The organism is Myroides sp. DF42-4-2 (genome assembly GCF_030326445.1).
In the GTDB taxonomy this organism is placed as follows: Bacteria; Bacteroidota; Bacteroidia; order Flavobacteriales; family Flavobacteriaceae; genus Flavobacterium.
Window position 1 is genome coordinate 1 of the sequence record NZ_JACAKI010000024.1, and the last position, 44436, is coordinate 44436.

Genomic DNA, 44436 nt, shown 5'->3' on the forward strand with positions numbered 1-44436 from the left:
ACTGCCACATGGTGGGAGAGTATGTCGTCGCCCTTCTTTTGAAAGCCTGATTACGCAAGTAGTCAGGCTTTTTTTTTTGGTTTATGGTGAGTAGTGAATAGTGAGTAGTGAATAGTGAATAGTGAGTAGTGAGTAGTGAATAGTGAGTAGTGAATAGTGAGTAGTGAATAGTGAGTAGTGAATAGTGAGTAGTGAATAGTGAATAGTGAATAGTACAACTCACCACTTACCTCTTACCATTCACCACTTACCACTTACCACTCACCACTTACCACTTACCACTTACCACTCACCCTTACTACACAACAAATAAAAAAAGCCGTTTAAATCGATTTAAACGGCTTTTTTTTATATTTTAAGTCTATGGTAGTATAACTGTAGTTATTACTTCAACAGGGTCGCCAGGGTGTAGTTTGGGCACAATAGCGTGATAGGTAACAAATTTTGGTCGCCCACCCCAGTTTTGTAGAAAGTCTACGTGGAGTGTATATCTATTATAGCGATTTCTGGTGTATATATATTTGATGTCCGCTGTGTTTGATTCTACCCAAAACTGGCCAATGATTAAGTCAAAGTTTCTAAAATCAATTTCAGCATTACAACCTTGAACTAGCTTTCTGTAGTCATAAGGGTTATTGATAATTAGAAATTCGTTGTCGCGTAGGCTTGGAACATATAAATTGTCTTTGGTGTTAAAACATCCGTATTGCTCTAAGTTTTCTGTGCGGATGAATACGTCTCGGTCGTAATCATCGGTTAAGGAACAAGCTGCAAAGAGCAGGGAAGATCCTAGGAGTAAACAGTATTTTTTGATCATAGTTTTTTATTTTAATTGTTGGGGAATAATACAAACTGGGATGGGGTTTATTTTGTGCTGGTTGATTCGATTTAATCGTGTATAGATAGCAAATACTTCTCGTGCTCTACCTTGGAAATCTGCTATGGTTTTGCCTTCTTCTGCGGCAAGCATGGCTACTTCTAATTCATCATAGGAAGCTCCTAATTGATCTTCATCCGTGCGATCATCTCCGAATAAACCGTCTGTAGGTTTGGCTTGGATGATGCTGTTGGGTACGTTTAGATATTCGCCGATTAAGCGAACTTGTGATTTTAATAAATCTGCGATGGGACTAATATCAACACCGCCATCGCCGTATTTAGTAAAGAATCCCACACCAAAGTCTTCTATTTTGTTACCTGTCCCCACCACCAAGTATCGATGAATACCTGCATAGTAGTATAGCGTAGTCATGCGCAATCTAGCTCTTGTATTGGCTAAAGTTAGCGCAAGCAGTTGTTGGTCCTCTATAGTTGGCACTTGTTGTTTAAATAGTTCAAATGTCGAGGTTAAATCCGCTGTTGTAGAGGAAACATTCGCATAGTTAGCCTTCAAAAAAGCAAGGTGTTCTTGTGCGCGATCTACCTGTGATGCGGCTTGGTGAATGGGCATCTCTACACAGAGTAAAGGCAATCCTGTTCGCGCGCACAGCGTAGAGGTTACTGCTGAATCTATGCCTCCCGATATTCCGATGGTAAATCCTTCGATGCCACTCGCTAAGGCGTAATTCTTTAGCCATTCAACAATGTGACGGGTTACTGCTTCGGTTTGAAAGTTTTGATTCATCATAGAAAAATTGTGATTGAGTTGTGGTTCTTCTTTTTATATTTGTAAGGATCAGAAAAATATCAAGTATACTATGTTCAAAATTAGTAAAATATCTTTATCCTGCTTAGCGGTTTCCAGTTTTTTTGTACTGGGTTGTGGCGACTCTAAAAGCAAAGTAAACAAAGAAGTAGCACAAATCCCTATGGAAGTAACTGTAGCGCGCTTTGATCAGGATTTTTATACAGGAAAAGACGAAGACTTTCAGCTGTTAAAGGCTAAATATCCTTATATGTTTCCCGCTGGCGTTCCGGATGCTGCTTGGCTTGAGAAAAAGCATGACACTATTTTTAAGGAGCTCTATCAAGAAGTCAACAAAAAATATGCCGATCTGAAATCGCTACCAGAAGATTTAAAGAACTTATTTCAGTACATCAAATACTATTATCCGGAGGAATCCGATCACAAAAAGATTATAACGGTCCTATCGGAAGTTGATGTAGCGGCCAAAGCGATTTATGCCGATACGTTGGCGTTGGTTAGTTTGGATACCTACCTGGGTAAGGACCATCATTTTTATAAAAGTTTTGCAGCTTATACGCGAACAACATTCGAACCTGTGCAGATTTTGCCCGATATGGCGGAGAGCTTTATCATTCAAAAGTTGCCCAAAACAACTGATCGTACGTTTTTAGGGGCAATGGTTCAGCAAGGGAAATTGGTATATGCAAAAGAGATGTTGCTGCCAAATGCACCTAAAGAGACCCTGATGACTTACAGCAAAGAACAGTTGGATTGGTGCCTAGCGAATGAATCACAAGTTTGGCGCTATATCATCGACAACCAATTGTTGTTTGATACAGATGTCAAATTAAGTGCACGCTTTATTGAACCTGCACCTTTTAGCAAATTTTATCTCGATATTGACGGCGAATCACCTGGACGTGTTGGGGTTTGGATAGGATGGCAAATTGTTCGTTCATTTATGGAAAATAATAACGTAACTTTGCAGGAACTTTTTGCAATGGATGCGAAAGATATTTTCGAAAAATCAAAATATAAACCGAAGAAGTAATGAGTAAAAAGCACATTTCTGATATCAATATTAGAGTAGAGTTAGATGAGAATCGCGTTCCGGATAAATTGACGTGGACAGCAAAAGACGGCGGAGTAGATCGCGCTAAGTCTAAAGCGATGTTGCTCTCTATTTGGGATCATGCGGCACAAGAGACGTTGCGTATTGATTTGTGGACTAAAGATATGCCTGTAGACGAGATGAAGAAATTCTTTCATCAAACTTTAGTCGCTATGGCTGATACCTATGAACGCGCGACAGAAGATGAAAAAATGGCAGCAACTATGCGCGACTTCTGCGATTATTTTGCAGAGAAAACAGAATTGTTAGACAACGAATAGAAAAGGGCGATTTACTCAAATCGCCCTTTTTATATTTATACGACCATGAGGTTACAACCTCGAATGTCCGCCTGATCAAATCGCCCTAAAATTTCAAAGCTTCCATCTTCGTATTTCTTGCCTAAATCTTGCGTAGCAATGAAGGAACACGAGTTGATATTCGCTAAATCTATTACATTGACTCCCCCTGCTTTTCCAAAGGTTTCGATGCGTGTAAAAGGATCTTCTGGGTCTCGGATGACAATATCCATCCAGGTTGGGCATTGGAAAATGCCATCTCCTAGAGAATAGGCTTGTGAAAGAAGCTCTGTCATGCCGTATTCTGAGTGAATTTTAGTTACGCCAAATCCTTGGCATAACAACTGGTGTAACTCTTCGCGAATCATTTCTTTTCGTTTGCCTTTCATCCCTCCAGTTTCCATAATTATGGTGTTGTTTAACTCGAATTGGTGTTGCTCAACGATGTCTAATAAAGCATAAGTTACCCCTAGGAGTAGAATGTTTTTTCCTTGTTTGTCTAACGTTTCTAAGTGAGTGATTAGTTCTTGGTAATTGTGTAAATAGAAGCCACTCTCTGGGTGATTTGACTGCTTGATAAAGTCATCAGCCATGTAGATCAGCGAAGATCCTTCTCGTTCTAAATAAGAGGGCAATAACGCTAGAACAACGTAATCTTCAATAGGGCCATAGAAGGAAGAAAAACCTTTTCTAAAGCTTGCTTCATAGTATTGCAAATCCGTTACATGATGTTTACTCGTAATTGCACCTGTTGTTCCACTACTGGTAAACGTAGTTTGAATCGGCAGATCACTGCTGAGAACTGTTTTGTTTTTAAAGAATTCAATAGGAAGAAAGGGGACTTGATCAAGGCTGCGAACTTCCGTTGGCGTTTTTCGAATCAAGTCACAAAATTGGCGATACACCGCATTGTGCTCATATTGATAGCGATATACTTTCATCGCTATTTTATGAAATTCTTTTCGGGTCTGTATGCTAATGATATCTTCAGGTGTAAACACAATTCACTTATTTGCTACAAAAATACAATAAAAAAAGCATCATTGTTGAAATGATGCTTTAGATTTATCGGGTACTGATTTGTTACTTCACGATTAATTTACGCGTGGCAGAGGCATTGTTTTCTTTAATTTTAATGATGTAAATTCCTGCTGTTACGCTATTCGGTAAAATTAATTCTTTCGTATTGAGGTTTGTGGAGAATATTTTTTTTCCTACCACATTGTAAATCTCAATTTCTTTGGCTTCATTTGTTTTGGTTTCTATTGTGATCTTCCCATTAATAGTAGCGGGGTTTGGATAAATAGAAAGACCTTCAATTGTTTTAACAACTGTTGCTTTAGTTTGGAATTCGCCCGTTGCAGGAACTTGAGCATAACTCAAGCTAGTAAGCAAGAAGAAAGTTCCAATAAAGAAGAGTGTATAAAAGTAGTTTTTAGTCATCCAAATGAAATTAATACTATAAAAGTAAGGAATATATCTTATAAGATAAAAAAAATATTTGCTTTTTTAGGGCAAATATTTTTTCTTAACATAAATTAATGACTTATTATTATATTTAATTCAAAATAATTAAATTCTTATAGTCCTAGAGTCCAACCTTTTGTCCATTCTGGTGCATTCGCATTATTTCCAGCTCCTTGGTTCTCTCCTTCAACAAATACTGCATTTACATCTGCTGCTTCACCTGCTGTGTTTTTACCTTTTGCTTTTTCAGTAACATCAATTAATTTTACATTACTTACTAATAATGAACCATTGGCCACATTGGCAATTGTTTCGTCATGTTCTACATCAAAGGCTAATTTCCAACCGCTTAACACTACGTTTTTCAGTTGTCCTTTAGTTCCTTCACGTAGTTTCATTGCTGTACCTTCCCCTTTTTTGGCTGCGATTAACGTAATTCCATCAATTGTAGGGTTTGAATACGGTTCTGCTGTTCTAGTTTTTGAATTGTTGTCGGCTTCGAATCCTTTATCCGCAGTACCTGATTGTTTAGCATACCAGAATTTGTTCTCTTGTCCATTCCATCCTTCTGTCCAGTCGAATTGATCATCGTCATTGTGAGAAGAAACTAAGTATTGTGCACTTACTGTTCCACCAAACCACTCAAATCCGTCATCTGAACCTTCGTGAGCTTGTACATATTCAATTTTTGTTCCGCTTCCTACTCCGAATAAAGACAATCCGTTGAATTCTTTTTCGCTGTTAAAGTTAGCTCCTGCATACTCAATTCTCAAGTAACGGATCGATCCTGAGTTGTCATTTGCAACATCTCCACCATAGGTTAAGTCTGATACTTCAGCTGTTGCTGTTTTTGCTTTGTTGATTGGTGCTTTACCACATACAACTAAACCTCCCCAGCTACCTCTTTTCTTTTCCAAAGCAGTCATTACTACTGGATTGGTGTTAGTTCCTTTTACGAATATTTGTCCTCCTTGTGCAACTGCAATATAAGAAGATGTTCCTCCCGTACCAACGATTTCAACTCCTTCTTCAATATTTAAAGTTGCTCCATCTTCTACAACTAGTTTTGTTGATAAGTTGTATTTTTTATTTTTCTCTAACGTTAATGTCTGTCCTTTTTTCAGTGTTTGACCAATGTTTTCTGTTGGGTTTGGACCTCCTCCGTTGTTGTTCGAATTGTCGTCAGATGAACAACTAACGAATAAAACTGATGCTAAAGCAATTGATAACCCTGATTTGAATAATCTTTTCATAAAGTAATTGTGTTATTTTATTTTATCTGTTACAAAGATTGTGTACTAAAATGAACTGATGGTTAGCGCTTTATCATTGAATTGTTATGATAGTTAGGTTGTATATTAATGAATTGTTATGAAAAAGTAGAGATTGAATTGTACACTTCCTTCCTATTTGTTTATGCTGACATCGATCTATTGAGAATTACGTATACAAAATAAATTAAAGTTCTTTATTGCTTAGTATATTCACCTGTTTTGCTTGTTACTCCTCTATTTTAGCTTTTTTTTCGTCTATTTTTATAAAAAATAAGCGAAAGAAGAGCGATGTGTTATGGAGAGAGAAGTCGTGTTTTTTGAGTTAAATAATTAAAAAAGCCTTTACGGATGCGATGGTGTTCTATGGAATGCAATAGACATATAAGGTACTCTAGCGAGTTTTTAGTTTGAAATAGAAAGTAAAAATAGGAATAGCTTACTACAAACGCACTGGAGGAGCTCTTAGTGCACATGACAGTTGGTTTGGATATTTTAGACCAAAGGGCTATAAAAAAATTATAATGATAAAAAAAATAATGTTGACAGTCCTCATCTTACTGATTTATGGATGCAAGGGACAAGAAAAAGAGATATCAGCTGAAAGGGAACAGGATTTAGTTAATCAAGAAAAGGAAAAGGTACATTGGCAAGATTTGCCACAACAGGTATTTTATGCTGAGCGAACAGAAGTTATGGAAATGAGAACAAAAGAAAATCAACAAAAATTAGCAAAAATATGGGATGGATTCTGGAGAATAGAAACAATAGACTGCACCAAAGAATTTCTTACCATGGAAGAAATTAACTTAACTAATGATCTCTATTATCAAGGTTTAAAGTCTCTGGGATTTCGATTTCCAAGTGAAGCGGTATTTGCAAGTCGAATTAAAGAAATTTTCGATGTTGATATTTATGCAGATTACACGGATAATCCTCGAATTATTAAGATGGAAGATTATTTAATTCTTAGAGTAAAAACTTATCCGCTAAAATTTCACAAATTGGTTCCAACCTTAGATTTTGCTTATGATAATTATGTTTTTGACCTCAAAAGACATTTTTTAACGTCCATAGAACCAGCAAATGCATTTAGTAAATTAGAACGAGATGACTTTGATGAACTTTATTATATCTATTTTGGTAGCCCTTATGAATTAGCATTAAATAATTTTATTTTCCATGATAATAAAGCAGCATTTGTGTATTTGAACAAATCGATAATAGAGCGTTTTGACGATGATTTTGGCTATGAGAATTTTTCAATGGAATACGATCATTTTTATCAAGAGATTTTAAGAAATCGTTTGCTCTGGTATAAGTCTACAGTGGAGAATACCCGAGAGGGCTGGGATTACCGCATGTATGATCGCCTGTTTTTTTGTCGCGGATTTGATGGGAAGTTGATTGTCAAGAAAAAGATGCTCGCTGCAGCCGTTGAGTTAGCCAAAGAAGATGAGGCTTATATCCGCGTTCCGTTAGACTACTATTTTACTCAGATGACAACGGAGTATATTCCCAATGAATACGCAGCAGATCAAAGTGAGGTAAGCAATTACTTTAAGGAACGCGAACCCTACTATACCCCCGAAGAACGAGCGATGATCTGGGTGTATACCTCACTTTTAGAGTTGAATCTCCCTCCTAGTGAAACACGACCAGCTCCCTATATGTTTATTGGATTAACGCTGAATTATCCCGAATTAGCTCAAGTGGCAGAACAGCACAACTACTTTGGTGAAGATATGTCAGAAGTATTAAATATACTCGATAGAAACAACGGTTGGTGGTAGGTTGTATTTTGTTTGTTGGGAGCACTCACATGAAATAACACTAAGGATGACATAAAAAAAAGCCTGCACTTGAGGCAGGCTTTTGTGAACAGGAATATTCTTTTTTTTAGAAAGTATATTTGAATCCTAAGCTAAAGTTTTGTCCTAATTTGTACGATTGTACTAAAACATCTTGTGTTAGGTTTTCTTGTTTTCTCTCAATTGCGGGATCCAATAAGTTCTTTGCGTTAAAGCTCATACCAAATCGCTTAGAAAAGTCGTACTTGAAAGCAAAATCCAAGAATCCAAAGGCTTTATCCACTAAGTTTCCACTTTGCTCTGTTCCCAAAGAATACAGCTTGTCAGAAAAGTGTGCATATGAAAGTGTTGCCATTAATTTTTGATCATTTGCCCATTCTTTGATGTAGGAGATGTCCGCGTTTAACAATAAATCAGAGGCTCCAGTGAAACTAGCATTGTCGTGGGTAAACGAAGTGCTTAAATACTTGTTTTCGCTATTTACCTTTTCATTGTCTAATTTCTGGTATGTTTTCATGATTGATGCGTTGATACCACCGGTAATTTTGTTCGTTAGGGCATCGTCAAAGCTGAATAAATTTTTGCGCACTTCGATTTCCAATCCTGTTGCATAACCATAATCGCCCGTATTGGCATAGGTAATATCATTCGAAGAAGAAGCGGATACAATTTCGTTGATTGGGTTTTTGATGTATTTTCCAAAAACAGTAGCAGAGATCACTTCGTCTGTTTGTGGGAAGTACTCCCATTTTAAATCCACGTTGTAATCATCTGAAGCGTATAAATCGGGGTTACCTACTTTAATTTCCGTTACATCTTCATAAATAAAACGTGCTCTTTCTTTGAATTGAGGTAGAGTATAGGTTTTCGACAAAGCAAAACGCAAGTTGTTGTTGTCGTTTACTTCATACTTTAACGATAAGCTTGGTAAGAATGCGTTTTTAGTAAATTTATTACTTGTTTTATCTGAATCTAATTGCGTTTGCCAAGAGACATCTTGTGAAATTGTCTCAAAACGCGCTCCGATGGAACCGGAAAGTTTAGGTGTCAATCGATATTCTACGTTTACAAAACCAGCGTGAATCAAAAGATCTCCATCATAGGTTTGCGGCAACATTGCGTTTGGTGTTCCCGATCCACCACGGAAGGTGTAAATGTCGAAATATCCTTGTGCAAAATTCGATTGATTAAAGAAGCTATCTAGTGCATTAGGGTTTATATCGTTGTTGTAATCGCTGTTGATTTGAAATACAAACTGCGTAGCTTTAAAGTTTCTTTCTTTTTTTCTGAAGTTATATCCAACGGTTAATTTACCGTCGTATAGATTTTCCTCATTCTGAGCAAATTTATAATCAGCAGCAATATTTGCAGCGAATTCATTTTCTTTTAAATCCTCAAAATAGCGGTTGTTGTCTGATCTAGAGTTAATAGAGAAGGCATAGCTGTCGCTGTTTTTTAATTTGTTCAGCGTATATTGTTGTCTATCTGGCGTTTGAGCAGAGATGTTGTTGAATGCTGCACCCCAGTTTAAATCAATTTGATCAGTCATTTTGTGGTTACCTAATAGTTGGTTCACCATTAAGCGGTCTTGACGATAGGTTTGTCTATTTACATAAGTATAATCAGAATTGTCAAGTGTAATGTCGCGCATATACCCTGTATAATCTTCATTTTTCTCTTTTGAATCGTTGACAAATAAGAAATTGTATTTGATCGCGTTTGATGCATTGATATCAAAATGAGCATTTACCATTCCCGTAGTATTAGTGCTATATTCGAATGCCTCTAGATTAAGGTCTTTGGTAAAAGAGTTCTGTGCTTGAGCTGTTCTAGTGATTCCTTCTTTGTGTTTGAAGTTATTGCCAAAAGAAGCAGTTGCAAATAAATGTAAGGCTGATTCAGAGCCGAAGAAGAATGATTTTCCTGTATTGATGTTCAATCCAGCTCCCCAAGGACTGCGCGTATCGGTTTGGGTAGAGTTTTTGAAGTTGTACCCATTTAATGCATTTCCTGGTATTTTCTTATCCGAAAAACCGAAGAAGCTGCGATCCGAAAGTGTTTTAAAGTTATCTTGTTTTAATGCGTTTGTATTGACATTAGAACTTAAACCGACTTCTACATAACCTGCTCCTGTGTGATTTTTAGACCTAATATCGATATTTCCTCCTGCAAAATCTCCATAATTACGTGCAAAATACGTTTTGTCAATGGCAATGTATTCTACGATATCTGTAGAGAAAATGTTTAGATCAATATTTTTCTTTTCAGGGTCATTCGAGGCAAGAGGTAATCCGTTTAACAACGTACTGTTGTATCGATCTCCTAGTCCGCGAACAAAGATAGTACCTGATCCTTCTTGTTTGGCTACACCTGTTGTTTTGGCAACGGCACTAGCAACATCACTTACTCCTTTTCTTGAAAGTTCTTGTGAACCGATGTGTTGCTTCATTTCTACCGAACGTTGTTGTTCGATTAATAAGGTTGCTTCTCGCGATTTTGATCGCGTAGCTTGTACTACAACCCCTTCTAATTGTACACTTTCTGAAATTAAGTCAATGGTTACTTCTACAGTTTCATTTGGTTTAACCACGATGGTTTGATCTGCAGAAGTATACCCCACGTAATTAAAGGTCAAGGTTTGTGTTCCTTCTGGTACTTCTATGGTAAAAAAACCATCTAAATCTGTATTTACCCCTTGTGTTGTTCCTTTGATACTAACTGAGGCAAAGGCTAGTGGTTCTTTGGTTGCGGAATCTTGTAAAAGTCCCTTAATAGTTCCATTGGCTGCTCCAACTATCTGGCTAATAAATAATAGAGCGAATAGTAACTTTGATTTCATAATTCTTATTTTATTTAAGCTAGTGCAAAGAACTAGCGCAAATATGTCTTATGTGTTACCGCTACTTTAACACATTTTACAGTAAACGTTATTAAATAGTTACCACATTAAATAATTGTAAACTTTACTTAACATAATGTATTATCTTTATCTTTGAACTGATTTAAAACACACACATACAAAGGATGAAAAATTCTGACATTAAAGTCTTATTAGTTGATGACGAGCAAGATATCATTGAAATCATCAGTTATAATTTGGAGAAAGAAGGGTATCAAGTGAGTACAGCAAGAAATGGGAAAGAGGCCATAGAAAAAGCGAAAAAAGAGCTTCCTCATCTTATTATTTTGGATGTTATGATGCCTGAAATGGATGGGATGGAAGCTTGTGAAAACATTCGTAAGATAGACAGTTTACAAAACGTTATTGTTGCGTTTTTAACAGCGAGAGGCGAGGATTATTCACAAGTAGCGGGATTTGACGCGGGTGCGGATGATTATATCACTAAGCCTGTGAAACCAAAAGTTTTAATGAGTAAGATTAAAGCGTTATTACGTCGATTAAAAACAGTAGAAGAAACGGAAAGTGGCGATGTGATTCAAATTGGAAATATTGAGATTAATCGCGATGAATACAAGATTTTAATCGATGGAGCGGAATTGTCTCTACCGAGAAAGGAATTTGAATTATTGTATTTATTAGCATCCAAACCAGGCAAAGTATTTACAAGAGAGGAAATTCTAGATCGCGTTTGGGGCAATGAAGTGGTTGTTGGTGGGCGAACGATTGATGTACACATCCGCAAGTTAAGAGAAAAAGTTGGAGACGATTGTTTTAAAACAATTAAAGGAGTAGGATATAAATTAGATATGTAGTTCAATGTCCATACGCTTTAAAAAATCGTACAAATTTGCTGTTAAATCAGCGCTATTAATAACTATATGTTCCCTTGTTATTACACTGCCCTTTGTTTTTTTAGTCAAAGAAGGCTTAGGGATACTTTTAGTGATTCACACTATTTTAGTGTATTTCGCTTCTTTTTTTGTGATTCAGTATCGCGTGGAGCATTTTATTTACCGTCGAATCAAAAAAATCTACGACAAAGTATCTCTACTTGAGCATACAGATCTTCGCTCCAGTGCTGTGACCACAGACATGAAAACGCTAACAGAAGAAATTGAGAGATTTGCGACCAATAAAAAGATTGAGATTGAATCCTTACAAGTTAGAGAAGAATACAGACGTGAATTTTTAGGTAATATCTCCCATGAATTAAAAACGCCTTTGTTTATGATTCAGAGCTATTTGGAAACTTTGAGCGATGGTGCAATTGACGATTTAGAGGTACGTGATCGTTATTTGGAGCGCGCAGAACAAGGCGTAGACCGCTTGATCTATATTGTACAAGATTTGGATATGATTGCCAAATTAGAATCAGGTGATCTTCATCTGAATGTTGTGGAATTTGATTTAATTGAGACAATTCAAAATGCCTTTGATTTCTTGGAATACAAAGCCAAAAAGAAGAATATTTCTCTGCTTTTTGACATGGGATATAAAAAGCCAATTTATGTAGTAGGCGACAAAGAGCGCATCGGACAAGTGATCACTAATTTGATTGAAAATTCCATTAAATACGGCAACGAAAGAGGAACAACTGAAGTGAGTATTGAAAACCTAGTGAAAAACAAATTGATTGTGCGCATTACAGACAACGGTTTGGGCATTCGCAAGGAGCATATTCCGCGCTTGTTTGAGCGTTTTTACCGCATAGACAAGAGTGGAGCACGCAGTGTTGGTGGATCGGGATTGGGATTGTCTATTGTGAAACACATTGTCGAAGCGCATGACGAACATATATATGTAGAAAGTAGCTACGGCTATGGTTCGGAATTTTCATTTACCTTAGAGAAAGCCGTTGACATACCTACAGAAAATGCAAGTTAATTTGTGATCCCTATAAAAAGGTTTTACTTTCGTTATATTTATTTAATTTTGCGTCGAATTTAAACAAATAACCCTGTGGGAAGTAAAAACAAATTAAAGCGATTTAGAGAAAACGAAACGTTCGGTAATGTTTTCCAACCAACAAGAGAAGAAATGATTGCCAACTTGCCTCAAAAAGGCAAATGGGCATCGGAAGTATTTAAAAACAATAACCCTATTGTTTTGGAATTAGGCTGTGGAAAAGGAGAATATACGGTAGAGTTAGCTCGTCGTTATCCCAATACAAACTTCATTGGTATCGATATCAAAGGTGCCCGTTTTTGGCGAGGTGCTAAAACAGCGGTTGAAGAAGGATTGACCAATGTTGCCTTTTTGCGCACCCAGATTGAATTGATCGAATTTGCCTTTGAACAAGGAGAAGTGAGTGAAATCTGGATTACTTTCCCTGATCCACAAATAAAATATAAACGCACTAAACACCGCTTGACTAATACGGAGTTTTTACAGCGTTATAAAAATATCTTGACTGCAGATGGCGTAGTGAATTTAAAAACAGATAGTGAATTCATGCATGGCTACACTTTAGGTTTATTACACGGTGAAGGACATGAGGTGATTTATGCGAATCACCATGTGTACAAAAATGAAGGTGCCCCATCGGTAGTAACTGAAATTCAAACGTTTTATGAATCCCAGTATTTAGAACAGAATAAGGCCATTACTTATATTCAATTCAGAGTTAAATAAAGAATGGATCATTATTTTATCTTATTAATTATCGGCTTTTTAGCAGCAGTGATTGGTGTTTCCCTTCCGGGATTACTGAATATGACTGCTGTTAAAGTAGCTCAAGAAAGAGGGCGACAGGCCTCCATCATGTATATAGCGGGTGCGTCCTCTATTATATTTGTTCAAACCTATATCGCTATCTTTTTTGCTAAATTAATTGATTCTAGCCCGTTTATTACAGAAATTTTACACGAAATTGGTTTAGTGATCTTTGGATCCTTGACCTTGTATTTTTTAGTGTTTGCTAAGCGAAAAAAGAAGGAGGAAAACCAGGCGGTTAAGCGTTTAAAGCATCCTTATATTTACGGGGCACTCTTGGCGTTAATCAATGTGTTTTCTATTCCGTACTACGTATTTCTTAGTGTGACCTTAGCTTCCTATCACTACCCTATCTTTGATTGGGCGTACACCGTTGTTTTTTCTATCGGTGTTGTTCTAGGCTCTGGGTTGATGTTTTATGCCTATATTTCTGTGTTTAAGAAAGTGGCAAATGAAAATGCCTTTCTCTTGAGAAACATCAATTATGTCATTGGTACAATAACAGGAATCATCTGCTTGATTACGCTTTATAAATTATTGCGATAGTGACGGATTCAGCCAATTTTTTTGAACGAGTGTATGCGGTGGTACGCGAAATCCCTGAAGGGAGAGTAACTACTTATGGGGCCATTGCCAAAGCAATTGGTGCACCTCGATCTGCAAGAATGGTAGGCTATGCCATGAACGCCTCTCATTTTGACGATTCTGTTCCCGCCCATCGCGTTGTCAATCGACTCGGAATGCTTAGTGGAAAGCATCACTTCGATGGTACGAATCTAATGCAACAACTGCTAGAAAGTGAAGGGGTTGTCGTATTGGATAATCAAGTGCAAGACTTTAAAACAATCCTTTGGATTCCCGCTGTCCAATTCTAGTTTACGCAATCGGAAAGTTGATACTAAAATAGGTGGACTCGTCTTTTCGGTTAAAGGTCAAATATCCGTTGTGCATTTCAACGATGTTTTTCGATAAGGGTAAACCAATACCAGCCCCATCTTCACGTGTAGTGTAAAAAGGAATAAAAATCTTCGCTTTAATTTCTTCTGGAATCCCTTTTCCGTTGTCTATTATATCGATCCACAAGCGATTGTTTCGTTCAAACAAATGAATTTCAATCCTTTTTTCCTCCAAATTTTTTACTGCATAAATGGCATTGGTCAAAATGTTGATGAAAACTTGTTCCATTTGCTTCGCATCCCAAAAGAGGGACATTTGTGTGTCAATGCTCGTCTGTAGGGCAATGTTATACTGTTGAAAGAGAGGTTTGAGAATCGCTGCGCTATTGGTTAGGATTTCTGCACTATTAACCCATGCCTTTTGCGGGCTTGGGAGCATGGTTAATCTGCGGTAGTTATCGATAAATTGACGCAAGTGATCTGTGCGATTGGCAATAGTTTGAATGCTCAACTTTAAATCGTCCATATCATCTGCTGTTAATGATTCCTCTTCTTCCAATATTTCCAACGTGTTATGCGCTAGGGAGTGTATTGGCGTCAGCGAATTCATTATTTCATGAGAAATGACCTTCATCAAATTTTCCCAAGTGTCTTTTTCTTTTTTATCCAATACTTTTTGAATAGAATCCAACAAAACAATATAGAACTCTTGATTCTGACTCGTCGTGATAGATGTTTGCAGGATAAAGGTTTGTTTTTCCTCTCCTTCGATACGCATATCCAGAGAATTCTTCGACTCTTTAAACTCTAGTTGCTCTAAGTGTTGTGTTAAATTAGGTAGTAAACGCGAAAGGTTGTTCCACGACTTTACTTTGGGAATATCAAATAGTTTAGCAAAGTAATCGTTAATTAAGAAGATATTCCACGTTTCTTTATCGCGTTCAAAGATAACAATTCCCGTTTCTAAGTTGTTCAAAATGTTGAGGTAGACCAATTCCTTGACTTCATTTTGTTCCTGTTCATTTTGTAGCTTTTGGTAGAGGGTTTGCAAGTTGTGAAAGGTTTCATTGGCTTGTTTTTTATTGGATTTAAGAGAAAAATCGTCGTAAATCATCGCCAGAACTAACCGATCGATAATGCTGTAGTATTTGCGTTGATAATTGTAGAGTTCAATTAGACAGCCTATTATAACGAGAATGGAAATAAAAAATGTGTAGCTGTACTGTTGTACAAACAACCAAGTAGCACCCAAAGACAAGCCGAGGATGAGCAAGATGCGCATAAAAACTTTGAAGTGAAACGACTGCATAGGGTTTGTTTTAGTTTTTAATATTATATTTTTCGAGCCTGCGATATAAAGCAGCGCGCGATAATCCCAATTCTTCAGCAGCTTGACTGATATTGCCATTGGATTTCTCCAGTGTTTTGATGATCGTTGTTCTTTCGATATCTTGCAGGGTTGAGTCATCTAGTGGCCCTTCTTTAATAGCCGATGCTGAGATACCAAAATCGTGTAAATGGAGTTCGTTTGCTTCTGTTAGAATTAAGGCGCGTTCTACGCGATTTTGCATTTCTCTAATATTTCCGCGCCATTCATAGTTGCACAGAGACTCCAAGGTATAGGCGTTAATTTTCGGTTTTTCAATTTGATATTTGGCTGCATATTGTTCCATGAAGAAATCCAATAAAGCAGGAATATCTTCTTTGCGTTCTCTTAGTGCAGGTAATGGTAATACGACCGTATTGATTCTATAGTATAAATCCTCGCGGAATTCTTTTTGAGCGACTTCTGTTTCAATATCCGCATTGGTAGCCGTAATTATGCGTACATCAACAGGACGTGGTTGAGATTCGCCCAATCGAATAACAGACTTGGATTGGATCACTTGGAGAAGTTTTGCTTGTAAGTGTAGAGGTACGTTGCCAATTTCATCCAGGAAAATGGTTCCGCCATCTGCAGCTTCGAAACGACCGGCTGTATCTTGTTTGGCATCGGTAAAGGCCCCTTTGGCATAGCCAAACAACTCACTCTCGAATAGATTAGCATTGAGCGATCCCAAATCGACATGGACAAAAGGTTGATTCTTACGCGTCGAATTTTGGTGGATGTAGGAGGCAAGCACGTATTTACCTGTTCCATTTTCGCCCAAAATCAACGTGTTGACCTCCGTTTGTGCTACGCGTTGTGCCATGCGATATGTTTTTTGAATCGCTGGAGCACTGCCCTCGAAATAAGGAGGCTCCTTCTGAAGAGTTGCCGTTGATTCTAGTTCTTTCTTGCGCCTCTGTTGAACTGCTCTCTTTACAATGTCAATCAAATGGTCGTTGTCCCACGGTTTTAAAATATAGTCAATCGCCCCAAGTTTTATGCCCTCGACAGCACTCTCCACATGGCCATACGAAGTCATCAAAATGATCTGTGCCTGTGGATAGCTAGATTTGATTTCCTTAAACCAATAAATCCCCTCTTTTCCATCTTCAAAACCCACGCGGTAATTCATGTCTAAAATGATAACATCAACAGGTGTTTCCTGTAGTATTTCGAAGATCTTTTTGGGGTTGTTGTTGGTCAAAACCGATTCGAAATGACGCTTTAAAAGCAGTTTAGCAGCAATTAAAACCTCTGTATTGTCATCTAAAACTAGAATGGTTGCATTTGTTTTTCTCATGGTGATGGGCTGTATTGTTTGAAATCGTACATTTTAGTGTTCAATACCGAACACATTAAAAATAAAACATTTATTAATTTGTTGATTTTCAGCTTAATGATTGTGTTTTCTTTCGTGGCATACTTTTGTTATTCTACTTGTAAAAGAAAGCATTATGGACAAGATTCTGCCTCGTAAAAATAAAAAAAAACAAAAGATTTTACTAATTATCGGTGGAGTCCTCCTCTTGGGGCTGACATCCTATATAACTTTTTTTCAAGATATTGTACTTAATGTGTCTAAAAAGGGAATTCGTATTACGGAGGTGAAAGAAGGGGTTTTTGAAGAGTACATCTCTTTTCAGGGTAAAGTAGAACCGTTGCAGTCTTTGTTAATTAATATTGCTGAAGGTGGGGCAGTTAGTGAGATATTTGTAGAAAATGGGGCGGTTATTCAAAAAGGCGATCCTTTGGTACTGTTGCACAATCCCAGTTCTGAACTGGCGTATATGTCACAAGAATCGTCTTTGATTGAGCAAATGAATAATTTGAATGTCAATTTGATGAATATACGCAACCAAGAAATTGGCTTGATGAAAGATTTAATCAGCATCGAATACGAATACAAAAATGCAGAGCTACAATATACGCTGAATAAAAAATTATTTGATCAAGAGATTTTATCTTTGAATGAGTGGAATCAAACGGTTGAAAGTTTTTCCTATCAAAAAAAGAGAAAAGCCTTGATGGAGCAAAGTGTGGAGAAGGAGAAACAATCCAATCAAGTACAGGTTCGACAAATCAATCAGTCGATTGCTGTAATTCAACGTAGCTTGGACAAACTAAAAGAGAACAAGCAGAATTTTTTGTTGAAAGCGCCTATTTCTGGTCGATTGTCTTCGTTTGAACCTATGCTGGGAAAAACGTATAACGCAGGTGAAAGCATAGGGAAAATCGACGTGTTAGAAGGCTATAAATTAGTGGCTAATGTCGATGAGTTTTACTTAGATCGCGTTGTTGTTGGTCAAAAAGGGCAAGTGGATCTTAAGGGAACAATGGTGACAGTTGAGGTGATTAAGGTTTTGCCAGAGATTATCAATGGGCGATTTGAAGTGCAGTTAAACTTTAATAGTGATACAGAATTGAAATTACAGGAGGGCAATAGTATGGGAATCAAGTTGTTTCTTTCAGGAAAAGAGCAACGCTTATTATTAGCTAAGGGTAGTTTTGCTACGGATACAAAAGGAGAATGGGTGTATGTCATCAAAGAGGGAAAAGCAGCAAGACGACAAATAGAAATTGGCCGTGAAAACCCCGCTTACTATGAAGTAATTTCGGGCTTATCTCCGGGAGAACAGGTTATTATATCAAGTTATAAAGATTATCTAAGAGTGAATTATTTACAAATAAAAGAATAAGTATGGTAATATCAATTAAACAATTGTCTCGTATTTTTCAAACGGAAGAAGTAGAGACAACCGCTTTGAATGAAGTATCCTTAGAAGTTAAAAAGGGAGAGTTTATTTCAGTGATGGGACCTTCGGGATGTGGAAAATCAACGTTATTGAATATCATCGGATTATTGGATGATGCCTCTTCAGGGAGTTACCGTTTATTGGAAAAAGAGATGGTAGGTTTAACGGAGAATCAACGCGCTGTAATCCGAAAAGAAAACATCGGGTTTATTTTCCAGAATTTTAATTTAATCGATGAACTTTCAGTTTATGACAATATTGAATTGCCTTTGATTTACAACAAAGTTCCCAGTGGAGAGCGCAAAAAACGCGTGATGGAAATCGCAGAGCGATTGAATATTGTACACCGCTTGAAACACTATCCCCAACAACTTTCGGGTGGTCAACAACAACGTGTGGCTGTTGGTAGAGCGTTGATCAACAATCCCAAAATTATTTTGGCCGATGAGCCAACGGGAAACTTGGATAGTAAGAATGGTGCAGAAGTAATGGGATTGCTAACAGAGCTACACCAACAAGGGGCAACCATTATCATGGTCACGCACTCTCATCACGATGCTTCCTATTCGGAACGCACAATTTTGATGAAGGATGGTATGATTTTATCCGAAAAAATCAATACCAAGATCGTTGATGTATTTACGGTATAAAAATAAAACTATGATACGTTTTTTTCTAAGCTTGCTCTTACTGTTATGTAGTTTGTTGCTACAGGCACAAGCCAAACAAACGCATACCATCACAGGGCAAGTTTCTAAACTAGTGGCAGCTATGCCTATTGAGATTCAGGTTGATGCTACTTCGGATGCAACTACTGTTCGCGTAGAAGGGTCGCAAGAAGATATAGAACACGTTGCTGTAAGACAAGTAGGGACAACCCTTTATGTTGATATGAACACAAAGAAAAACAAAAAAAATGTGTATCTCGCTAGAGTGAAGGTATTTATTGCCCAATCCAAGATTGTAGAGTACGACCTTAGTACCACAGTTCGCGTAGAAGTAAAGGGACGTGCACAAGGCAGTAGCGTAGCAATTAAAGGTGATTCAGCTTCTTCTTTAACTGCTGATTTTTCGGCATCGAGCTTGTCGATTAATTTAGACTCTGCTTCCAAATACAAAGGAGATATTACGGCAAAGAACATCAAAGTAAATTTGGACAGTGCCGCAGGAGTAGTTGTTACAGGAGATGTGGAAAATCTGTCGATTAATGTAGATAGCGCCGCAAAATTTGATGGTAAAGGACTCAAGGCAAAATACGTGAAAGTAGAGGCAGATTCGATGGGCAAAGCTGAAGTTTATCCCATCGAAAGTTTAAATGCCTACGCAGATTCCATGGGGAAAGTGGTCTATTACAATACGCCAAAAGAATTAAAAAAATACACCGATTCTATGGGATCTGTAAAATCGAATTAAGCAGGTACTATGTTGTTCAGTTGGTTTACTACATTTAGGAAAAACATCCAAAAATCGATCTTGTTCTTTTGTTGGACCATTTTAGGTTTGGCAATAGGGATAGCGTGTTTGTTGCTATCGCTTTTCTTTTTACAAGACGAATGGAGTTATAATAAATGGATGGCCAATGTAGAACAATACTATGAGGTTAATGTGACGGTTGGCGAAGAGGCTAATGCCATTGTTGTACCCGCTGCCGTAGGTCCCCAATTGCTACAGCAAAAACAAGTGGAAAATTACTGCTACTATGCTTTGGATTATATTGATTTTTACGCAGAAAGTAAGTTTCACCAAGCGGTAGTAGGGAAAATATTAAATACGCAAACTACGTTTTTTGATTTTTTCAATTTTGAATTTATTTATGGCAGTGTGGATGAAGTAGTACTGCATCCCATGCATATAGCGATTTCAGAAGAAGTGGCTCAGCGATTTTTCCCGCATCAAAATCCGATTGGTCAAACGCTATCGTTGGCACATAGTCCGTATCAAGTGGCTGGAGTTTATAAGCTAACAGACAAAGCAACGATTATGCCCGATATAGTCTTGATGAATATGGATTGGAATGAGGAGGTAAATTCCTCTTTATGGCAAGAAAACGGCGGAGGACTGCTCGTAAAAGTGAAACGTAAGGAAGACTGCGCAGCGATCGCCTCTAGTTTGGTGACTTTGGTTGAAAACAATGAGGAAAGAGTCTTTGAAAATAGCGAGAAAGTAGAGCAATACAACGTTTATCTTTCTCCGTTGAAAGAAGGGCGATTCATTTCGAAACAAACGGCTTTATTAGAGGGGAAAACCAAATTAGAAACCCTGTATTTACTCGTGGGCTGTTCGGTTTTAATTTTTTTGTTGGCCATATTGAATTACATCAACTTGAATCAAGCGGGTATTTTATCGCGTATAAAAGAATTTCACCTACGTGCCATGCTGGGGAGTTCTAGCATACAGTTGATGTTGCAAATCGGTTTTGAGACTTTGTTAAACGTGCTAATGGCTATGGGAATAGCGCTGATGCTCGTTGAGTTCAGTATGCCGATTTACAATCTGTTCTTGCATAAGACCATCGGGATTAAGCATCAAGTGCTTTGGAGTGGAATTGTACTGGTTATTTGTTTTGTCGTGTTTTTAGCTGGGGGCATACTTTCCCTGTATGCTAGGCGACTGGTTCATCAGTTACATCACGTGAAAACAGGTCCAAAGAAAAGTAAAAGTTTGCGATTGAGAGAGGTGAGTTTATTCATTCAAATTGCCATTGCATTCTTCTTTGTTGTCGGCGGATGGATCATTTCGAGACAGGTGCATTTTATGGAAGAAAAACACCGGGGCTTTGAAGGAGATCAAGTGGTACAAGTGAAATTATTCACGCAGCAAATCCGCCGTAAATTCTATAGAAACGACAAGTTAACCCAAGAAATTCAAAAGATTAAAGGAGTTAAGTCAGTTGCTTTATCTACCATTGCCTACGAAGATAAATCCATTAAAACCAAGTATACTGCCTATTATGGTATGCGCAAAATCCCCGATTTTGTGATGGAAGGGATAGACAACGCCTATATTGATATGGTGGGATTTAAGAAGATCGCCTATCAACCCATCGAAGTAGATAGCTTACCCAAGGTGTGGATCAACGAGAAATTTGCTGAAAAAATGGGGGTAACACCAGAGGAAGCACTGGGAAATGCTATTTCTTATGACCGAAGTACTTATCTGATTGAAGGTGTAGTGAACAATTTTTTTAGCACGGGTTTTGAAGAAGCCGTACAGCCGATAGTATTGTTTCAATGGAAAGATATTGAATTTTTACCCTACGGGATTAATTACCTCTCTATCGAATTAGATCAAGCAGTAAATCGAGCAGAAACCCTAGAACGTCTGCAGTCGTTTTGGATTGTAAATGTCGATTATGAATATCCCTTTCAGCAGCAAACCCTCTCAAAGCAATTTGAGTCCAACTATCAACACATCAAATCGCAAAAACGCATGTTTCTGATTTGGAATGTAGCGGTTGTATTCATGGCTTTATTTGGTTTGTATGCCAGTTTATCCCTCTATCTAGAGCAAAAACAAAAAGAAATAATTATTCGAAAAATAGTTGGGGCAAGTCCACGAGAACTCTTTTTTCTCTTGGGAAAACCCTTTTTTATCACGGTTGTCTTGGCTTGTATTACGGCCGTTTATCCCGTGTATTGGATCATGAACGCTTGGTTGAATAAGTTTAAGTATCAACAAGAAATAGAAGCTTATCCCTTTGTGTTTTCGTTTCTCCTAGTGGTTGGGTTGGTCTTTTTTATTATCCGAACAAAAGTGCGCATTGCGACAAAAGGCGATTTTATTAAATGCATTAAATATGAATAGTTTATGTTAAATAACTGGTTTAAAATTTACGTGTACAACAGCAAGAAAAACAAGGTGTATTTCTTATTGACTATTTTGTGTTTAGCTATTGGAATAACCGCAGTATTGCTGTCATCCCTCTATTTAAAAGAGGAAAAATCATTTGACCAGTGGAATGAAAATAAAACGTCCATTTACTTAGTAGAGAACAGCGGTGGGAAAGTGAGGCTAAATCGATATCCTTTCGCTTTGGTTACTAAGCTCAAAGAGGACTATCACGTCATCGAAGATTATTTGATGTATAGCACTTATAGCGAAGAGATCGTTGTGTATAAGGACAAAGAAGAACGATCGAAAAAAGTACTCAACAGCAGTCAAGGCTTTTTTGATTTTTTCCCTTATCCCTTGGTATATGGGACCAAACAAAGTGTGTTCCAGCATCCCAATGAAGTGGTTTTAGAACAAGAAAAAGCAGCCGTGCTATTTGGAAAAGGGGTAAATCCCGTGGGCGAGCAACTAAAAATAAAGGAGGAGTTGTATACTGTCGTAGGCGTATATGCGATAGGACACAGAAGAAGTAGTTTTATGCCAGAGATTGTGCTCAATACCTATCAGTTTTTATCCGTTGAAGAACAAACCATTTGGGATCAACAAGGGGATAATCTCTTGTTGAAAACAGCGAAGAAACAAGAAACAACAGCAGCGATCAAAGCGTTGTATCTCAAATATTACTATGAACCTTGGGCGGCTAGATCTGATATGAGTTTAGCGGTTTTTTTAAAGCAACTAGAGGGTGTTTTCGGAACGGATTTCTATTTAGAACCCTTAGATCAATTGCATCTTCAAAGTGAAAAATCCATAGCGAGTAGTATACCCGAACCTGTGGTTAATAGTAAAATGCTGAATATTATCCTTGGATTATCTAGTTTGATGCTGCTATTGTCCTTGTTTAACTATGTGAACTTAGCACTTTCTCAAACCTTATCCAGAGCCAAAGAAGTTGGGGTACGCAAGGTATTAGGCGGGGTGAAAAGATCGATTATCAAGCAGAGTTTATATGAGACCACAATCACTGTTTGTATTGCTTTTGTCTTGAGTATCTTTTTGTTTTTGTGGTTGTTGCCCTTTGCCAATTTTTATTTAAACATCAATATCGTTGTGCAGTGGGGTGATATGGCGCTCTTGTTTGTAGGTAGCTATTTTTTGATCTTGCTGATTGCAGGGCTAATTCCCGCCTTTTATATTGCACAATACCGCGTGCTAAAGGTGTTAAAAGGCGATTTCAATCGCAGCCGCTCAGGGAGTTTCATTAAAAATACTTTTTTAGTGATACAATTCGCCATTGCCTGTTGGTTTATTGTCGGTACGTATATGGTGTATAAACAAGCCCATTACATGGCAACAAAAGATTTGGGATTTTCCGGAGATCAGGTGATTAGCTTTCCCTTTCTAGCTGATGTAAACGATGGAAGTAAAGCACAAAAATACGAAGCATTCAAACAAGAGGCGTTACAGATCAAAGGTGTCGAACAAGTGGCTGTAGCCGGTGTCGAATATGCTGGAACGGGAGGACTAGGTAGTATCTTAATGTTCCGACAAGAAGAAAAAGAGGATCTGGTTGCGTTTATGATGCAGGCAGATGCCGATTATTTTGAAATGATGAACATTCAATTGGAAGAAGGACGCTTTTTAGATCGAGCCTTAGCCAGCGATAGCATTCAGAATGTTTTAATTAATGAGAGTTTATTGAGAGCAACGGGTGAATCGCGTATGGAAGATGTTAAACTCAGAGATATAACGGTTGTAGGCGTACTTAGAGATTTTCATACCGGAGGATTGGAATATTCGATTACTCCTTTGATATTTAGCTTACCCAAAGCAACAGATAATTATTTTTCCAATGTAACCATGAAAGTGGACGTCACGCAAATGGAGACCCTTGCTCCCGCTTTGGAAAAGTTGTGGGATACCTTTAATCCAGAGGCGAGAGAACCTTTTAGCTATGAGTTTGTCGATCAAAAATTCGCCAAAACCTTCGAGAAAATTGACACACAGAAGCAAATCCTATTAGGATTGAGTTTGATTGTCATCTTTATTGCGCTATTTGGATTGTTTGCTGTGTCCTCTTTTACCATCGGAACGCGATTAAAAGAAGTGGCTATCCGTAAAGTATTAGGCGCTAGTACAGGCGAATTGATTAAAAAACTGTCCTACCAATATTTGATTTACTGTGTGATCGGTTTTGGTGTTGCTGTTTATCCCAGTTATTATTTATTGAATGCCTGGTTGAGTGATTATACCTACCGCATCGAAATAAGTTATGACGTTTACGTGGTCTGTCTGATTCTTATTGTCATACTTACCTTACTTATTGTGGTGAGTAGAGCGTATCAGGCCACTCGTGTGAACGTTTTAAAATATATTAAATACGAATAATAATGCTAAATAACTGGTTTAAAATAGTCGTGTATCACAGCAAGAAAAATAAACTATACGTTTTATTTAATTTGTTGTGTTTGGCATTGGGTATTACTGCTGTGTTGTTATCGACGCTCTATTGGCAGGAAGAGACGTCTTTTGATCGTTGGAACGCAAATAAAGAAGAGGTGTATTTTATCGAGAGTCGAAGTGACAACCATTCGTTCGGTTCTCAACCCTATGTCTTGTCTAGTTTGCTCAAAGAACATCATAACTTTGTTGAAGATTATTTACTGTATAGTGGATACTTTTCAACGCATGTTATGCACAATAAAAAAGCCTATGCCATTGAGAAAATCCTACAGACTAATGCTTCTTTTTTTTCCTTTTTCCCTTATAAAATTATCTATGGATCACCTTCGAGTATATTTAAAAATCCAAAGGAGATTGCGTTAGAAAAACAAAAATCATCAGTTGTTTTTGGTGAAGGTGTCAATCCAATTGGCGAACAGATTGAGGTAGATGACGAGTGGTACACCGTTGTAGCGGTGTATGATTTGGAAGGTAAACGCAGTAGTTTTATGCCAGATGCCGTTGTCAATGATCATCAATTCATACCTGAAGATTTAGTCGGTAATTGGAATTATAGTAGTTCTTCTGTGTTAATCAAGACCAAGGAGGGAGAGAAACTTGCCCAAGCAGCAGATCAGATTTATATCCAATACTATCTCCTGCCTATGGCTGAAAAACAGCAGCTTTCTTTAGCAGAGTTTGAGAAAAAAAACAATGGTATTTACAATCAAAAAACAGTGATACATCCCTTAAAGGGATTGCATTTTGGAGATACAGGAAATGTAGTTACCCCAGAAGCCAATGTCAAAGGCACAACCCTTTATGTGATTGTAGGCTTGTCGTGGGTGCTCTTTGTTCTATCGCTGTTTAACTACGTCAACTTGTCCCTTTCGCAAGCGGTTTCGCGAGCGAAGGAAGTAGGGATTCGCAAAGTATTAGGAGGATCAAAGCGCAAGATTATACAACAAGCTTTATTTGAAACCTCTCTTACCATACTGCTTTCTTTTGTAGGAAGCTTCTTTATGGTACTGTGGATTTTGCCTTTCGTCAATTCGTTTTTAGGAACGAATATTGTCGTTCACCTGCGTGATGCCCTCTTTTTGTTTGTTGGTGTTTACCTCTTGGTTTTGTTGCTGGGGGGATTGATTCCTGCGCTCTATCGATCCAACTACCAAATACTTCCTGTATTAAAGGGAAATTATTATCGGAGTCGTTCAGGAAGTGTCCTGAAAAATGCGTTTTTGATTCTACAGTTTGCCATTGCCTGTTGGTTTATCTCGAGCACGTATATCATGTACCAACAGGTCCACTATATGACAACCAAATCCTTGGGTTTTTCAGGGGATCAGGTGATTAGTTTTCCCTTTTTAGAGGAAGAACCGATAGAAATAGAGGAAAGACATCAGGCGTATCAAGCTTTTAAACAGGAAGCGCTGAGAATAAAAGGTGTGGAACAAATGGCCTTTACCGATTTAGACTATGGCAGTGAGGAGCGAAGTCGTTATATGCAGCTATTTGAATATGAAGGGGAGAATTTGAGAGTGGCAGTTCACAATGTCGAAGCGGGGTATCTGGAAATGATGCAAGTGGGATTGAAAGAAGGGCGTTATCTGACGAATAAATTCGCTAGTGATAGTATTCAAAATGCCGTAATCAACGAAAGCTTATTACGTCAATTGCACAAAGATAGTATAGCGGGATTGGTTGTCAATGGAACAACCATTGTAGGCGTCGTACAGGATTTTCACACTGCAGGATTTGAACATGAAATAAGCCCAAAGATGTTTGTGTTGCCTTCCCAAACTTTCTTTCACTTTACTCAAGTGAGTATGAAGCTAGATGTACATCAGCTTGAAACTATCCTACCTGCGGTTGAAAAACTATGGGAGACCTTCCATAAAGGAACGGATAAGCCTTTTGAGTACAGTTTCATGGATCAGAAATTTGCAAAAAACTTCGAAAAGATAAAGATACAGCAACAAGTGATGATGGGGTTAAGTTATCTGGTCATCTTTATTGCTTTATTTGGACTTTTCGCTGTTTCCTCCTATACCATAGGCACCAAATTGAGAGCGATTGCCATTCGCAAAGTATTAGGAGCAGAAACAAGAGGTTTAATTCAAGACTTGTCTTATCAATACCTGATTTATTGTATGATCGGTTTTGGACTATCTGTCTTCCCCAGTTATTATTTATTGAATGCCTGGTTGAGTGATTATGCGTATCGCATCGAAATAAGTTATGAAGTTTACGTTGTTTGTCTGATTCTTATTGTCATACTTACCTTACTTATTGTGGTGAGTAGAGCGTATCAGGCCACTCGTGTGAACGTTTTAAAATATATTAAATACGAATAAGGATGTTAAAAAGTTGGTTGAACGTTTATTATTATCATTGGTTCAAAAATAAAATCTATTTTGTTTTAACTGTTTTAGGGTTGTCCTTTGGTATATCGCTACTTACACTTGCTGTGCTTAACTATCATGATGAACACGCGTATGAACAATGGAATCCCAATAAAGATCAGCTTTTCATGGTTTTACATGATTCTGGTGATTTTGCGTATATCAATCAGCCTTTTCCGTTGGGAAGAACGCTAAAAGAAAACTATGCTTTTGTTGAGGATTTTATTTACTATACTGGATACAATGAGGGGACAATTGAAAAAGACAAAGTGTCTTATACGCTGAAAAAGATTTTTTTAAGTCAACGTAATTTCTTTGATTTTTTTCCTTTTTCTTTTGTTTATGGATCGGCAGCAACTGCTTTGCAAGATCAAAATAGCCTTGTTTTAGAAGAGCAAAAAGCTATTGAGATTTTTGGACGTGGAGTTAATCCTTTGGGGCGCGAAGTGTACATGGAAGAAGAGTGGAGAGTTGTAACAGGGGTTTTTACGCTAGACGGTCAAAAAAGCAGTTTTATGCCCGATGCAATCGTAGCAGGTATGGATCAACTAGTTGCCGCTAAAACAAATTGGCAAGAGCAGTACTTTGGATTATTGATCAAGACATCTAAACCCGATCAGGCCTTAGTGGCTATTCGCGAAACGATGGATCAACATTACTTTATACCTATGGCCAAAGAAGGTGGAATCACGGTTGAAGAATTGAAGGAAAATCAGCTGCTCAATACTCCTATAGTCCTGTCAGATCTCGGAGGAGTACGTCTAAGCAAGTATGGGAAATTGAGCCCAGAAGGCAGTGCAAACCTACATATGATGTATATCTTTTGGGGATTAGCAGTTGTAATTTTTAGCTTGGCACTCATCAACTTTATCAATTTTTCTATTACGCAGTTTTTATTGCGAATGAAAGAGCTAGGACTAAGGCGAATTCTCGGGGGGAGCTCAAGGTATATTGTACAGCAAATAGTAGTAGAAACGGCCTTAACGCTGACTATTGCTTTGGTAATAAGCTTCTTTTGTATGGGATTGATGTTGCCCTATGTCAATCAAATGGTTGACGTACAGCTGGAGATGCCGATAGGCGCGTTGAGTATTTGCTTTCTTTTGTTGTTGATCAGTATGTCATTACTCACGGGAAGTATTATTGCTTTTTATGTGACTAAACAGCCCATAATTTCCATTTTGAAGGGCAACTTTATAGCCTCAAAAAACGGTAGAGTACTCAAAAAGGTATTTTTAATCCTTCAGTTGGCTATTGCTTCCTTTTTCATTAGTAGTACGTTGATTTTTAATCAACAAGTACACTATATGCTAAACAAAGATCTAGGTTTTAAAGGGGATCAAGTGATTAGCTTTAGTTTTAATGAAGAGTTGAGGTGGACAAATAATGATTTGTTGTTAGAAAAATATGAAGTACTCAAAAAAGAAATGCAAAAAATTCCAGGAGTCGAGGGTATATCTGCCTCTGATCAGGTTTTTGGGCGTAGTTCTTCGGCTTCAACTTCGGGAAAACTAGAGGGGAAAGAATTAGTGTATACGGTGGTTCAAATTGATTTTGGCTTTTTTGAACTGTTTCAAATTCCCCTAGTTAAAGGTCGAGATTACAATCCAATGTTGGCGTCTGATTCGATTCAACACCTTGTCGTGAATGAGACTTTTGTTCGAGCAATTGATGGTGGAGATCCCTTGGGAAAATCACTCAAAGCTTTAGGACGTTCGCATAGTATAATTGGTGTGGTAAAAGATTACAATTTTAAAAGCCTTGAAGAAGAAGTCACCCCTACTGCATACTATTACATGAATGGAATAGAACACAAGATGGGAAGTATTGAAAAGATATATGTAAAAATAAAGGCAGGAGATAAAATGGAACAAACCATACAAGCTGTTGAAAAAACGTGGAGTAAATTTAATTTAAACCCCGATATACCCTTTCAATACGAGTTTGTCGATCGCCAGTTTGCCAAAACATTTGATCAAGTGCTCCTTGAACGTCAAGTGTTTAATTTTCTGAGTATTGGCGTTGTTTTCATTGCTTTATTTGGACTCCTAGCTCTCGTTACTTTTGCGTTAAACGGCAAATTAAAAGAAGTGGCTATTCGCAAAGTATTAGGGGCTAATACACGAGAATTAATTCAAAAGCTATCCTTCCAATATTTGATGTATTGTATGATCGGTTTTGGATTGTCCATTTTTCCCAGCTATTACTTGCTAGAACATTGGTTGAGTGAATATGCTTATCGCATTGATATAGGATGGGAAGTGTTTGGATTAAGTTGTAGCTGTATTGTGCTTTTAACTTTGTTAGTCGTATTACAAAAAACGCGAAAAGCAGTGCATCTGGACGTGTTACACTATATTAAATATGAATAAAACTAGATATAAAATGAAAAAAATAGTATTTATCTTCCTGTTAATGGGAAGCGCCGTATTGGCACAAAAACAAGAAAAAAGACAAGTCATCGATTTTGAACAGGTCAAAGTATCACAAGGGATCCACCTAGATTATACAGCAGGAGGATCCACGACTGTTGCAGTAGAAGTAGATGACGAAAAGGACATGCAATACGTCAAAACCGAAGTCAAGAATGGCGTGCTTCAAGTGTATATCGACATGCCAAGAGGCATTTTCAATTACAAAATGGGACGTGTGCACGTAAAAGTGAACCATTCATCTCTAACAGCAGCTCATGTTTCTTCTTCTGCGGTATTTACTCTGAACAATAAAGTAAAAGCAAAACAATTCAGCATTACGACCAGTAGTTCAGGAAAGTTTATGGCAGATGTAATTCAAGCAGACAATTTAACGGTTACAACAAGTTCATCTTCTAAAGTAGAGGGCAAATTTGAAATTGCAAATAGTACAACAATAGAAGCAAGTTCCTCTTCAAAGATCGATATGGACCTAAAAGCCAATAAAGTAGAACTTATAGTGAGTAGTTCGGCACGAGTGGAGGTAGAAGGATCAGCGAAATCGGTTGATGCTAAAGCGTCCAGCTCAGCTAAAATCGACGGAAAAGACTTTGCAATTCAAACGTTGAATGGCAAAGCAAGCTCTTCAGGAACTATGAGTTTTACGGTAGCAGACGAGGTAAAAGGCAAAGCAAGCTCTTCAGGTAAGATCAATGTTTATGGCAATGCCAGATTAGTAGAGACCTCTAAATCATCTGGGGGTAAAATTGAAAAACTAAATTAATTCACTATATGGTTTCCAATTGGTTAAAATTATATTTCCGATATTTTAAAAAGAATATCTGGTTATCCTTGCTCAATATTTTGGGGTTAGCTATCGGTATGGCCACACTGATTATTGTGCTTTTCTATTGGAAAAACGAGCATAGCTTTGACCAATGGAACCCCTATAAAAACAGAGTGTATGAGGTAGAAGGAACAGCAGATTCCTATTTTAAAAATTGGTTTCCTGCTCCGATAGCCAATCAACTCGATCAAGCTACCTCTATAATTGAAGCCTATAACTTTAGCTATATGTCTTTCAATATGATGAGTGTAGTAGTGGAGGGGAAAGCTGATTTCTTATATGATATTGACGAACGTCAAGCGAATTTCTTCGAATTTTTTCCTTTTACAGCAGTCTTTGGTAGTGCGGAAGCGTATAAACAAAATTACAAAGACGCCTTAGCGCTAGAAAAGAATGAAGCAGAGCGATTGTTTGGTGTAGGAATTGATCCAATTGGAAAACTCGTACAACTAGACAATGGAAAAGTACTAACGGTTCGCTTTGTGTTTGAAATACCTGGAAATAGTTCCATTAGGTTTAAGGGACTAACCTCTTATGTAACAGAAAGTCAAATTGCCTATAATCGAGCAGATAATTGGGGAGATCACAACTATAGGTTACTCCTTAAATTAAAAGAAGGAATAGGAATAAATGAAGTGGAAAAGCAGTTACAGGATGTTTTTTACAAAGAGATTACACAGTTATATGCTCAAGATGAAGGAGTTTCAGTTGAAGAGCTGAAAGAAAAGATGCAGGGATTTATGGTGTTGAAATACAATGAACTGAGTGGAGTTCACCTCAATCCAGAATCGAGTGGATTAGGAGCAGGACCAGCGGCAAATAAAATTGTAAATATCATGTTGTTTTCTGCCATTTTACTCTTGGTCTTAGCGCTTGTCAACGCTATCAATCTTGCACTCGTACAAAGCTTTAAGCGCGCTAAGGAAATTGGTATTCGAAAAGCTATCGGAAGTACGCAGCGTCAGTTGTTAAAACAGATGATGTTTGAAGCGGGGATCACAACCTTGTTTTCTTTTGCAGTTGCCTTGGTTCTCGTTGAATTGGGCATGCCTTATTTTACTATTTTAGTAAGTCGAACCCTAACAACGGATTTTTTGTCCTTAGTGCCTGTTCTTGCTCTACTTTTGCTTGGGGTATACCTATTATTAGGTGTATTACCTAGTCTTTTTGTAGCCTCTTTTGATGCAATTAAAGTATTGAAAGGTAATTTTTCTCGAAGTAAATCAGGTTTGCGTTTGCGTAATGCGCTATTGGTTTTTCAATTTGTAATTGCGTTTTTCTTTTTGTCTACGGCTATTTTTGTTCAACAACAAGTCAGCCATCTCTTACAAGAAGATTTGGGCTTTAATGGTGATCAAGTGGTCAATATTCGCTTTAAAGTCAAAGACGAAAAACAACGCAGTGCCATCTATCAGCGCATAGAAGCAGATCTACAAAAAATAGAGGGAGTTAGGGCCATCACAAACCATTCTATGTTGATGGGATCGGGCTATGGCAGTAGTTCAAGTAATATGATTGGAGAAGTATCTTTTCAAAGTGAAAACGTCCCTGTAGGCTATGATTTCCTTAAAGTATTCGATGGACAATTGGTTGAAGGACGATTTTTCGATCGCGCTTTCGCATCAGATAGCATCAATAAAATTGTCGTTAATGAAACCTATAAGAGAACGTTTAATTTTTCAGATGGAATTATCGGGAAAAAGATGAAGTGGAACGGACGGGATTTTGAAATTATTGGCGTTGTAAAAGATATGAAAATAGAAGGATTTAGTCAGAAAATTCCCCCCGTAACCTATTTTATGCCTAACTCAGTAGGATGGTTTTCTGGACTAATTGAAACAATTTCCGTAAAAATTGATCCTGAGAACGTACAACACACCCTAACTCAATTGGAAGCTTTTTGGACGAAACGCGTGGAACAGACGTATCCCATGCAATATGAATTTTCCAATAAAGAATTTGCTGTGAGCTATCAGAAAACCTTATATGAACGAACGCTTTTTTTGTGGTTGATGGGGGTGTCGATGTTTATTGCTCTCTTTGGATTGATGGCTATTGTGTCCTTTAGTATCGAAAGCCGATTAAAAGAAATTGCGATCCGAAAGGTACTAGGCGCGAGTAGAAAAGAACTCGTCTTTAATCTATCGGCGCGTTTCATGGTATACTGCGTGTTCGGATTTGTATTATCTGTTTATCCTGTTTACTATTTGTTGCAATTGTGGTTAGAAGATTTCGTTTACCGCATTGACTTGTCCATCTGGCCATTCTTGTTTGCTTTTATTGGGTTAACGTTCTTTTCCATGCTGTTGGTTTTTTGGAAATCCATCAAAGCAACGCGTATTTCAACATTAAAATACATAAATTATGAATAAGAAGATTTGGACGTTAATTGCTGTATGTTGTACCTCCTTCCTCTTTGCACAAGAAAAGTGGACGCTAAGTGATTGTATGCGCTTGGGAGAAGAAAATAGCTATGAGTTGATGCTAGCACAGCTGGAAAAGAGCACGGTGGAGGTACAACAGCGCAGTATGGCCTCTTATTTCTTGCCAAAAGTCGGATTGAATGCCTCACAGAGCTTTAATTATGGATCGGCGATTAATCCAACGACCAACACCCGAGTGAGCTCAAATATTCAATCCTTACAAACGTCAGTAGATGCGTCGATTAGCTTGTTTGATTGGTCGGATTATCTCGATCGTCAGAGCCGAAAGTTAAACACCTCTTATGCCAACCTTCAAGAAGAAGAGGTGAAGTATTACTACCAACAACGTGTCTTGGATTTATTTTTTCGCATTATTGGAACCCAAGAGTACTATACTTTGCAAAGCCAACAGTTGAAAAATAGCCAGCTCAATATGGAACGCGTGATCAAAGAAGTTGAGGCAGGGGCCAAACCCCAAAGCGATCAATATGACATTGAGTATATCTTTGCCAATGAACAAATTGGAATACAACAAACCGTCAATGATTTACACAACCAAAAATTACAGCTCCTTCAGCTGTTGGATGTTAAAACGGTTGAAATTACCGATTTTGAACTGGTGTTTGAACGGGAATTTGTTGGATATAATTCGGATTATGAGTTCAATCCCATCTTGGAAAAAGCAAAGCAGTATCAGCTCATTTTAGAGGCGGAAAGAAAGGCTTTACAAGCAACGAAATACCCTCGAATTACCGCCAATTATCAGTGGGGAACTTTCTATTCAAAACCCTTTAATACCAGTTTGGATTGGGAGGTGGCTTCGTTTTCTAGACAGTTTGGCGACAATAAAAGTCACTATGTCGGTATTGGTTTTAGCATTCCCCTTTTTCAAGGGGGGGCGATCACGAGGCAGTTGCGAAAAAACAAAGTTGATAGCGAGCTAAATACGCTGAAAATTCAGGACAAAGAGCGATTTATTCAAAAAGAAAATGACCAATTAATCCAAGAAATCGATCAGATTGAAACCCTAAACCAACGCTTGAGAAACAGTATCGAATTAGCACAAAAATCCTTTCATACAACCCAGGTAAAATACGAGAATGGCAAGGCGGATATTTTCTCCTTTAATGCAGCGAAAAATCAACTGCTCACTGCAGAATTTGCCCTTATTCAGAACGAAATAAAACGCGTTTTTTTAGCTAAAAAAAGAGCGCTTAATTATGCGAATTACCTATAACGCCAAGTGTACTAGGGAATTGCATTTAGAATATATTAACATCATAATTTCAAATATAACTGCTATATTTGCGTTAGTCAAGATTTATAGTAAAATATTGAAAACTAATCGCATATAATGAAATTAGATAGAAAAGATATTTTGAAGGCATTAGAGACTATTTCTATTGCTGGAGAAGGAAAAAATATGGTTGAAAGTGGGGCAGTAAACAACGTTATGACCTTTGGAGATGAGGTTGTTGTTGATTTAATTTTGTCAACGCCTGCTTTGCACATCAAAAAAAGAGCCGAAGTAGATGTGATGAAAGTGATTCACGAACAAGTGTACGACAAGGCAAAAGTAAAAGTAAATATTAAAGTAGAAGCACCTGAAAAACCAGAGATAAAAGGAAAAGCAATACCAGGTATTAAAAATATCGTTGCTATTTCTTCTGGAAAAGGAGGTGTTGGTAAATCTACTGTTACAGCAAATATTGCGGCAAGTCTAGCTAATATGGGCTTCCGTGTAGGGGTGTTAGACGCAGATATCTACGGTCCGTCAATGCCAATTATGTTTGACGTAGAAAACGCAAAACCCATTTCAGTTGAAGTAGATGGGCGCTCAAAAATGAAGCCTATTCTTTCTTATGGGGTTGAATTGCTGTCTATTGGATTTTTTACCAAAGCAGATCAAGCAATCATTTGGAGAGGACCTATGGCAGCTAAAGCATTAAATCAGATGATTTTTGACGCAGATTGGGGCGAATTAGACTTCTTACTATTGGATTTACCTCCAGGAACAGGAGATATTCATCTGTCAATCATGCAATCACTACCTGTTACAGGAGCCGTTGTGGTATCTACACCACAAGCCGTTGCACTTGCAGACGCAAAAAAAGGAGTGTCGATGTTTACTTCAGACAGCATCAATGTACCCGTGTTGGGAATTGTTGAAAACATGGCTTATTTCACACCAGAAGAATTGCCAGACAACAAGTATTATATCTTTGGAGAAAACGGAGCGAAGAACCTGGCGCAAGACTTACAAGTGCCTTTCTTAGGTGAGGTGCCTATTGTTCAAAGTATTAGAGAGGCAGGGGATTTCGGTCGTCCTGCAGCACTACAAAGTGATACGATTGTTGCTAAAGTATTTGAAGAGATTACTAGAAATGTAGTTGAACAAGTGGTATTGCGCAACGATTCCTTGCCGCCAACAGAGGCAATTAAAATTACGACTATGGCTGGGTGTTCAGCTGTAGGGAAAAAATAAAACCATTTTATAGACTAAATATATGGCATCAGAAACTATCAGAGAAAACGTTATGAAGGCGTTAGACGAGATTCGCCCGTTTTTGCAAACCGATGGCGGAGATATTACCTTAATTGATATAGAGGATGACAAGCACGTAAAAGTTCGCTTAGAAGGAGCGTGCACAGCTTGCAGTGTCAATCAAATGACATTGAGTGCTGGGGTTGAAACTACAATTAAAAAATATGCACCCGAGATCGAGTCGGTAGTTAATGTTGGATAAAAATAACAAGTCAACTATTTGCTAGAGAGTATATTATCTTTCATTTAGTTGACTTTTATCATTTTTAATAAACATTACAAAGGATACCTTTGTATTAAAGAACTACACCATGATTGAAACCGATATAATTATTATTGGAGCTGGACCAACGGGTCTATTTGCTGTTTTTGAAGCAGGTTTGTTAAAGCTTAAATGTCATATCATTGACGGATTGCCTCAACCAGGAGGTCAATTAACCGAGCTTTATCCTAAAAAACCTATTTTCGATATCCCGGGATATCCTACCGTGGGAGCAGCAGAATTAATCGATAATTTAATGGAGCAAATCAAGCAGTTTCAACCGGGTTTCACCCTGAATGAAGTTGCTGAAACAATCGAAAAACAAGAAGACGGTACGTTTATCGTTACCACTAATAAAGGAACAAAACACCACGGAAAAGCAGTGGCTATTGCTGGAGGTTTAGGTTCTTTTGAACCGCGTAAACCAGAACTGGAAAACTTGGCGTATTACGAAGATAAAGGCGTTGAGTATTTCGTGAAAAAACCAGAAATGTTCGCTGGAAAACACATCGTAATCGCTGGTGGAGGTGACTCTGCCCTAGATTGGAGTATTTTCTTAGCTGATGTGGCAGAGAAAGTTTATTTGGTACATAGACGTAACGAATTTAGAGGGGCTTTAGATTCTGTAGAGAAAGTACAAGTCCTGAAAGATAAAGGGAAAATTCATTTAATCACCCCTGCAGAAATCGTTGAACTGAAAGGAACGACAAAACTAGATGCTGTAGTAGTGGAATGTGAAGGCGAACGCCGTGATGTTCCTTGTGATTACTTTATTCCTTTGTTTGGGTTAACACCTAAATTGGGTCCAATTGCAGATTGGGGATTGGAAATTGAAAAAAATGCGATTAAAGTAAATAACGCATTGGATTATCAAACGAATATCCCTGGAATTTATGCTATTGGTGATATTAATACCTATCCAGGAAAACTAAAGTTGATTCTATGTGGATTCCACGAAGCGACTTTAATGTGTCAAAGTGTGTATAACATGTTGAATCCTGGAAAGAAATTCGTCTTGAAATATACGACGGTTTCTGGGATTAATGGATTTGATGGAACGCGAAAAGAAGCGGAAAAAGCTGTTGTTAAATCAATTGAATAGTCATGTCAGATATTAAAATTACAATTATTGATAGAGAAGGTGTAAAACACGAGGTTGATGCGCCAACAGATATGAGTATGAACGTCATGGAAGTTGTTCGTGCTTATGAACTAGCACCCGAAGGAACTATTGGTATTTGTGGTGGAATGGCTATGTGTGCTTCTTGTCAGTGTTATGTTCACAACGCTGATGAAGTTGATGTACCAGAAATGAATCCCGATGAGGAGGCAATGCTTTGGGAAGCACTAAACGTCAAAGACAATAGTCGTTTAGGATGTCAAATTGCAATTGTTCCCGAACTGGAAGGGTTAATAATTGAATTAGCTCCTGCAGAGTAGATTGTAGTGTGTTAGAGAAACGATCATCTCGTTTTGATATCCACATACCAAAATAAGAAAAGCGACGGTGAAAACCGTCGCTTTTTGTTTTTAGTGCTATAACTGTCACCGTAAACCAAAAAAAATAGGCACTCATGTGCCTATTTTTAATTATTCTTCTGTGATGGTTTCTGTTTTCTTTCTTTTTGCCAATTTGATGATAATTGGCAAAGTAGTAGCAAGAACCAAGAACAAGACAATGTACTCGATATAATCTTTCAAGTTGATGCCGTAGCTTTCCAACAACCAAACTTGTAAGTAATGTCCTGCAAAAATCAACGTAGTTGCCCATAAAAATGAACTAATAACGTTGTACAGCATAAAACGCTTAATATCCATGCGGACAATTCCCGCGATAATCGGAGCAAAAGTTCTAACAACAGGCAAGAAACGAGCAAAGATAATCGCTCTTCCACCGTGTCTTTCAAAGAATACTTTTGATTCGTATAGATATTTTTTCTTGTAAATGAAATTGTCTTTTACATTGTAAAGGTAATTGCCACTCTTGGCGCCAAACCAATAGCCAAAGGAGTTGCCGAGAATTCCGGCTACAGCGACTAAGGTGGATAACAGAGCAACGTTTAAAAAGTCGCTTTCTATTGGGAAAATTTCTTGCATTAATGCCGTACTGTAAATACCAGCCAAGAACAGTAAACTATCCCCTGGTAAAAAGAATCCAGCAAATAATCCTGTTTCAGCAAATACAATAAACAATACAACATATATTCCAATAGAGTGACCCGCAATCTCTAAATTGATATAGAACTCAGGATTGATTAATTGTGATAAATGAAATTCGTCCATAGTTTGTTTTTAGTGTGTCTTTATTTTGTTTTATCGTGTTTTTTAATTTTCAATCTGCAGGGTGTTTTCCTCCTCTTTGCTTTCAAACTTATCGATTGAGGCAGTTGATAATGCATTACCCAAAACGTTTGTCATACTTCTACCCATATCGCAGAAGTGATCAATAGGCAAGATAAATGCAATTCCTTCTGGTGGGATATTAAACATTGCACAAGTGGCCACAATAACAATCAAGGAAGCACGGGGTACACCCGCCACACCTTTACTCGTAATCATCAGCACTAAAAGCATTAGAATTTGGTCGCCTAAGGTCATCGGAACATCGTAAATTTGGGCGATAAATATACTGGCAAATGTCAAGTACATCATACTGCCATCTAGATTAAAGGAATACCCCAAAGGCAAGGTAAAGGATACGATTTTAGGCGAACAACCAAATTTGTTTAGTTGCTCCACCAATTTAGGGAAAACTGCTTCGCTACTTGTTGTAGAGAATGCAATTAGTAAAGGTTCTTTGATTGCTTTTAGCAAACGCCATACATCTTTTCCTAGAATTAGGTAGCCCACTAAAATTAAAACGGCCCATAAAACAAGTAATCCAACAAGAAAGGCGAGTAAGTACTTGGCATAGGTGAAGAAAATACTCAGTCCATATAGAGCAACTGCACTGGCAATCGCACCTAAAACCCCTAATGGAGCTGCCCACATGATGTAGGTTACCATTTTAAGCACGACTTCCGAAATGCGGTCGAATAATTTGATAATGACTTTTCCTTTTTTTCCAATACTTGCTAAGGCTATGCCGAAAAATACAGCAAATACCACAATTTGTAAGATCTCATTGTGAGCAAAAGCATCGAATATACTCTTTGGAATTAAGTGCTCAATAAAGGATTGAAGACTTAATGCATTCGTACGCGTTAATAGATCATCCGCAGAGGAGGTGTTGTCTAAATTGAAGTTTGCATTTGCTCCTGGTTTAAACCAGTTTACTAAAACTAAACCAATTCCAAGAGAAACCAAGGAAGCGGTAATAAACCATCCCATTGCTTTTCCTCCGACGCGACCCACCATTCTCATGTCACCCATTTTGGCAATTCCAACCACTAAAGTACAGAAAACCAATGGTGCTATGATCATTTGAACCAACCGAATGAAGATCGTCCCTAGTAATTTGATGTTTTCTGAAAAACCAGAAATGTAGTCTGGAAGTGAATAATGAATGATACTCCCAAAAATAACCCCTAAAACTAAGGCGATGAGAATAGCAATAAAAAGTTTATTGTTTTTCATAGATGAAAAAATTTGTCGGTGAAAATAGTTATTATTTTTATAATAATTCTATGTTTTAGATAAAAATAACACTTCAAATTGCATTCCAATATTTCGGATAATGGAACTTTTTTCTCTTTTTTCTTTCGCTTTCGATGAATAAAAAACGGGGTTTTAGTTTTGATTTGCGGATGAATTACAAAATAAATAAGAAAAGAAAACCGCCTTATTAACACTTCTATCGCATTCTGTCGTAGTTTAGAATCAAAAGAAAAGAGTAAATTTACGGCTTAATAAACCTACTCAATATGAAAAAAATAGTTTTGTTTGCCTTGAGTTTAGCGTGTTTTACTACGTTCGCTCAAGAAGTGATGACAAAAGAACTCTTGTGGAAATTAGGGAGAGTAAGTCCTGTTGGAATTTCAAAAGATGGGAAAAGCCTTGTTTACAAGGTGACTCATGCCAAGATGGAAGAAAATAGCTTTGATACTAAAACCTATCAAATGCCTATTGGAGGTGGAACACCCGTTGAAATAGAAACGCATAAAGATGTGGTAAACAATACCGCTATTTCACCTGATGGGAAGTATATCTTGTTTGATGAAGCAGTTAAAATCAATAAAGTCTTAGGAAAAGATTTATACCCAGCCATGGAGCATTCCGATGCCTATGTGTTTGATGGATTGGATTACAGACATTGGGATACGTGGAATGACGGATCGCACAACCACGTGTTTTACGCACCCAAAGACAAACAAGACAACAAAATTGACATCATGAAAGATGAACCCTATGATGCTCCGCAAAAACCATTTGGAGGTTCGGAGGATTATATTTGGGCACCGGATGGAAAGTCAATTGTCTATGTGTCTAAAAAGAAGTTTGGAACGGATTATGCCTTGAGTACAAACACCGATTTGTACCAATATAATTTAGAAACACAACAGACAAAGAATCTAACAGAATCAAATGTTGGTTATGACACGCATCCAACGTATTCTCCTCAAGGACATTTGACTTGGTTACAAATGAAACGCGATGGATACGAAGCAGATAAAAACGATATTATTGTGCGTATTGGTGAGGTAGAGCAAAACCTAACGGCAAATTGGGATGGTACAGTAGATAGCTATAAATGGAGCAAAGACGGAAGCAAAGTGTATTTCGTTGCAGCAGTAGGTGGTACGGTACAACTGTTTGAAGTGAATTTCCCAGGGTTAAAACGCATCGCTCCAGTAGTGAGACAGTTGACTGACGGAAACTTTGACGTTACAGGTATCGTGGGATTTGATGGAGATAAAGTGATACTCACTCGCACAGATTTCAATCATGCGACCGAAATTTTTTCTTACGATCTAAAGAAAAAAACATGGAATCAGCTAACTAAAGTAAACGACGAACTGTATTCAAAAATTGCGATGAGCAAAAGTGAAAAGCGCATAGTGAAAACAGTAGACGGAAAAGATATGGTGACTTGGGTAGTCTACCCGCCGAATTTCGATCCGAATAAGCAATACCCTACCTTATTGTACGCGCAAGGGGGACCACAATCGGCTTTATCTCAATTCTATTCATTCCGTTGGAATTTCCAATTGATGGCGGCTGAAGGCTACATTATTGTAGCGCCAAACCGCAGAGGGATGCCTGGACATGGAGTAGAGTGGAACGAGGCAATCAGTAAAGATTGGGGAGGTAAACCTATGCAAGATTACCTAGCCGCTATCGATGATGTAGCAAAAGAAGCATATGTTGACAAGGAGCGCTTAGGTGCAATCGGTGCAAGTTATGGGGGATATTCTGTATTTTATTTGGCTGGTATTCACGAAAATAGATTTAAGACGTTTATCTCACACTGTGGGGTATTTGACTTAGTAAGCATGTACGGAACTACAGAAGAAGTTTTCTTCCCTAATTTCGATACAGGTGGAGCTTATTGGGAAAAAGACAACAAAGATGCACAAAATGCAATTCAAAACTTTAACCCAATCAACAATGTGGATAAATGGAACACGCCGATCTTAATTATCCAAGGAGGAAAAGATTATCGCGTGCCAATCGGACAAGGACAAGAAGCATTCCAAGCCGCGCAGTTGAGAGGAATTAAAAGTAGATTCTTATACTTACCAGAAGAAAATCACTGGGTAGTTCAACCGCAAAACGCTCAAGTTTGGCAAGGTGAATTTTTCCGTTGGTTAAAAGAAACATTATAGTCAAAAAAAAGCAATCCGAAAGGGTTGCTTTTTTTTTGGTGAATGGTGAGTAAGGTTATGGTAGAGAAAACCAAACAACAACGAGCAAAGAGCAACGAACAACGAGCAAATCGTAACGAAGTGAAGATTCATCGAACACCAAAACAAAATATAAACTAGGTGAGATAAAGAGCAACGAGCAAAGAGCAACGAGCAAAGAGCAAAGAACAAACAACAAATCGTAACGAAGTGAAGATTCATCGAACACCAAAACAAAATATAAACTAGGTGAGATAAAGAACAAAAAAAACCGCTCTCCAAGGTCATTAAACAATGTTTTTTTATCTTTACGACTATAACAACAGTAAAAATGAATAAAAAAACGATTCAATCATGGGTCTTGACGGCGGTTTTATCTGTTATATCGGCGTCAACGACATTCGCACAAGACAATCTTGTCAATGCATTAAAATTAAACGCAAGTGATAAAAGCAAGGAGCTGTATCAGTTTAAGCCAGTAGTAGATATTGAAAATACGTCGATTAAAAATCAGGGATCTTCAGGAACATGTTGGAGTTATTCTGCCAATTCGTTTATCGAATCAGAAATGATGCGTATGGGTAAACGTCCAGTTGAGATTTCACAGATTTATTCGGCACGTAATGCCTATATCGAAAAAGGAAAAATGTATGTGCGTATGCAAGGTGCCGTGACGCTAGGTGATGGAGGTGCGTTTCACGATGTAATGAATATGTATCGTATGTATGGTGCTGTTCCACAAGAGGTTTATACAGGATTAAACTACGGTACGAAGAAGAATCAATTTGCAGAAATGGCAGCGATCCAAGAAGGAGTGCTAAAAGCAGTTGTTTCAAATCCAAATGGAAAACTAACACCTAACTGGCAAAAAGCCTATACAGCAGTCATTGATGCTTATCTTGGTGAAGTGCCAGAAAAATTCAAATGGGAAGGAAAAGAATATACTCCTCAGACTTTTGCCAGCGAAGTAATCGGAATTAATCCAGATGACTATATCGAAATTGGTTCAGATATGAACTACCCTTACTATGAGAAATTTGTTCTATTAGTGCCAGATAACTGGGCGTTTGATCAAGTGTACAACGTGAAAGTAAACGAGATGACCGATATCATAGACGAGGCAATCAACAATGGATTTACTGTTGCTTGGGGTGGAGATGTGAGCGAAAAATACTTTAGCTGGAAAAATGGAGTTGCTTATGTTCCTGAAAAAGATTGGGAAGATATGAACGAAGACGAACGCAAGGAAATTTTCAACGGACCAAAACCAGAGCGAAGCGTAACAGCTGAAATGCGTCAACAAGCATTTGACAATTATTCCACAACGGATGATCACGGTATGCATATTGTAGGAATTGCTAAGGACCAATCAGGACGTGAATTTTACATTGTAAAAAACTCTTGGGGAATTTCAAATGATCACCAAGGATATATGTATATGTCCAAAGAGTATGTCAAATACAAAACGACAGATTTTATGGTGCACAAAGATGCACTGTCGAAAGACATGAAAAAGAAATTGAAAATCTAAATTAAAAAAAGAAAGCTATGGAAATGTTATGGAATGGACTAGAACAGATGTTAGATTCAATGTGGCATGCAATACCTAAAATAATTTTAGGATTAGTCATCTTGGGAGTCGGCTCATATCTAGTTAAACTTGTTTTAAAGGTGATTCGCAGACGTCTTGAGAAAAGAGACGTTGAGCTGTCATTACGCGGTTTTTTATTGAGTGTAGTCAAAGCGACGCTGTACATCATCTTGCTAATTGTGGTAGCTGCAACGATGGGATTCCAAGTAGCGGGAATTGCAACGATTTTTGCCTCGGCTGGTTTGGCGATTGGTTTGGCTCTACAAGGGAGCTTGTCGAATTTCGCTGGCGGAGTTCTCGTGTTGCTATTCAAACCCTTTAAGGTAGGAGATTATATCTCGAATCCAAGCGGTACAGAAGGAACCGTAGAACGCATTGATTTGCTGTATACCACATTAACTGGGCCAACAGGATTGAAAATATTTAGCCCTAATGGACCTTTGGCAAATTCTGTAATTACCAATTACTCTGAAATTACTTCTAGACGACATGATTTTGTTGTAGGCATCGGCTATAATGAGAATATCAAAGAAGTCCAAAATGTTATTTTTGCCGCTTTAGCTAAACACAAAGCTGTATTGCAAAGTCCTGAACCTATTGTGTTTGTGAGTAATTTAGGAGATAGCTCTGTAGATTTAAACGTGCGTACTTGGATTGGAAAAGCAGATTACTGGAATACAGTATTTGAAATCCAACAGATTATCAAAGTAGCACTTGATGAAGCCAATATCGAAATTCCATTTCCACAACGCGATTTGCACATTGTCTCTGATAAAACGAAATAGCCTAATGGATATGGGAGAGAAGTAACTTGTTTTAAATAAGAACAAAGAACTAACAGCAACGAAATCTGCGCGGTTTGTACGGTTTGTTTTTTGCGCAGTTTATCTCACCTAGTTTATATTTTGTTTTGGTGTTTGATGAATCTACGATTTGTTGTTTGCGCGGTTTGTTTTTCGCACGGTTTGTTTTTCGCGCGGTTTGCGCGGTTCGTTTAGTCTTTTCGTTTGTAAGATAATTGCGGTTTACAACGAGCAACGAGCAACGAAATCTGTGCGGTTTATCTCACCTAGTTTATATTTTGTTTTAGTGTTTGATGAATCTACGATTTGTTGTTTGCGCGGTTTGTTTTTCGCACGGTTTGTTTTTCGCGCGGTTTGCGCGGTTCGTTTAGTCTTTTCGTTTGTAAGATAATTGCGGTTTACAACGAGCAACGAGCAACGAAATCTGTGCGGTTTATCTCACCTAGTTTATATTTTGTTTTGGTGTTCGATGAATCTTCACTTCGTTACGATTAGCGCGGTTTGTACGGTTTGTACGGTTTGTTTTTCGCGCGGTTTGCGCGGTTCGTTTAGTCTTTTCGTTTGTAAGATAATTGTGCTTTACAACGAGCAACGAGCAACGAACGAAGAGCAAAGAGCAAAGAACAACGAGCAAAGAACAACGAACAACGAGTAAAGAGCAAAGAACAACGAGCAACATAAAATTAATAAAATAGCTGAGTTATTTCAGGCAATTTCTCTTCAATAAAAAAAGGGATGAGTTTTAAATAAACTCATCCCTTTTTTTATTGCTCTTTGTTTGATTTTCTCTTCATAAGAATGTACGTCCCTGACATAGGTTGACCATAAAAAATCAATTTTCCTATGAAAGTTAACGTTCAACAAATCAAAAAAAA

35 protein-coding genes are annotated in these 44436 nt (G+C 37.8%); 25 read left to right on the forward strand and 10 right to left on the reverse strand.

Annotation, left to right across the window (positions count from 1 at the left end):
* Positions 1 to 361: 361 nt before the first annotated feature.
* Positions 362 to 817, reverse strand: a complete 456-nt coding sequence (locus HX062_RS14200; protein ID WP_286467846.1) for a hypothetical protein — start codon at positions 815 to 817, stop codon at positions 362 to 364.
* A gap of 6 nt (positions 818 to 823) precedes the next feature.
* Positions 824 to 1627, reverse strand: a complete 804-nt coding sequence (gene nadE, locus HX062_RS14205; protein WP_286467847.1) for an NAD(+) synthase — start codon at positions 1625 to 1627, stop codon at positions 824 to 826.
* Positions 1628 to 1697: 70 nt separating this feature from the next.
* On the opposite strand from nadE, the gene gldB reads away from it, so the two are divergent.
* The gene (gene gldB / locus HX062_RS14210; RefSeq protein ID WP_286467849.1) at positions 1698 to 2678 is read left to right on the forward strand and encodes a gliding motility lipoprotein GldB; all 981 of its coding nucleotides are present in this window, start codon (positions 1698 to 1700) and stop codon (positions 2676 to 2678) included.
* Entirely contained in the window at positions 2678 to 3019 is a 342-nt protein-coding gene (gldC, locus tag HX062_RS14215) for a gliding motility protein GldC (protein ID WP_182627995.1), read from the forward strand. The genes gldB and gldC overlap by 1 nt, the downstream gene beginning before the upstream one ends.
* Before the next feature lie 35 nt (positions 3020 to 3054).
* Here gldC and HX062_RS14220 read toward each other — a convergent pair whose 3' ends face one another.
* The 3 genes from HX062_RS14220 to HX062_RS14230 form a co-directional block, all read right to left on the reverse strand.
* A complete protein-coding gene (locus HX062_RS14220; RefSeq protein WP_182627993.1) occupies positions 3055 to 4038 on the reverse strand; it encodes a LuxE/PaaK family acyltransferase in 984 nt (327 codons plus the stop codon).
* Between the two features lie 82 nt (positions 4039 to 4120).
* Positions 4121 to 4480, reverse strand: coding sequence for a T9SS type A sorting domain-containing protein (locus tag HX062_RS14225; protein ID WP_286467850.1), 360 nt, complete (start codon positions 4478 to 4480; stop codon positions 4121 to 4123).
* 137 nt (positions 4481 to 4617) lie between these two features.
* Entirely contained in the window at positions 4618 to 5757 is a 1140-nt protein-coding gene (locus HX062_RS14230) for a beta-helix domain-containing protein (protein ID WP_182627989.1), read from the reverse strand.
* Between the two features lie 542 nt (positions 5758 to 6299).
* Here HX062_RS14230 and HX062_RS14235 point away from each other — a divergent pair.
* Complete coding sequence (locus HX062_RS14235; RefSeq protein WP_286467851.1) at positions 6300 to 7568, forward strand: hypothetical protein; 1269 nt, start codon at positions 6300 to 6302, stop codon at positions 7566 to 7568.
* Positions 7569 to 7674: 106 nt separating this feature from the next.
* On the opposite strand, the gene HX062_RS14240 is transcribed toward HX062_RS14235, so the two are convergent.
* Positions 7675 to 10425, reverse strand: a complete 2751-nt coding sequence (locus tag HX062_RS14240; RefSeq protein WP_286467852.1) for a TonB-dependent receptor — start codon at positions 10423 to 10425, stop codon at positions 7675 to 7677.
* A 185-nt stretch (positions 10426 to 10610) separates the two neighbouring features.
* On the opposite strand from HX062_RS14240, the gene HX062_RS14245 reads away from it, so the two are divergent.
* The 5 genes from HX062_RS14245 (at position 10611) to HX062_RS14265 (ending at position 14075) form a co-directional block, all read left to right on the forward strand.
* The gene (locus tag HX062_RS14245) at positions 10611 to 11300 is read left to right on the forward strand and encodes a response regulator transcription factor (protein WP_286467853.1); all 690 of its coding nucleotides are present in this window, start codon (positions 10611 to 10613) and stop codon (positions 11298 to 11300) included.
* Between the two features lie 4 nt (positions 11301 to 11304).
* Positions 11305 to 12372, forward strand: coding sequence for a sensor histidine kinase (locus HX062_RS14250; protein ID WP_182627982.1), 1068 nt, complete (start codon positions 11305 to 11307; stop codon positions 12370 to 12372).
* A gap of 75 nt (positions 12373 to 12447) precedes the next feature.
* A complete protein-coding gene (gene trmB, locus HX062_RS14255; protein ID WP_182627981.1) occupies positions 12448 to 13119 on the forward strand; it encodes a tRNA (guanosine(46)-N7)-methyltransferase TrmB in 672 nt (223 codons plus the stop codon).
* Positions 13120 to 13122: 3 nt separating this feature from the next.
* Positions 13123 to 13746 (forward strand): LysE family transporter, encoded by a 624-nt coding sequence (locus HX062_RS14260; RefSeq protein ID WP_286467855.1) that lies wholly within the window; start codon positions 13123 to 13125, stop codon positions 13744 to 13746.
* Positions 13746 to 14075 (forward strand): MGMT family protein, encoded by a 330-nt coding sequence (locus HX062_RS14265; protein ID WP_182627977.1) that lies wholly within the window; start codon positions 13746 to 13748, stop codon positions 14073 to 14075. Before HX062_RS14260 ends, HX062_RS14265 begins: the two co-directional genes overlap by 1 nt.
* Position 14076: 1 nt before the next feature.
* Here the strand turns inward: HX062_RS14265 and HX062_RS14270 are convergent, their stop codons facing one another.
* Complete coding sequence (locus tag HX062_RS14270) at positions 14077 to 15405, reverse strand: sensor histidine kinase (RefSeq protein WP_286467856.1); 1329 nt, start codon at positions 15403 to 15405, stop codon at positions 14077 to 14079.
* 10 nt (positions 15406 to 15415) lie between these two features.
* Positions 15416 to 16765, reverse strand: a complete 1350-nt coding sequence (locus tag HX062_RS14275) for a sigma-54-dependent transcriptional regulator (RefSeq protein WP_182627973.1) — start codon at positions 16763 to 16765, stop codon at positions 15416 to 15418.
* A 154-nt stretch (positions 16766 to 16919) separates the two neighbouring features.
* Here HX062_RS14275 and HX062_RS14280 point away from each other — a divergent pair, with 154 nt between their 5' ends.
* The 14 genes from HX062_RS14280 (at position 16920) to HX062_RS14345 (ending at position 36824) form a co-directional block, all read left to right on the forward strand.
* Positions 16920 to 18161, forward strand: a complete 1242-nt coding sequence (locus HX062_RS14280) for an efflux RND transporter periplasmic adaptor subunit (RefSeq protein ID WP_286467857.1) — start codon at positions 16920 to 16922, stop codon at positions 18159 to 18161.
* Positions 18162 to 18163: 2 nt separating this feature from the next.
* Positions 18164 to 18868, forward strand: a complete 705-nt coding sequence (locus HX062_RS14285; RefSeq protein ID WP_286467858.1) for an ABC transporter ATP-binding protein — start codon at positions 18164 to 18166, stop codon at positions 18866 to 18868.
* 10 nt (positions 18869 to 18878) lie between these two features.
* Positions 18879 to 19631, forward strand: coding sequence for a GIN domain-containing protein (locus tag HX062_RS14290; protein WP_286467859.1), 753 nt, complete (start codon positions 18879 to 18881; stop codon positions 19629 to 19631).
* A gap of 9 nt (positions 19632 to 19640) precedes the next feature.
* On the forward strand, positions 19641 to 22022 hold the full coding sequence (locus tag HX062_RS14295; protein ID WP_286467860.1) for an ABC transporter permease: 2382 nt from the start codon (positions 19641 to 19643) through the stop codon (positions 22020 to 22022).
* Positions 22023 to 22025: 3 nt separating this feature from the next.
* Positions 22026 to 24437, forward strand: coding sequence for an ABC transporter permease (locus HX062_RS14300; RefSeq protein WP_286467862.1), 2412 nt, complete (start codon positions 22026 to 22028; stop codon positions 24435 to 24437).
* Positions 24438 to 24439: 2 nt separating this feature from the next.
* Positions 24440 to 26848: an ABC transporter permease gene (locus HX062_RS14305; protein WP_286467863.1), complete on the forward strand. Its 2409-nt coding sequence runs from the start codon at positions 24440 to 24442 to the stop codon at positions 26846 to 26848.
* 2 nt (positions 26849 to 26850) lie between these two features.
* The gene (locus tag HX062_RS14310; protein WP_286467864.1) at positions 26851 to 29268 is read left to right on the forward strand and encodes an ABC transporter permease; all 2418 of its coding nucleotides are present in this window, start codon (positions 26851 to 26853) and stop codon (positions 29266 to 29268) included.
* Positions 29269 to 29281: 13 nt separating this feature from the next.
* Positions 29282 to 30091, forward strand: a complete 810-nt coding sequence (locus tag HX062_RS14315) for a GIN domain-containing protein (protein ID WP_286467865.1) — start codon at positions 29282 to 29284, stop codon at positions 30089 to 30091.
* An 8-nt stretch (positions 30092 to 30099) separates the two neighbouring features.
* The gene (locus HX062_RS14320) at positions 30100 to 32526 is read left to right on the forward strand and encodes an ABC transporter permease (RefSeq protein ID WP_286467866.1); all 2427 of its coding nucleotides are present in this window, start codon (positions 30100 to 30102) and stop codon (positions 32524 to 32526) included.
* Positions 32519 to 33814: a TolC family protein gene (locus HX062_RS14325; protein ID WP_286467867.1), complete on the forward strand. Its 1296-nt coding sequence runs from the start codon at positions 32519 to 32521 to the stop codon at positions 33812 to 33814. The genes HX062_RS14320 and HX062_RS14325 overlap by 8 nt, the downstream gene beginning before the upstream one ends.
* Positions 33815 to 33931: 117 nt before the next feature.
* Positions 33932 to 35062 (forward strand): Mrp/NBP35 family ATP-binding protein, encoded by a 1131-nt coding sequence (locus HX062_RS14330; RefSeq protein ID WP_286467869.1) that lies wholly within the window; start codon positions 33932 to 33934, stop codon positions 35060 to 35062.
* A gap of 22 nt (positions 35063 to 35084) precedes the next feature.
* Positions 35085 to 35324: a NifU family protein gene (locus HX062_RS14335; protein ID WP_182627949.1), complete on the forward strand. Its 240-nt coding sequence runs from the start codon at positions 35085 to 35087 to the stop codon at positions 35322 to 35324.
* A 109-nt stretch (positions 35325 to 35433) separates the two neighbouring features.
* Complete coding sequence (locus HX062_RS14340; protein WP_182627947.1) at positions 35434 to 36486, forward strand: NAD(P)/FAD-dependent oxidoreductase; 1053 nt, start codon at positions 35434 to 35436, stop codon at positions 36484 to 36486.
* A 2-nt stretch (positions 36487 to 36488) separates the two neighbouring features.
* On the forward strand, positions 36489 to 36824 hold the full coding sequence (locus tag HX062_RS14345) for a 2Fe-2S iron-sulfur cluster-binding family protein (RefSeq protein WP_182627945.1): 336 nt from the start codon (positions 36489 to 36491) through the stop codon (positions 36822 to 36824).
* Positions 36825 to 36974: 150 nt separating this feature from the next.
* Here the strand turns inward: HX062_RS14345 and HX062_RS14350 are convergent, their stop codons facing one another.
* Together HX062_RS14350 and HX062_RS14355 are read right to left on the reverse strand one after the other, a co-directional pair.
* Positions 36975 to 37667: a DedA family protein gene (locus HX062_RS14350; RefSeq protein WP_182627943.1), complete on the reverse strand. Its 693-nt coding sequence runs from the start codon at positions 37665 to 37667 to the stop codon at positions 36975 to 36977.
* A 42-nt stretch (positions 37668 to 37709) separates the two neighbouring features.
* Complete coding sequence (locus tag HX062_RS14355) at positions 37710 to 38960, reverse strand: dicarboxylate/amino acid:cation symporter (protein ID WP_182627940.1); 1251 nt, start codon at positions 38958 to 38960, stop codon at positions 37710 to 37712.
* A 287-nt stretch (positions 38961 to 39247) separates the two neighbouring features.
* Between HX062_RS14355 and HX062_RS14360 the strand changes: the two genes are divergently transcribed.
* The 3 genes from HX062_RS14360 (at position 39248) to HX062_RS14370 (ending at position 43543) form a co-directional block, all read left to right on the forward strand.
* A complete protein-coding gene (locus tag HX062_RS14360; protein WP_286467870.1) occupies positions 39248 to 41149 on the forward strand; it encodes a S9 family peptidase in 1902 nt (633 codons plus the stop codon).
* A 349-nt stretch (positions 41150 to 41498) separates the two neighbouring features.
* Positions 41499 to 42698: a C1 family peptidase gene (locus HX062_RS14365; RefSeq protein WP_286467871.1), complete on the forward strand. Its 1200-nt coding sequence runs from the start codon at positions 41499 to 41501 to the stop codon at positions 42696 to 42698.
* A 17-nt stretch (positions 42699 to 42715) separates the two neighbouring features.
* Positions 42716 to 43543: a mechanosensitive ion channel family protein gene (locus HX062_RS14370; RefSeq protein ID WP_286467872.1), complete on the forward strand. Its 828-nt coding sequence runs from the start codon at positions 42716 to 42718 to the stop codon at positions 43541 to 43543.
* Positions 43544 to 44436: the final 893 nt, after the last annotated feature.

What these genes read in the sequence shown, in the direction of transcription:
- HX062_RS14355 (WP_182627940.1), bottom strand. Translation starts at nt 38,960, where the DNA reads ATGAAAAACAATAAACTTTTTATTGCTATTCTCATCGCCTTAGTTTTA.
- HX062_RS14345 (WP_182627945.1), top strand. Translation starts at nt 36,489, where the DNA reads ATGTCAGATATTAAAATTACAATTATTGATAGAGAAGGTGTAAAACAC.
- HX062_RS14310 (WP_286467864.1), top strand. Translation starts at nt 26,851, where the DNA reads ATGTTAAAAAGTTGGTTGAACGTTTATTATTATCATTGGTTCAAAAAT.
- HX062_RS14320 (WP_286467866.1), top strand. Translation starts at nt 30,100, where the DNA reads ATGGTTTCCAATTGGTTAAAATTATATTTCCGATATTTTAAAAAGAAT.
- HX062_RS14280 (WP_286467857.1), top strand. Translation starts at nt 16,920, where the DNA reads ATGGACAAGATTCTGCCTCGTAAAAATAAAAAAAAACAAAAGATTTTA.
- gldC (WP_182627995.1), top strand. Translation starts at nt 2,678, where the DNA reads ATGAGTAAAAAGCACATTTCTGATATCAATATTAGAGTAGAGTTAGAT.
- HX062_RS14340 (WP_182627947.1), top strand. Translation starts at nt 35,434, where the DNA reads ATGATTGAAACCGATATAATTATTATTGGAGCTGGACCAACGGGTCTA.
- HX062_RS14275 (WP_182627973.1), bottom strand. Translation starts at nt 16,765, where the DNA reads ATGAGAAAAACAAATGCAACCATTCTAGTTTTAGATGACAATACAGAG.
- nadE (WP_286467847.1), bottom strand. Translation starts at nt 1,627, where the DNA reads ATGATGAATCAAAACTTTCAAACCGAAGCAGTAACCCGTCACATTGTT.
- HX062_RS14365 (WP_286467871.1), top strand. Translation starts at nt 41,499, where the DNA reads ATGAATAAAAAAACGATTCAATCATGGGTCTTGACGGCGGTTTTATCT.
- HX062_RS14370 (WP_286467872.1), top strand. Translation starts at nt 42,716, where the DNA reads ATGGAAATGTTATGGAATGGACTAGAACAGATGTTAGATTCAATGTGG.
- HX062_RS14245 (WP_286467853.1), top strand. Translation starts at nt 10,611, where the DNA reads ATGAAAAATTCTGACATTAAAGTCTTATTAGTTGATGACGAGCAAGAT.
- HX062_RS14285 (WP_286467858.1), top strand. Translation starts at nt 18,164, where the DNA reads ATGGTAATATCAATTAAACAATTGTCTCGTATTTTTCAAACGGAAGAA.
- HX062_RS14360 (WP_286467870.1), top strand. Translation starts at nt 39,248, where the DNA reads ATGAAAAAAATAGTTTTGTTTGCCTTGAGTTTAGCGTGTTTTACTACG.
- HX062_RS14315 (WP_286467865.1), top strand. Translation starts at nt 29,282, where the DNA reads ATGAAAAAAATAGTATTTATCTTCCTGTTAATGGGAAGCGCCGTATTG.
- gldB (WP_286467849.1), top strand. Translation starts at nt 1,698, where the DNA reads ATGTTCAAAATTAGTAAAATATCTTTATCCTGCTTAGCGGTTTCCAGT.
- HX062_RS14335 (WP_182627949.1), top strand. Translation starts at nt 35,085, where the DNA reads ATGGCATCAGAAACTATCAGAGAAAACGTTATGAAGGCGTTAGACGAG.
- HX062_RS14295 (WP_286467860.1), top strand. Translation starts at nt 19,641, where the DNA reads ATGTTGTTCAGTTGGTTTACTACATTTAGGAAAAACATCCAAAAATCG.
- HX062_RS14290 (WP_286467859.1), top strand. Translation starts at nt 18,879, where the DNA reads ATGATACGTTTTTTTCTAAGCTTGCTCTTACTGTTATGTAGTTTGTTG.
- HX062_RS14250 (WP_182627982.1), top strand. Translation starts at nt 11,305, where the DNA reads ATGTCCATACGCTTTAAAAAATCGTACAAATTTGCTGTTAAATCAGCG.
- HX062_RS14225 (WP_286467850.1), bottom strand. Translation starts at nt 4,480, where the DNA reads ATGACTAAAAACTACTTTTATACACTCTTCTTTATTGGAACTTTCTTC.
- HX062_RS14350 (WP_182627943.1), bottom strand. Translation starts at nt 37,667, where the DNA reads ATGGACGAATTTCATTTATCACAATTAATCAATCCTGAGTTCTATATC.
- HX062_RS14260 (WP_286467855.1), top strand. Translation starts at nt 13,123, where the DNA reads ATGGATCATTATTTTATCTTATTAATTATCGGCTTTTTAGCAGCAGTG.
- HX062_RS14270 (WP_286467856.1), bottom strand. Translation starts at nt 15,405, where the DNA reads ATGCAGTCGTTTCACTTCAAAGTTTTTATGCGCATCTTGCTCATCCTC.
- HX062_RS14200 (WP_286467846.1), bottom strand. Translation starts at nt 817, where the DNA reads ATGATCAAAAAATACTGTTTACTCCTAGGATCTTCCCTGCTCTTTGCA.
- HX062_RS14235 (WP_286467851.1), top strand. Translation starts at nt 6,300, where the DNA reads ATGATAAAAAAAATAATGTTGACAGTCCTCATCTTACTGATTTATGGA.
- HX062_RS14330 (WP_286467869.1), top strand. Translation starts at nt 33,932, where the DNA reads ATGAAATTAGATAGAAAAGATATTTTGAAGGCATTAGAGACTATTTCT.
- HX062_RS14240 (WP_286467852.1), bottom strand. Translation starts at nt 10,425, where the DNA reads ATGAAATCAAAGTTACTATTCGCTCTATTATTTATTAGCCAGATAGTT.
- HX062_RS14325 (WP_286467867.1), top strand. Translation starts at nt 32,519, where the DNA reads ATGAATAAGAAGATTTGGACGTTAATTGCTGTATGTTGTACCTCCTTC.
- HX062_RS14305 (WP_286467863.1), top strand. Translation starts at nt 24,440, where the DNA reads ATGCTAAATAACTGGTTTAAAATAGTCGTGTATCACAGCAAGAAAAAT.
- HX062_RS14230 (WP_182627989.1), bottom strand. Translation starts at nt 5,757, where the DNA reads ATGAAAAGATTATTCAAATCAGGGTTATCAATTGCTTTAGCATCAGTT.
- HX062_RS14300 (WP_286467862.1), top strand. Translation starts at nt 22,026, where the DNA reads ATGTTAAATAACTGGTTTAAAATTTACGTGTACAACAGCAAGAAAAAC.